The sequence below is a fragment of the Pedobacter sandarakinus genome, assembly GCF_026240095.1.
In the GTDB taxonomy this organism is placed as follows: Bacteria; Bacteroidota; Bacteroidia; order Sphingobacteriales; family Sphingobacteriaceae; genus Pedobacter; species Pedobacter sandarakinus.
Genome location: NZ_JAPIVG010000003.1, coordinates 576,714 through 634,384, shown reverse-complemented (window position 1 = coordinate 634,384; position 57,671 = coordinate 576,714). Strand labels below are relative to the sequence as shown.

The 57,671-nt window shown below is 41.1% G+C and carries 33 protein-coding genes (2 of these 33 cut by a window edge); 19 read left to right on the top strand and 14 right to left on the bottom strand.

Annotated elements, in window-relative coordinates:
* From OQ268_RS11285 to OQ268_RS11265, 5 genes are all read left to right on the top strand, one after another.
* A protein-coding gene (locus OQ268_RS11285; protein WP_265856239.1) for a glutamine synthetase III family protein crosses the window boundary here: on the top strand, nt 1-1,019 show its final stretch. Its footprint begins 1,156 nt before the window's first position; the window shows 1,019 of its 2,175 coding nt (coding positions 1,157-2,175); the start codon falls outside the window, past its left edge; the stop codon is at nt 1,017-1,019.
* A 164-nt stretch (nt 1,020-1,183) separates the two neighbouring features.
* Nucleotides 1,184-2,365: an AIR synthase related protein gene (locus OQ268_RS11280; RefSeq protein WP_265856238.1), complete on the top strand. Its 1,182-nt coding sequence runs from the start codon at nt 1,184-1,186 to the stop codon at nt 2,363-2,365.
* 177 nt (nt 2,366-2,542) lie between these two features.
* Nucleotides 2,543-3,193 carry an acetyltransferase gene (locus tag OQ268_RS11275; RefSeq protein WP_265856237.1) on the top strand — a complete coding sequence of 217 codons (651 nt, stop codon included), beginning with the start codon at nt 2,543-2,545 and terminating at the stop codon, nt 3,191-3,193.
* A gap of 172 nt (nt 3,194-3,365) precedes the next feature.
* Nucleotides 3,366-3,761 (top strand): c-type cytochrome, encoded by a 396-nt coding sequence (locus OQ268_RS11270; RefSeq protein ID WP_265856236.1) that lies wholly within the window; start codon nt 3,366-3,368, stop codon nt 3,759-3,761.
* 96 nt (nt 3,762-3,857) lie between these two features.
* Nucleotides 3,858-4,652: a S1/P1 nuclease gene (locus OQ268_RS11265; RefSeq protein ID WP_265856235.1), complete on the top strand. Its 795-nt coding sequence runs from the start codon at nt 3,858-3,860 to the stop codon at nt 4,650-4,652.
* Between the two features lie 77 nt (nt 4,653-4,729).
* Here the strand turns inward: OQ268_RS11265 and OQ268_RS11260 are convergent, their stop codons facing one another.
* On the bottom strand, nt 4,730-5,728 hold the full coding sequence (locus OQ268_RS11260) for a LacI family DNA-binding transcriptional regulator (protein ID WP_265856234.1): 999 nt from the start codon (nt 5,726-5,728) through the stop codon (nt 4,730-4,732).
* 254 nt (nt 5,729-5,982) lie between these two features.
* Here OQ268_RS11260 and OQ268_RS11255 point away from each other — a divergent pair, with 254 nt between their 5' ends.
* The 6 genes from OQ268_RS11255 to OQ268_RS11230 all read left to right on the top strand — a co-directional run bounded on the left by OQ268_RS11255 (nt 5,983) and on the right by OQ268_RS11230 (nt 15,856).
* Nucleotides 5,983-7,746, top strand: coding sequence for a glycoside hydrolase family 13 protein (locus OQ268_RS11255; RefSeq protein WP_265856233.1), 1,764 nt, complete (start codon nt 5,983-5,985; stop codon nt 7,744-7,746).
* 1 nt (nt 7,747) lies between these two features.
* Nucleotides 7,748-9,100 (top strand): MFS transporter, encoded by a 1,353-nt coding sequence (locus tag OQ268_RS11250; protein ID WP_265856232.1) that lies wholly within the window; start codon nt 7,748-7,750, stop codon nt 9,098-9,100.
* Entirely contained in the window at nt 9,097-10,287 is a 1,191-nt protein-coding gene (locus OQ268_RS11245; protein ID WP_265856230.1) for a glycoside hydrolase 100 family protein, read from the top strand. Before OQ268_RS11250 ends, OQ268_RS11245 begins: the two co-directional genes overlap by 4 nt.
* A gap of 2 nt (nt 10,288-10,289) precedes the next feature.
* Nucleotides 10,290-11,198 carry a carbohydrate kinase family protein gene (locus tag OQ268_RS11240; RefSeq protein ID WP_265856229.1) on the top strand — a complete coding sequence of 303 codons (909 nt, stop codon included), beginning with the start codon at nt 10,290-10,292 and terminating at the stop codon, nt 11,196-11,198.
* 105 nt (nt 11,199-11,303) lie between these two features.
* Complete coding sequence (locus tag OQ268_RS11235) at nt 11,304-14,303, top strand: SusC/RagA family TonB-linked outer membrane protein (RefSeq protein WP_265856228.1); 3,000 nt, start codon at nt 11,304-11,306, stop codon at nt 14,301-14,303.
* A gap of 20 nt (nt 14,304-14,323) precedes the next feature.
* The gene (locus OQ268_RS11230) at nt 14,324-15,856 is read left to right on the top strand and encodes a RagB/SusD family nutrient uptake outer membrane protein (protein WP_265856227.1); all 1,533 of its coding nucleotides are present in this window, start codon (nt 14,324-14,326) and stop codon (nt 15,854-15,856) included.
* A 139-nt stretch (nt 15,857-15,995) separates the two neighbouring features.
* Here the strand turns inward: OQ268_RS11230 and OQ268_RS11225 are convergent, their stop codons facing one another.
* Complete coding sequence (locus tag OQ268_RS11225) at nt 15,996-16,646, bottom strand: 1-acyl-sn-glycerol-3-phosphate acyltransferase (RefSeq protein WP_265856226.1); 651 nt, start codon at nt 16,644-16,646, stop codon at nt 15,996-15,998.
* 341 nt (nt 16,647-16,987) lie between these two features.
* On the opposite strand from OQ268_RS11225, the gene OQ268_RS11220 reads away from it, so the two are divergent.
* On the top strand, nt 16,988-17,944 hold the full coding sequence (locus OQ268_RS11220) for a YheT family hydrolase (protein ID WP_265856225.1): 957 nt from the start codon (nt 16,988-16,990) through the stop codon (nt 17,942-17,944).
* Between the two features lie 137 nt (nt 17,945-18,081).
* Here OQ268_RS11220 and OQ268_RS11215 read toward each other — a convergent pair whose 3' ends face one another.
* Nucleotides 18,082-18,687, bottom strand: a complete 606-nt coding sequence (locus tag OQ268_RS11215) for an FMN-dependent NADH-azoreductase (protein WP_265856224.1) — start codon at nt 18,685-18,687, stop codon at nt 18,082-18,084.
* Between the two features lie 109 nt (nt 18,688-18,796).
* Between OQ268_RS11215 and OQ268_RS11210 the strand changes: the two genes are divergently transcribed.
* Nucleotides 18,797-19,168, top strand: a complete 372-nt coding sequence (locus OQ268_RS11210) for a winged helix-turn-helix transcriptional regulator (protein WP_265856223.1) — start codon at nt 18,797-18,799, stop codon at nt 19,166-19,168.
* Between the two features lie 90 nt (nt 19,169-19,258).
* On the opposite strand, the gene OQ268_RS11205 is transcribed toward OQ268_RS11210, so the two are convergent.
* Nucleotides 19,259-20,836: a GxGYxYP domain-containing protein gene (locus tag OQ268_RS11205; protein ID WP_265856222.1), complete on the bottom strand. Its 1,578-nt coding sequence runs from the start codon at nt 20,834-20,836 to the stop codon at nt 19,259-19,261.
* Between the two features lie 403 nt (nt 20,837-21,239).
* Here OQ268_RS11205 and OQ268_RS11200 point away from each other — a divergent pair, with 403 nt between their 5' ends.
* A complete protein-coding gene (locus tag OQ268_RS11200) occupies nt 21,240-23,762 on the top strand; it encodes a hypothetical protein (RefSeq protein WP_265856221.1) in 2,523 nt (840 codons plus the stop codon).
* Between the two features lie 42 nt (nt 23,763-23,804).
* On the opposite strand, the gene OQ268_RS11195 is transcribed toward OQ268_RS11200, so the two are convergent.
* The 3 genes from OQ268_RS11195 to OQ268_RS11185 are packed head-to-tail and all read right to left on the bottom strand — an operon-like array spanning nt 23,805 to nt 36,999.
* A complete protein-coding gene (locus tag OQ268_RS11195; RefSeq protein ID WP_265856220.1) occupies nt 23,805-25,799 on the bottom strand; it encodes an OmpA family protein in 1,995 nt (664 codons plus the stop codon).
* Between the two features lie 12 nt (nt 25,800-25,811).
* Nucleotides 25,812-26,804, bottom strand: a complete 993-nt coding sequence (locus tag OQ268_RS11190; protein WP_265856219.1) for a PorP/SprF family type IX secretion system membrane protein — start codon at nt 26,802-26,804, stop codon at nt 25,812-25,814.
* Nucleotides 26,805-26,826: 22 nt separating this feature from the next.
* Entirely contained in the window at nt 26,827-36,999 is a 10,173-nt protein-coding gene (locus tag OQ268_RS11185; RefSeq protein ID WP_265856218.1) for an Ig-like domain-containing protein, read from the bottom strand.
* A 142-nt stretch (nt 37,000-37,141) separates the two neighbouring features.
* On the opposite strand from OQ268_RS11185, the gene OQ268_RS11180 reads away from it, so the two are divergent.
* A complete protein-coding gene (locus OQ268_RS11180) occupies nt 37,142-39,625 on the top strand; it encodes a hypothetical protein (RefSeq protein WP_265856217.1) in 2,484 nt (827 codons plus the stop codon).
* 134 nt (nt 39,626-39,759) lie between these two features.
* Here OQ268_RS11180 and OQ268_RS11175 read toward each other — a convergent pair whose 3' ends face one another.
* From OQ268_RS11175 to OQ268_RS11145, 7 genes are all read right to left on the bottom strand, one after another.
* Complete coding sequence (locus OQ268_RS11175) at nt 39,760-42,498, bottom strand: PAS domain-containing protein (RefSeq protein WP_265856216.1); 2,739 nt, start codon at nt 42,496-42,498, stop codon at nt 39,760-39,762.
* Between the two features lie 645 nt (nt 42,499-43,143).
* Nucleotides 43,144-44,532 (bottom strand): Gfo/Idh/MocA family protein, encoded by a 1,389-nt coding sequence (locus tag OQ268_RS11170; RefSeq protein ID WP_265856215.1) that lies wholly within the window; start codon nt 44,530-44,532, stop codon nt 43,144-43,146.
* A 26-nt stretch (nt 44,533-44,558) separates the two neighbouring features.
* Nucleotides 44,559-46,796 carry an alpha-N-acetylglucosaminidase gene (locus OQ268_RS11165; protein ID WP_265856214.1) on the bottom strand — a complete coding sequence of 746 codons (2,238 nt, stop codon included), beginning with the start codon at nt 46,794-46,796 and terminating at the stop codon, nt 44,559-44,561.
* An 11-nt stretch (nt 46,797-46,807) separates the two neighbouring features.
* The gene (locus OQ268_RS11160) at nt 46,808-47,626 is read right to left on the bottom strand and encodes an endonuclease/exonuclease/phosphatase family protein (protein ID WP_265856213.1); all 819 of its coding nucleotides are present in this window, start codon (nt 47,624-47,626) and stop codon (nt 46,808-46,810) included.
* Nucleotides 47,627-47,678: 52 nt separating this feature from the next.
* Nucleotides 47,679-49,388, bottom strand: a complete 1,710-nt coding sequence (locus OQ268_RS11155) for a RagB/SusD family nutrient uptake outer membrane protein (RefSeq protein ID WP_265856212.1) — start codon at nt 49,386-49,388, stop codon at nt 47,679-47,681.
* 7 nt (nt 49,389-49,395) lie between these two features.
* Nucleotides 49,396-52,764: a TonB-dependent receptor gene (locus tag OQ268_RS11150; protein ID WP_265856211.1), complete on the bottom strand. Its 3,369-nt coding sequence runs from the start codon at nt 52,762-52,764 to the stop codon at nt 49,396-49,398.
* 51 nt (nt 52,765-52,815) lie between these two features.
* Entirely contained in the window at nt 52,816-53,937 is a 1,122-nt protein-coding gene (locus OQ268_RS11145) for a FecR family protein (RefSeq protein ID WP_265856210.1), read from the bottom strand.
* Nucleotides 53,938-54,086: 149 nt separating this feature from the next.
* Between OQ268_RS11145 and OQ268_RS11140 the strand changes: the two genes are divergently transcribed.
* The 4 genes from OQ268_RS11140 to OQ268_RS11125 form a co-directional block, all read left to right on the top strand.
* A complete protein-coding gene (locus tag OQ268_RS11140; RefSeq protein ID WP_265856209.1) occupies nt 54,087-54,701 on the top strand; it encodes an RNA polymerase sigma factor in 615 nt (204 codons plus the stop codon).
* Between the two features lie 185 nt (nt 54,702-54,886).
* The gene (locus tag OQ268_RS11135; protein WP_265856208.1) at nt 54,887-55,399 is read left to right on the top strand and encodes a (2Fe-2S)-binding protein; all 513 of its coding nucleotides are present in this window, start codon (nt 54,887-54,889) and stop codon (nt 55,397-55,399) included.
* Nucleotides 55,392-56,411, top strand: coding sequence for an FAD binding domain-containing protein (locus OQ268_RS11130; protein WP_265856207.1), 1,020 nt, complete (start codon nt 55,392-55,394; stop codon nt 56,409-56,411). Before OQ268_RS11135 ends, OQ268_RS11130 begins: the two co-directional genes overlap by 8 nt.
* Before the next feature lie 24 nt (nt 56,412-56,435).
* Nucleotides 56,436-57,671, top strand: partial view of a xanthine dehydrogenase family protein molybdopterin-binding subunit gene (locus tag OQ268_RS11125; protein ID WP_265856206.1) — the 5' portion only. It continues 1,002 nt past the right edge of the window; 1,236 of the gene's 2,238 nt are visible here — the first part of the coding sequence; its start codon is at nt 56,436-56,438; the stop codon falls past the right edge of the window.

Genomic DNA, 57,671 nt, shown 5'->3' with positions numbered 1-57,671 from the left:
CTGATTTATTGCGTGCAAGTATTGCGTCTGTAAGTAACGATCACCGTTTAGGCGCAAACGAAGCGCCACCAGCAATTATCTCTATCTTCTTAGGATCGCAGTTGAATGATGTTTTAGATGAAATTGAGCATTCACGTATCAGCAAAAAAATTAAAGAAGATAACGCATTGTGGTTAGGAATTCCTAAAATACCACAAATCTTATTAGATAACACCGATCGTAACCGTACCTCTCCTTTTGCCTTTACAGGAAATAAATTCGAGTTGAGAGCTGTCGGTTCATCAGCTAACTCGTCGGCACCAATGACGATCTTAAATGCGATCATGGCTGAACAGTTAACGAAATTTAAAGTTGAGGTTGATAAGCTGATTAAAAAAGGCGACAAAAAAGACATCGCTTTGTTAACGGTGATTAAAAAATACATTAAGGAATCTAAATCTATCCGCTTCGAAGGAAATGGTTATAGCCAAGAGTGGGAAGATGAAGCTGCAACACGTGGGTTATCAAACATTAAAACTACGCCAAAAGCGCTAGATGCCTATTTGACAGAAAAGTCTGCTGAATTGTTTGCTTCGACAGGTATTTATAGTGCCCGTGAAATTCATGCCCGTCATGAAATTATGCTGGAAAACTTCTATAAAAAATTACAGATCGAAGCACGTGTTATGGGAGAGGTTGCCAACACTTCTATCATCCCTGCGGCGATTGCTTATCAAAACTCATTAATCGAAAATGTAAAAGGATTAAAAGAGCTTGGTGTAGAAAGCAAATCTTCATTGGATATTGTGAAAAAACTTTCTGAGCACTTGGATATTGTTAAAACCAATATCGATGCGATGTTAGAAGAACGTAAAGTGACCAACAAAATCGAAGATACTCGCGAGAAGGCAATTGCTTACGATGAGAAAGTTAAATCTTACTTCGATACCATTCGCTACCATGCAGATAAATTGGAGCAGATTGTTGATGATAGTGTTTGGCCATTACCAAAATTCAGAGAATTACTATTCATGAAATAAAGTTTACCGAAAGGTTTAAGGCAAAGGGCGTAAGATTTTATTACGCCCTTTTTTTTATGCACCACATGATGACAAAATAGCTATACGTAATGTAAACACGATGCTGAAAACCTTTTACTTTTACCTTCCACCTTTTGCCTCTATTTCCTTATCTTTGCCGCAACATGAGTGATAACAGGTACAATCAACGTGGCGTTTCTGCCTCAAAAGAAGATGTGCATAATGCCATCAAAAACATCGATAAAGGAATTTTCCCCAAAGCATTCTGTAAAATAATTCCCGATATTTTAGGCAACGATGATGAGTATTGTAATATTATGCATGCTGATGGTGCAGGCACAAAGTCCTCTTTGGCCTATGTTTACTGGAAAACCACTGGTGATATTAGCGTTTGGAAAGGTATTGCACAGGATGCCATTATCATGAATATTGATGATTTAATTTGTGTTGGCGCTACTGACCAGATTTTGCTGTCATCTACCATAGGAAGAAATAAAAATCTGATACCCGGAGATGTTATTGCTGCCATTATTAATGGTACGGAAGAAATTCTTGCCGACTTAAGAGCGCAGGACATTTCTATTTACGCTACAGGTGGTGAAACTGCAGATGTTGGGGACTTAGTAAGAACAATTATTGTGGATTCTACAGTTACCTGTCGGATGAAACGTGAAGATGTAATTAGTAATGATAACATTAAACCTGGTGACGTAGTAATTGGTCTTGCCTCTTCTGGTCAGGCCACCTACGAAAGCGAATATAACGGGGGCATGGGCTCGAATGGCTTAACTTCTGCCCGTCATGATGTATTTGAGAAATCAATCGCCAATCGCTATCCCGAAAGCTTCGACCCTGCTGTTCCATTAGACTTAGTTTTTTCAGGACAAAAACATCTTGATGAAGAAATTGAAATTGAAGGCTTTGGAAGAATGACGGTAGGTAAGCTGGTTTTGTCTCCTACACGCACTTATGCTCCGGTAATCAAAAAAATTCTAGAGACCTACCGTAAACAAATAAGCGGAATCGTTCATTGCAGCGGGGGTGCGCAAACAAAAGTATTGCACTTTGTAAATGACGATATCCACGTGATTAAGGATAATTTGTTCCCTATCCCTCCCCTTTTTAAGCTCATTCAGGAGCAATCCGCAACCGACTGGAAAGAGATGTATAAAGTTTTTAACATGGGTCATAGAATGGAACTTTATGTACCGCAGGAAATTGCTAAGAACATCATCGAAATTTCCAAGAGCTTTAACATTGATGCTCAAATTATCGGTCGTGTTGTAAAATCCGATAAAAAGCAAGTAACCATCTCAAGTGAGCAGGGCACATTCGTGTACAATTAATTACACATTTATGCTTAGAATTGCACCTTAAACTAGCAGTGGGCAGTTTCATTTCGTAAAGTTCTTTACACTTTTAGCTTAGCATTACAACCATCACCTCTATCGTTACATAGAATATTATTACATTAGTTTCGGCTTATCTTCCTATTAATAGGTCTAACCAAACTAAGAATTATTATGATCGATGTCTACTTTTTGGGCGCTGGAAACCATGCGTCTGAGATGGGTGAATATTTTACTGAACAAAGGGATGTAAATTGGGCAGGATGTATTGTTGATGCCGATCACCACCAAAATCATCCAACTATCAGTAAATCTATTTTCCTCATCGATGATTTTATCAGGTCTATTCCAGCAGAGCGAAACACCAAATTAATCGGCGCAATAGGAGACTACAAAAGAAGCGTAATGATCACTCGACTGGAAGAATTAGGTTACGCCTTTATTAATTACTATCATCCTAGTAGCTACATAAGTCCATCAGTAAAGGCAGGACGGGGTAGTTGTGTAGCACCGCTTTGCGTTATTAATGCAAACGTAGTAATAGGCAATCACTGTATTATCAATTCAAAAAGCAACATTAGCCACGACTGTGTGCTATCAGACTTTGTTACCATATCGCCAGGTGTTTCGATTGCAGGAAATGTACGCATAGGTGAAGGCGTTTTTATTGGTACTGGGGCAAACATTATTCCTGATGTCACTATTGGCGATGGTACTTACATTGCTGCTGGCGCATGTGTTACTAAATCTGTACCTGCGAATGTTATGCTTGCAGGTGTTCCTGCTTCTATAAAAAAATCCATAAAGCAAGCCCTGCAATATTAGCTTTCCTGCCATCCTTTGCACATCTAATTATATTTTTAAGTGTTTTTTCTCTTGAAGGTATGTCCTTGAAGATTAATTAATTCCATATCATTGAAATAAATCTATTACAATTCAATATTCAATGAAAAAATTTTAGAAAACGGCTATATTAGACTTAAGAAAATGATAATTTATGTATTACAAAAAAACAATAGTATTAACCACATTAGTATGCCTTTCCTTAAGTTTAAGCGCTTTTTTACCTAAAAAGGCAGAAGAAACTAAGTTTAAGAATTTAAAGGTGTTGCCAAAAAACATAAGTAAGGAAGACTTAGATAAAGTGATGGATAATTTTAAAATGGCATTGGGCGTTCGTTGTGGCTTTTGCCATGCGCCGATGAAAGATAATCCGAAAAAGATGGATTTTGCAAGTGATGAAAAACAGGAAAAAGAGACAGCCCGCAAAATGATGCAGATGACAGCGAAAATCAACAAGAAATATTTTCATGAGACGATGAAGGAAGGAAAGACATTGGCACAAATTGCTTGTATCACCTGCCACAACGGAAAAACTGAGCCTGCAAACTAAAACTTAAATGATTAGGATTTTACTCAGCCTTAACGGTAAACCATTAATATTTTTTATTAAGCTTTTAAATTAACATTTCGCCAATATCTTTGTATCATGAAAAAATACACTGTGGCATTCGCACTATTTTGTTTTGCAATTTTAACAAGTTCATGGGGCTTTTTCGGCCATAAAACTGTAGCTAGCATAGCAGAAGTACATCTGTCTGAGCCGGCAAAATCAGCAGTGAGTAACCTACTTGGAAGCGAATCATTAGTAGATGTGGCAGCTTGGGCTGATGAAGTACGAAATCAGCCTGCATACAGGAATACCGCGGGATGGCATTTTGTCAACCTTCCACTTGGATTAAACCGTGCAAAATTCAGAGACTCGATTGGTAAAATTAAGGAGGCGAACCTGTTGAGTGCCTTAGTTTTAAATGAGTCTATATTATTGGATCCAAATGCTACGAAATCCCAAAAAGCAATTGCTTTGAAATTTGTAGTTCACTTAGTTGGAGATGCACATCAGCCCATGCATGTAAGCCGTGCGGAGGATAAAGGCGGTAACTCTATCCAGGTGCAATTTGATGGCAAAGGAACAAATTTGCATACGCTTTGGGACAGTAGATTACTAGACCATCAAGGCTTAAGTATAGCGGATTTGGTAGCTAAGGATAACGTTAGCCGTAGTAAAATTAGAAGGTGGCAAAAGGCTACTCCTGAAGATTTCTTATTTGAAAGCTATAAAATTAGCTCAAAGCTCTACAAGGAAGTAGCGAAAAACAACAACATTGATGAAGCGTATTATCAATCGCACATTGGTATCGCAAACCAAAGAACAGAAATGGGCGGAATACGTTTAGCAGGCATATTAAACGAGCTATTCAAGAATGGTGTTGTATATAAATAACTAATAATATATCCTGAATTTCTATTTATCTTGAAATAGAATCCGCTAGTATTAGCGGTAGGTATGATTTTATCTCATCAAATTGACCCGCCTACAACCAATCTGGATTCGTCTACAAGTGTTTGGGCAAAAGAACTACCAGCAATGCATCGTTTCATACGTGTAAATGCTAATTTACCAAGGTTATAACCACTGGTCTCTGCGTAGGTTATTTCAGGATAAAACAACATCGGGATCATTCCATCGCTAATAGCAATTACGCCCAGATCTTTCGGAGCCTGCAAGCCCAATCGTTGAACCGCTTTCATAGTTCCTGCCAAAATCTCATCACTCATGGCAAACACGGCAAAATTAGTTCCGACATAATTTGGCAATAGGTTAAGTGCAATCTGCTCTGCCTCATCAAAACTCCGGGCATGCACAATTTGCAAGTTGATGTTGTTTTCAACTGGCGAAAGCACTGCAGAGAATTTCCGGAGCCGGGCCTGTGTAATCGACATATTTTCATCGCCAAAGACCGCCAGTATATTTGAAATACCTTTTTTAAGGATTTCATTTGCGGCAATGGCTGCCGCGTGTTCATCTCCCACACAAATTTTATTGCAAGACTCATATTCCGGCACCTTATCAAAAAAGATAACAGGTATCCCGTGAACATCCAGCTTTAAAAAAGGTTCCATGTCTGAAGTTTTAGAAGTAATGGCGATAAAAATTCCCGATACCCTTTTATGCCTGCAACTTTTTAAAATCTCCTGCTCCAGCAGCGGATCATCAGACGAACGGTAAATAATGATGGAATAACCGTTAGCTCGTGCATCTTCTTCGATAGCGCTGATAAAGGAATGATAGAAAAAGTGAGATAAACTTGGTACTACAACGGCAAACTCCTTACTGTTGTGGGTACGCAGGTTTACTGCATAAGGATTTGGGTCGTATTCCAGCAAGGCTGCCAACTCGTTAACTTTTGTCTTTGTTTCAGGAGATATATCGGGATGGTTCTTTAGAGCTCTGGAAACTGTGGATATACTCACATGTAGCCGTTCGGCAATTTTCTTAAGTGTTGGATTTTCTCTCACGTTAAAATATTTGGTTACTCAAATATAAATTTTCCACAGCAAACATTTTCGCAAATGTTTCCGCAAACGTTTGCGGTCGCAAACGAACTAAATGTTGATATTTTAATTTATAATTCAGTTATCTTCATATCAAGATTTTTACAAAACAATCAAGGAGCATATCCTGAACGGCACAATGTGAAAACTAACCAAATATAACCAGCAGCGATAGTATTGGCCAACGGCCTGTAAAATCTTTGCGTAAGTCTTAAAATATGAGAAAATGCGTACCATTTCTATCATTCTTTTTGCTATTTCTAATGATCGATAGCTATGCCCAAATCCTAACAGACCAAGATAAAACAAACATGGCAGCAGGAAAAAAGACTTGGTGGAAAGAGGCGGTAGTGTACCAACTATACCCAAGAAGCTTTAAAGATAGCGACGGCGACGGTGTGGGCGATTTAAAAGGGATCATTTCTAAACTCGATTATTTACAAAGCCTGGGAATAGATGCCGTTTGGCTCAATCCAATTTTTTCTTCTCCAAACGATGACAACGGTTACGACATCAGCGACTACCGAAACATCATGAAAGAATTTGGTACGATGGAGGACTTTGATGAACTACTCAAAGGCTTGCATAAACGAAAAATCAGGTTGGTTTTAGATATGGTACTTAACCATAGCAGCGATGAGCATGAATGGTTTAAGCAAGCCAAATCATCACGCACCAATCCATACAGAAATTACTATCATTGGTGGCCAGCAGAAAAAGGTAAGCCAGTTCCGAGATATAGCTTTTTTGATGTTAACAGCGATGCATGGAAATATGATGCGGGAACTAGCGCTTATTACTTGCACTATTTTTCGCAAAAACAGCCTGATTTAAATTGGGAAAATGAAAAACTGAGGAATGAGATCTATGACATGATGAAATTCTGGTTAGACAAAGGTATAGACGGATTAAGAATGGATGCCTTTCAATATGTCTCGAAGGACACAAGTTGGAAGGCCTATCCCCCTGGCTATGAAAAAGACATCATCAAATATTACGGAATGGGTCCAAATCTCCACCGCTACTTAAAGGAAATGAATAAACAGGTGATTAGCAAATATAATGTGATGACTGTTGCCGAAGGAGCTGGGAGCACCTTGGAAGATGCCCATGCCCTAGTTGATGAAGACCGGAAAGAATTGAATATGGCCTATCACTTCGAAATCATGGATATTGGAAATGATCCATCAGGTTATAAGTTGGTAGATCTTAAACGGGCTTTTACAAAATGGGATCAATCGTTTGAAACAAAAGGTTGGCTAGCCATTTTCCTTGTCAACCATGATGTACCCAGAATGGTAACTAAGTATGGCAACGACAGTCCTGAACTCAGAAGTGCCTCCTCTAAACTTCTGACTACCCTCATTATGACCATGAGGGGAACGCCTTTTTATTATAATGGCGATGAGTTGGGTATGTCGAATATAAAATTTCAACAGATCGAAGATTATAGAGACATTGCTACCATCAATGGGTACAAAAACGCCCAGACTAAAGGAGAAGACCTTCAGGCGTTTTTAAAGAAGCAACAATTCATCTCAAGAGACAATACCAGAACACCGTTTCAATGGGATGGCTCTGAAAATGCAGGTTTCACAACCGGAAAACCTTGGATAAAGGTTAATCCAAATTACTTACAAGTGAATGCTGCTGCACAAGAACAAGACCCTAATAGTGAACTATCTTATTTCAAAAATATAGTTGCGCTGAGAAAAGCCAATTCTGTTTTGGTTTATGGGAATTATCAAGTTTTTGACATCGAAAATCCTGATGTGTATTGTTACACCAGGCAGCTTGAAAACGATAAAATGCTGGTCTTACTTAACTTTTCGAAGGAAAAAGTTTCTTATCAAATAGATAGCAAACTAATACTTGAGAATGCTAAAATCCTAACTAATAATTATGCTGATGCAAAGCTAAAGTCAAACAAAATTGAATTAATGCCATGTCAGGCTATCGTTTATAAAATCAACCAGCATTAATATGATCGTTAGACAAGCAGATCAGGCAAACCGTTTCACTTCGGCTGTGAAGTTGAACTTTAGTTCTATCATCGCTATGAACATGGGTTTCTTCGGAATCCAATATAGTTTTGGTTTGCAGCAAACCAATATGACTCCAATCTATGCTTATTTGGGTGCCGATGCTTCACAAATCCCTTTACTTAACCTGGCAGGGCCAATGACCGGTTTAATTATCCAACCCATTATTGGCGCAATGAGCGATAAAACCACCAGCAGGTTTGGCCGCAGAAGACCCTACTTTTTAATTGGTGCTATCATTTGCAGCATTTGCCTGTTTGCCATGCCATATAGCAGTACAATCTGGATGGCAGCAGGAATTCTTTGGATTCTGGACGCTGGCAACAACATTACAATGGAACCTTATCGGGCTTTTGTAAGCGACAAACTACCACCTGAGCAACATGCATTGGGTTTCTTAACTCAAAGCTTTTTTACTGGGTTGGGAATTACGCTGGCAAACCTAACACCAGCAATTTTAATAGCTGCAGGAATTCTTAATATTCACGATCGTAGTACCAATAATATTCCATATACCACCTTCGCCGCCTTCTTTATCGGTGGAATAGTATCTGTTGGCTCAATTATGTTCAGTTGTTTTACAACAAAAGAAACACCCTTATCACCAGTAGAAATCCAAAAGATAAAGACGATGCCAAATGGCTTGGTAAGTATTTTTAAGGACATTTATGCCGCCTTTAAAGTTATGCCATCCACCATGCGTAAATTAGGCTTGGTTTACCTTTTCAATTGGTATGGTATGTTTATTTATTGGCAGTTTATCACTTTGTGTTTAGCCAAAACAATTTATAATACCGTAAATGTTTCATCAGATGGTTTTGCATCAGCGCAATTACTTACGGGTAGTGTAAATGGAGGATACAACATCGTCACTTTCATCGTGGCCTTTCCCCTAGCCTATTTTGCCCGAAAAATAACATCGAAAAAGGTTCATTTATTTAGTTTGCTAGCAGGAGGAATTGGTTTGGTATGCTTGCCAAGTATTCATCAGCCGGTGTTACTAATAGTGCCGATAATAGGCCTGGGTATTGCATGGGCAAGTATGATGGGTACGCCCTATGCAATGCTGGCAGGGAGCATACCTCCAGCAAAAACAGGGATTTTTATGGGCATTTTAAATATGTTTATCGTAATGCCCATGTTATTAGAAACCTTAACCTTCAAATATGTTTATAAGTATATTTTAGGTGGCCACCCCGAAAACGCAATTATTTTTTCTGGTACGTTAATTATGATTGCTGGTTTAATGGTTCTACGAATTAAGAGGAGCGATAAGTCGCCGGTAAGCTTATGATAAATTCAAAATCATATCACAAAGCTATCAATCTGCTGCACCAGGCCTCCACTTCATTTGGCTTTGTAGCGGCGGTACAAGAGCATGATAACTATAAGCGTGTTTGGACCAGAGATGGCGTGATTACTTCTATAGCTGGATTATTATCGAAAGATGAAAATTTGGTTAGAACGGCAAAAGCAACGCTAGAGACACTCTTCAATCACCAACACAGCTGTGGGTTCATGCCATCAAATGTTTCGCCTATAGATGGTTCGGTAAGCTATGGCGGAACTGCGGGAAGGGCCGATAACCCATCGTGGGCGGTAATTGGCTTAGCGGCATATACCATATTAACTGAAGATAAATCCCTCTGGGAAAAATATCAAATAGAAATTAATAAGTGTTTCGCCATTTTGGAAGCCTGGGAATATAATGGAAAACAGCTAATATATGTGCCTCAAAGTGGCGATTGGGCTGATGAATATATTCAGCACGGCTATATATTGTTCGACCAGCTTTTGAGGCTTTGGGCATTGCAATTAGCAAATACGATATCAAGAAATGAAACCTGGGAAAGCAAAACCGCAAATATTGCGCTAACAATAAAGAACAACTACTGGAATAGTGCTAATTCAAAAACATTATATGCACCTAATCTAGAACACCAGTTGCAAAATGCACCGAAGGAATTTTGGCTCATGGGTTTTAATCCAGCCACAATTTATCCATACTTCGATTTACAAGCCAACACGTTTGCCATTCTACTGGGCTTGGGAGATGAAGATAAAGACGAACGAATTTTAACCTTTATCAAAAGCATTTACCAATCTCCGAATAACCTTTTACCATCTTTCTTCCCTGTTATTGGTGAAAAAGATTTTGACATGCAGGCGTTGATTAACAACTACGCTTACACGTTCAGGAATAAACCGCATTATTTCCATAATGGAGGATTATGGCCAGTATGGAATGGATGGCTGGTTGCAGCATTAACAAGTACCGGCCAGACAAACTGGGCAGCTAGCTTGCTTTCGGCCATCCATCAAGCTAATGATGATGAATTTAATGAATGCTTACATGGCGGTGATGGGCATCCTTGTGGGGTACCGCAATGTACCTGGAGTGCAGCAGGCGCCATCATTGCAGCACATGCCTTGCACGATCAAAACTTTAAAAAACTGTTTGATTTCAATTTAAAACTCTAATAATGGACATCGAAAATACTCCAAGCGAAAAAATTCTGGTAGTTGGCGAGCTACTTGCAGATATCATTTCTGAACGAGATGTTGCAACATTGGCCAGCCCTACGAGCTTTCAGATTAACCAGGGAGGTAGTTCCTCGAACCTATCTGCAAACCTAAAATGGCTGGGCGTAGATACGCACCTAATTGCTACGGTAGGAAATGATAATCTAGGCACTTTGCTAATTGATGAACTGAAAAAAGTGGGACTGTCTGATGAACACATAGCAAGATCTGCATGCAGGCAAACCAGTATCGTTTTGGTGGGTAAAAATCCTCATACGCCAGACTTTATTGCCTACCGAAGCGCAGATATCGCCATTAAACGCGTGGACACGGCCCTTATAGAAAGCTGTAGTATTATTCATTCCACTGCTTTCGCATTAAGCAAAGAGCCTGCCCGTACGAACATCATAAATGCATTAATCAAAGCACATCAACTCGGTAAAACCATATCTATAGACTGGAATTTTGCGCCATCTATATGGCAGGAAGACGATGGGAAAGATGTATTTAGAAAAATATGCAAGCTATATCCTTTGTTAAAAATGAGTATCGACGATTTGGAACGCTTCGCCAACGAATCGATGGACCACACACAGGCGAAAGAATGGCTCGATCAATTGAATGTAAAAGCCATCTGCTTAACGTGTGGAAAAGACGGAGTATGGTTTAAACAACATGGGCAGCAATGGGTCCATAAACCAGCCTTGCAAGTTAAGGAAGTTGCTGGCGTAACCGGTGCTGGAGATGCTTTCTGGTCTGGTTTCCTGGCCCACTACCTAAAGCGTGAAAGCATAGATAACTGTGTTGCCCATGCACTTGAAATCGCTAAACTGAAAATAGAGCTACCCTATCCACTTTACAAAAATTAAACACCGTAACAACTAATCGATAAAAAATGAAGAACCTACCACCTTAACAAATATTATCCAAAATTAAACATCAATATTCTTTCTAACCAAACAAATAACTCAATTATGAACATTAATCTACTAAACAGTTGGTCTGTTTTACATCTAAAACAGAAATTGTATTCACTGAAGAAATTGTTAGTTCTCAGTTGCTTTATGGCTTTTATAAGCACAGGAGCATTCGCCCAAACTATAGTCAAGGGCATAATTTTCGACAATGATAAACAACCTCTACCAGGAGCTACCATACAAGTTGTAGGCAGCACTATGAAAAGTCAGAGTGACAATGAAGGTAAATACCAGATTTCAGTTCCCTCTGGCACGGCAAAATTAACAGTAAGTTTTGTTGGCTATGAAACGCAAACCGTATCAGTAAATAATCAGTCTATTGTTAATATTACGATGGCATCATTAAATAACCTCGACGCGGTGGTGGTTATCGGCTATGCATCTGTAAGGAAGAGCGATTTAACAGGTGCCGTGGCGAACGTTTCTGCTAAAGATTTTAACAAGGGGCCAGTTACTGCTCCCGATCAGTTGATCCAGGGAAAGGTGGCTGGTGTACAGCTTACCGCAAACAGTGGACAGCCAGGTGGCGCCAACACAGTTCGTATTCGGGGTAATTCTGCAATTGCAGGTACCGGACAGCCGCTTTACGTGGTGGATGGTGTGGCATTAGATGGGCGAAGCGCCAGACCAGGTTTAGATGCAGGGAGTTTAGGTGTTACACCTGGGGGCAATCCTTTAAACTTCATTAATCCATCAGATATCGAATCGATGGAGATATTGAAAGATGCATCTGCCACAGCGATTTACGGATCTAGGGGTGCATATGGTGTGGTTTTAATCACGACAAAAAGAGGTAAAGTAGGTGATCTGAAAACTGACTTGAGTATGTCAGCCGGGGTAAGCAACATCATGCGGTCTATCGACGTAATGAATGGCGATGAATATCGTGCAGCCTTAAATACTTACGGAATTACTAGTGGCAACGAAGGACAAAACGTTGACGCATTAAAGGCGATTACCAGGACAGCTTATAACCAAAATTACTCGTTGAATATGAGTGGCGGTAGAGATGAAGCTAAATTTCGCTTTTCTTTAGGTTACCAAGATATTGATGGGATTATAAAAGGTTCAAATTTTACCAAATATACTGCTGGGGCAACTGGTAACTTCAAATTTCTTGAAAACAAAAAACTCGGTTTAGATATAAACGTCATCACGAGTCAGTATAGTGAAAATATTGCTCCGGTATCTAACAATGCAGGTTACCAGGGCAGTGTGCTTGGGCAGGCCTTATCATGGAACCCTACTAAGTCATTGTATAATGCAGACGGCAGCGTATTTGTAGGTACTGGAACTACCATCAACCCTGTTGCAATGTTAGAAGCTTTTAGCGATAAATCGAAAGTAACTACTGCGCTTGGAAGTTTCTCGCCATACTACAAAATTGCAAAGGGATTAGAGTACCGGATGCTGGCCAGTGTGAATTATAGCACGGGAACTCGACGTTCTTCTATCCGCAGCATCATCAACCTGGAAGATATTCAAAGCAGGGGCGGCTTTGCAAACATTGGAAGTAATGAGCTAATTACCTTACAAAACACCCATACTTTAAATTACACTGCAGACATAACGGCTGGCCTCAGCCTAAATGCAGTTGTTGGTTACGAGTACATGAAATATATCAATAAAGGCAGCAACTCTTCTGCTTACGGCTTCGACAATACACCGATTGATTATACCAACATCATGCAATACTCTCCTACGGATAAACGAACGCTAACTTCTTTTAACGATCCAAAGTCAGAACTGCAGTCAGAATTTGCAAGGGCTACCTTAAACTACAAAAATAGATACATTGTTACCGGAACTTTCCGTGTAGATGGATCTACGAAATTTGGTACCAATAATAAATATGGCTACTTCCCATCTTTCTCTGCAGCATGGAATATCAAAAATGAAAGTTTCTTTAATATTGAAGCCATTAGTGCCTTAAAGTTAAGAGGTGGTTGGGGTAAAACCGGTAACCAGGAGTTCCCGGCAGGCGCATCTCAGGAAAGATATGCTGCAACCGGCCCGCTTACTTTTGCGTTGGTAAATAATGCCAATCTCGATTTGAAATGGCAATCTGACGAACAAACCAACCTTGGAATTGATTTTGGTATATTTAAAGGCAGAATAACAGGTTCTGTAGATTATTTCAGTAAAAAAACAACCGATTTATTATACCCACGCATTCCTTATGTACCTTCTTCGCCATCTGCGGCTATTACTTGGGTTAACTTACCAGGCATTATCAAAAATAGTGGTGTAGAATTAGCTTTAAGTGCGCAAGTGGTAGCAAAAGAAGATTTTACCTGGGATTTGAGTGCCAACGCTACTTTTATTAAAAATAGTGTAAGCAATATGCCTAACACCATCTTAACTGGTAACTTGAATGGCCAAGGTTTAAGTGGCGTAACCACCGAGGTGATCCAAAACGGTTTACCTCTCTTTGCCATGGTTACTAAGCAATTCGAAGGTTTAGACGCCAATGGATTTTCACAATATACTGATGGTGGTTTTACTTATTACTATGTGGGTAATCCAAATCCATCTACTTTGTTAGGCATTAGTACAACTGTGGCCTACAAAAAATTATCGCTTACAGCGAATTTAAACGGTGCGCTTGGACAAGATATTTATAACAATACTGCAAATGGAGTAATTTCTATCTCTAATTTAGGTAGTAAAAACATTGCTAAAAATCTGGTAGGCGGGCCAATTAAAGAATCATTAGCGAATCCAATTTCAGCCTCATCTCGCTACATTGAAGATGGCAGCTATCTAAAATTGGCAAATGCAACCCTCAATTACCGAGTTGGAAATCTAGGTAAATCAATTAAAAACTTAAACGTGTATGTTACTGGCCAGAATTTATTTGTGATTACCAAATTTACTGGTTTTGATCCTGAAGTAAACGTAGATAAAAACAGAGATGGCGTACCATCAGCGGGGATTGAGTATATTCCATACCCTTCTGCACGTACGTTTACATTCGGCGTTAACCTATCTCTTTAACCTTTATTAATTAAATAGTTATGAAAATATTCAATCAAAAAAAATGGCTGGTATTGCCGGTTGCATTTTTAATGCTTGGTTCTTGCACTAAGCTAAATGAAAATTTAAACAGTGAATTAACCTCATCGCAAATTAGTAGTGGTGCTGCAGATCCAACTACGTTGTTGAAAGGCGTTTACACGTCTTTAAGAAATCCATTTGAAGCACCTTGGGGCGTTTGGTCGTTGCAGGAGGTAGCTTCTGATGAGGTAATTATCCCTACCCGTGGCGGCGACTGGGACGACGGTGGCGATTGGAGAGCTTTTCATCTTCATAAGTGGAATTCTTTTCATTCGCGGATTTACAGCACTTTGAAAGACTTAACAGGCACAACCTTCGCTGCTACCGATTTACTGCGTTACAACCCTACCCCTCAACAGGCTGCCGAAGCCCGGTTTGTTAGGGCTTTAGCTACATTCTCCATTATTGATTTGTTTGGACAGGCCCCCTATCGTGAACCTGGAGAGAACCTAACTCAACCGGCGAAAGTAAGGTCTGCTGCCGAAGCTACCGATTTCGTGATTAGTGAGCTCAATGCCATTATACCTACATTGCAAAGTGCAACCGCTGCAGGTGCTAAGCCTTACATTGCTACTAAAGAAGCGGCAAAAGTGTTATTGATGAAATGTTATCTCAATAAAGGTACCTTCGCTAACAGAACTACGCCTGCCTTTGATGCTGCTGATATGACTAAAGTAATTGCTTTGGCAGATGAAATTATCGCTACAGGTAAGTATTCACTAGCAACCAATTACTTCGATAACTTCGCACCAAACAACGAAAATATTTCAACAGAAAATATTTTTACAGGACACAACATCGGTGGTGGTGAAGGCAGTGGCTTAAATGCATTCTTTTATGCGCCTTCGCATTACAACATGAATCCTGGTGGATGGAATGGTTTTTCTACCCTATCTGATTTTTATGCCAAGTTTACCTCAACAGATATCAGACGTGGCACTAGCTATGCTGGTATGACCAATGTAGGGGGTGTAAAAATTGGTTTTAACGTAGGACAACAGTTTAGCCAAAACGGAGTGGCCTTAAAAGATCGTCGTGGAAATCCACTGGCCTTCACCCCAGAAGTAAATATCATCGAAAAAGATGTTAATCACCTGGAAGTTGCAGGAATTAGGGTGTATAAATATGCCATTGATTATGCACAGATCGGTAATCCTAATAATGATTGGGTTTATTTCCGCTATGCAGATGTTTTATTGATGAAGGCTGAAGCATTAATGCGCACGTCTAATGCTGCCGCTGCCCTAACCATTGTAAATAATGTGAGAACCGTTAGAGGTGCAGCTGCATTAACTTCACTTACACCAGATGTAATGATTGATGAACTTGGTCGTGAATTTTACTGGGAAAGCCACCGACGTACTGACCTTATTCGTTTTGGTAAGTGGTTAAGTGCATGGCAAGAAAAGCCGGCAAGTGAGGCGAAAAACCTACTCTATCCTATTCCTGATAATCAGATCAATGAGAATCTGAAACAAAACCCAGGCTACTAATTATTCGAATTAAAAAAACCCGGCGATATAAACCGGGTTTTTTTATGCCTACCTCCCCCAGATCACCTTGCTGTATATCGCCCTTTGTATTATCCAGATGATAAAACATATCAATGAGACGATAATAAAGCAATTCAAATTAAACTGCATCAACAACGCTTTCTGGCGGGCGATAAAGTCGTTGATTTTGTTGTTTACATGATTGATAAAACAGATTGTACGCTTCTTCCATCTTGTTAGAATCACGTTCTCCTTCGTAGGAAGTAAAATATACCCTAGCAACAGGCTTGTAATTCTCTAAATAATCGAGCAGGGTTACACCGAAAAAAACCTGAAAAGGAACGTTTTTAGCATGTTTAAAAATGTAAGCCAAGCCAGGCACAAAATGAATTTTATTAAGATGCATAGAATATAAACCCCCTTGCGGATAGATTCCTAACATCACAGTGGGATCTTTAAGTGACTCGGCGGCATAATTCAAGGAATCAATCATACTTCTCGACTTCTTACTTACAGAAAAACATCCAAAATATTTTAATATCGGAAATGCCTTCATCTGCGATTCGATTACCATTGCCTTCAATTGCTTTTTTAATAGCAAACGGCATATTCTATTAAGTAGGAAACCATCGTTAAAACTATAATGATTCATCAACATCAAACAAGATTGATCTGGCTTTACTGCTATTTCATTCATGAACTTGATGGATGAATAATGGCGCAAGATCCAAGGTTCCAAAGCAACATTTAGGAACAGCTTCATTAATCTATTCGGTTTGTCTTTAATCATCAGTTCAATTATAGCAACGATATTTATGTTTTATTACCTTCTAACGTTCAACGGGCAAAGGTAATTATTTGGGCGAAAAAAAGACCACGCTCATGAGGCTCTACATTGGAAATTCGAACAAATTATGTTGCAAATATTATTTTTACTTACCTTTATTTCTGAATAATTTTTGACTGAGGTAGAGGTTTAAGTGGATAACATCTTTGAAATATCTTCAGCTACCGATTGTAAGAGAGACAAACCAAAATATGCATCAGCGATATCATTAGCCTTCAATACCGGCAATTATCCATTTATTAAAACCATTTTTTCACCTTACTGAACACACCTGTTAATAATATATGCCTGTTTTGCAATCGAAATACCGCCCACCCCTTTATCTTTTTAATGGTCACCTCCAAACCATAGCACCCGTTTTTGGTGTAAAAAGAGATAATTCACTTTATCGAACGGAAAAAATGGAATTACCTGATGGCGATTTCCTGGAGCTAGATTGGATACGCAATGGCAATAATCGATTGATGGTTGTTTGCCATGGGCTTGAAGGAAATTCAAGAAGCCATTATGTGCAACAAATGGCCCAACATTTTAGTGTGTTAGGCTGGGATATTTTAGCAATACACGCCCGCAGCTGCGGCAGAGAGATGAACCGCTTACCCGTTCTTTATCATGGCGGGGCAACAGCCGACATAGATGCCGCAGTAAAAGAGTATGCTTCCAAATATCAAAAATTGTTTTTGGTTGGGTTTTCGTTGGGCGGAAACATGTTATTAAACTTTGTTGGAAGACATCGAACACCAGAGAACCTGATGGGAATTGCCACCTTCTCTGTGCCTTGTGATTTATGTGAGTCTGAGAAACAAATAGATCGATATACAAATCGTATTTATTTGCGCAAGTTCCTTGATAAGTTAAAAAATAAGGTCCGAAAGATGGAGCGCAATCATCCTGGTATTTTCGACATTGAAAGGTTAAACCGTATTACTTCCATACAAGATTTCAGTGCAAATTTTACTGCCCCGTTTTCAGGTTTTAACTCTCTTGATGAGTTATATGCAGCAGGTAGCTGTTTACAAGCTTTAACCCAGATTAAGATACCAACGCTAGTTGTAAATGCCAAGAACGACCCTTTTCTGTCGCCAAGCTCTTACCCAATTGATTTAGCCAGGAATAGTGAACACATTTTTCTTGACACGCCTACACGAGGCGGACATTCTGCTTTTCCGTTAAGCGCAAGTACATCATGGATGCCTATTCGCGTAGAACAGTTCTTGAAGGAACAATTTGGCATAGCCTAATAATCTACCAATTTGTTGATGAAAATAAACCGACAGCAAACGCCTCAAAGAGTTTGAAAATTTTTAATTACCCTACAGCAAAAAGCTGTAGGGTGCATTTTAGTTTAAGAAAAATCCATCAATAGGTTAAACTTGCATCAATCAAGAGCGATAGATTCAATGGCTGTTTGCATTACCGTTTCCTTAATTCCTGGCACCTTTACACCCTCCGCACGGTATATCGTTAAATCACGCATCCCCAAAAAACCAAGCACAGTGGTTAAATACGGTGCAACAAAATCATTTTCTTTACCCGGTCCTTCCGAATAAATTCCTCCGGAGGCCATGGCAACGTACACCTTCTTGCCGGTTACCAATCCCATCGGGTAGCCGTTCTCACCATAACCAAAAGTAATCCCTGCACGGGTAACATGGTCAATCCAGGATTTCAAATAACTTGGAATCGTAAAGTTAATTAGAGGAGCGCCTACCACTAAGATATCGCATTCCATCAATTGTCCCACCAACTCATCAGATCTCTTACGGAGATCTTGTTGCTCAGAACTTAGGTCTGGAGGAGCGGCAAAAAAAGTGGCTAATACCGTCGGACTAAGGTGCGGCAAGTTTGTGGCTACTAAATCTAGTTCCGCTACCGTACTTTCCGGATACTTAGCCAAAATGCGATCCACAATGGCATCGCCCAACTTACTGCTATACGAGTGCTCACCAAACAGACTCGACTTTAAATAAAGGATTCGTTTCATCACTTAATTATTTTCTTTTGCCTACAAAGGTATCTTGATCATCGCTAACCGAACCCGTACTTACCAAAAGGAAAGTGCTTACTTTTAGGAAAGTAAGTATATTTGTGCCATGGAAACTCTAGATGTTACGTCCTTCCCAAGCAGCCAGCAATGTGCTACATCGCTTAAACATGTATTTGATGCAATGTATGTTTTAAATGGAAAATGGAAACTGCCATTGGTACTATGTCTGATGCACGGACCAAAGCGTTTTAATCAGATTCAGAAAGAAATGATGGGAATATCTCCGAAGGTTTTAGCAAGTGAGTTGAAAGACCTGGAAATCAATTTCCTCATAGAACGGAAGGTGTATAGTTCTACCCCTGTTAACATTCGTTACGAGGCCACAGCCTACAGCCATACCTTGAAAACGATATTGGGTGAACTGAGCGAATGGGGCAAAATGCACCGCGAACATGTTCGGGGAATCTCCATACCTTAAAACATGCTTCTTTGCGATATTGACATAAAAGATTTTTGGCAGAAGAATGTGTCCGCCATCATAAACGCGTCTCTCGAACCTAAAAATTTGTTATCCAGGATTTATCGGAAGGCCATTTTTCTCCCTAATTAATTGAAAAATATGATCTGGTCTAACCACAATATATTCCTCACCTAAGCTATTGGCTACATTTTTAAAACTTGTTGGCGAAATGCCTGTCCAAGGCTGTGCTTGTATTATAATAAAACGTGAGGAGTTTCTATCCCAACCTGCAGAAGCCCGGGCAATATGATCATTCATTGCCTTTTCAGATGTGCAATAATTACAGCTTAGTGCCATTCCTGGCAAGCTGTTATCGTAAATGCTTAGACCACCTCCAGTATTTTGAGCCGTTAAGCCCAGTAACGATTTAGCCTCACGAGCATATACTTTTCCTACATTAGCATTAATGCCACCTGTGATGGTGTTCCAAATGGTTATCACCCTTAAGCCCGGCCGCTGATTGTAATCTTCCGTTTTTGCAACGAATTTCTTTAGCAAGTTCTCATCTTTCCAGGTATTAGGATAGGTATAGCCATAACCAGAAGGGCCAGAAATAAGGTTATCATTATCGCTTGCTGTATTCCAATAAAAGTTGAGGGCGCCTGGCATGGCATCGAGCATTGCAGGTGAGACCGTCCAGCCCATTGGTACGGCCCCACGATCAGGGTTCTGCCATAGTTTACGCATCAAATGTTCGGTAAACTGCAGGTTATCGCCATCACTTAAAATAAATGCCACATAAATTTTATTCTCAAGTTTTGGCTTAGGCGGACTTGGCTTTATGGTTATCTTTCGTGATGTTCCGCTATGCAGTGTGAGATTAGAAGACCAGTCACTTGCAATGGTTGCTATGCCATATTTTGAAGCCCTTTCTACGCCTGGGGCTTCTTGCGGCCACCAGCCCATAAATTTCCCACCAGCAGACATCGTCGAAAGAAATTTATCAAGGAGTTGGCTTTCGCCATCAACTTTAGGATCGAGCCAGATTACTGCTGCGCCAACTGCTACAGCGTATTCTCGCAAAGCTGCCTTTTGTCGGTCAGGATGAAGACCAATAAGCAGGCGATGGTCGAGGTTAGGCCAATAATCATTATACATCGATTGATAGACGGCTAACTTACTGTCGAATTTTCCCCTTAAATCAGTCAATATTTTAAAATTGTAAGGTGGGGCGGTTAGCTTTTCCAGTAATATTGGAGATACAATTAAAGCATTCTTGCTTTTCGCAAGCATGGTGGCTAAATTAATGGTATGGCTTTGTGCAGTATCATAGACAATTAAACCTGCTATTTCATTACGATACTTGGTAATTAAATCCCATTTGTCTATCGGTTCCTGCCAATTCAGTCCAAGTGATTGTAGCCAGGTATATGGTCCCTCTCCGTTTGCATCACCTTCATAAGAAAAAATACGTGGCTTGCTTCGGTTAACCGTACCCTTGAGTGAAGCAAAAAGGTACATTTCTGCAGCTGCGTAGGCAGATCTTTGCCTGAGGACAATAAAATCCTGCACTTGGGCTGGTGTTTGAAATGAAGGTAGCAACTGATCTGCTGGCCATTTAATTTGACCTTTGGCAGTCATAATTAAGAAATAACATGAAAGGCAAATGGTAATGAGTCTCGACATATAAAACGTTTTTCTTGCATTTTAAAGATAGCGTAAAAAGGGATGAGATTTTCTTTCATTTGCCAAAAGAATTAAATAAGACTGCGCTCGTCATCTAGCGTATGCTCGAATTATTCAGTGCAATCTTAAACAATTGCATCTTGATAAATCCAAAACAATTTGAGTATGAACCTATGTAAGATTATAACTACAATTTTAATATTATATGATACATTCAAAGCATGGACTCGAACGGCTTTATCATAACATTTGTGTTACAAAAAATATGATTGTTCCATTTTAAACCAATTTAAGCGTTTGAAAATGTGATTATTATTGATAAGCCAAACGGTCCTGTCTATAATTACGTATTTTCAATATTGGCAATATTGATTACCTTGCTTGTATTAACTCTCACAGTCTCATGCATTATTCTAGCCACTTTGCCGAATTAAGGCGCCGAATTCTGGAAAAAAATAACATCAAGAACATTAGCCCGTCAGACTGTAGTTTGATAACGGCTAATATCCAAACCGCTTTAAAAAAGAACATATCTGAGACTACGCTTAAACGATTCTTTGGCTTCGCAAATGTATCGCATCAATTTTCACAGTTCACCATTAATACGTTAATGGAATACGTTGGGCAAACAGGCCAAACGAATCATCAAGATCGAAAGGAATACTTAGATAACGGAAATCAAGCAGATCTGGATCAGATAAGGTATCATGCACTAAGGGTTACAAGAGCTACAATACTGTACATTCGCAACCGCTGCACGGTGCCATTTGAATTAACCATAAAACGCAATTTTGCAGAGCGAGACCTGCGCATATTTAGGGAATGTTCTTATAGTTTTACATCATTTATATCACCTCCAGGCTACGGAAAAAGCATTTTGCTACTTCACCTTATCCAAAACATGTTTTTAGAAGAACGGGCTGAATTTAGTAAAGACATCGTATTATTTATCAGTGCTGATCATATTTTTAATGAAGACATGGAAGATTTGTCTTTGGAAGATCGCATTAAAACGAAATTAGGTTTACCATTAAACACAAACCTGATTGATTTTTTTGATGACATATTTAAAAAACGTAAAGTAAAATTTTTCCTCGTAGTTGATGGGGTTTCGGATTTAATACTTAATAGGCAATTAAAGCCAAAAATTTTTATCAGGATTGTTGATTTTATAAGTACTATTGAACATAGCGAAAGTGTTAAACTCATCATAAACATGAGGTCTACTACATGGAGTCGTTTTTATGAAAAAATACGCTATGCACACTTCCTTAGAAATAAATGGTTTCCAGGCAGCTTCTACCAGGCGAGTATAGCAACCAACGTTCCGCCGCTAAGCAACAACGAGATTGAGGATATTGTTAGAAAAATCAATCCCGCAAATGATCAGACAATTAGCCCTCACCTGAAACAGCAATTAAAATTCCCTTATCATATTCAATGGTATTACCAACTTCGTGAAGAATATCCAGATTTTGACGCCTTTACAAACATCATTTATTATGAGATTATAGCAAAATTTATAAATGAAAAGGTTTACAACTCTACTTATGCAACTGAGAAAATCTTGTTTTGTAAAAAGATAATATTAATGACTGACTATGGCCGCCAGACCTTAAAAGTAGCCAAAACAGAACTGATAAAGGATTTTCCGGTATTTAAAAACGCCTATGCCGAATTGTTGGCAGACGGCATTATTATGGAAGAAAAACAGGTTGAAAATGACTTACCAAAGGAGTACGTAAGGTTCGTTCAACCCCATGTTTTCGAGTATTTTCAATTCATAGAACTCTATGATTTATTTAATCATCAGCTCGACGAACATTTTTTCAATACCATTAACAAGCAATATTTTGGAAACCAGTCGAGATTTCAGATGCTGCAGTGGGCAGCAAGATTGCTGGTGAGGCTATATAAGTTTAAAGCACTTAATGTTATGCTGAACCTTGAGCTTACGAGTTTCGAAAAGAATTATCTGCTTTACTTTATTGCTGAGAATCTAACATACAGGTCAAAAGTTGATGATAATTTAATCCGCGAAATTGAAAGTCAAAAATTCCATCAAACGCTAATCAAGCATTTAATAAACTTTGATTTTGTTGACACCTCTTACAACGAAGCGATTTCTTGCCTGATTGAAGTTGCAGAGAGTAAAAGGACTAAATTAATCTATCAGGCAACCCTTTCATTGCTAAACTGCATTAGTTTGGATAAAAACAAAATAGAAGTGAGATTAGAGCAGATTGAAGCCATAGAAGAAGAAGGAAAAAATTGGCTCTTAAACCCATGCGAGGCACTTAGCTTAATTTATGGTAAACTGTGGAACGCTGAGGTTAAAAGCAATAGACCTTTAGAAATCATTGAGAATTTTAAGATCTTAGCCAATATTGTTCCTACAGATTTGCCTCCCGATGCCACGGAAACGTTAAGCTATCTATTCATGTTAGCGATTAATTTTCTATACGGAAGTCAAGCAGAAACGATTAAGATTGTAAATGCAATTCTTTATAAACATAAGCGACTATCATCAACAAAAAACCCAATATACCTCTACCTTCTAAGCTTTTCTACGCTGGCCCACGCCCGTATAAATCCTGGAACGCATACCGACGAATTAGAGCTTAAGCTAACTCATCTGGTAGAAGACCCAAGCCATTTTCATGCGCCTTCTTACGCACGCTCCCTGTTATTATGTCTAAACTCAGAGCAGTGTAAAAACAAGTTAGACTATGAAAATGCCATTTTATATGCTGAAGAGTTTTTAAAAATCCACCAGGCTAATAACCTAACAGTGCATGAACTGGCAGCATATAACGTGCTTATTGCATCTTATGAAAAACTGAATGACCATGCAAAAGCAGCAGAATATCGTTTAGTTAGAAGCGAGTTATTAACCCAAAAAGAAATTCCCTCAAACGCATTTTAGAATTGGCTCAAGTTTAATACTGTACCTGAGCCAATTTAGGATTTATTTTTTCGTTACCTTAAACTCAGTTCTTCTGTTGAGAGCTCTTCCTGCCGGGTTATCCTTGCCATCTGCAAAGTTGTTAGGCGCAACGGGCATTGTATATCCATATCCCCTGCTAGTCATTCTGTTTGCAGGTATGCCCCTACCAATTAAATAATCAACACAAGATTTTGCTCGCCTGTTTGAAAGATCGAGATTGTAAGCCGCATTGCCGATATTATCTGTGTGGGCACTCAACTCAATCTCGATATTCTCATTCTCTACCATGAGGTTGTATAGATGTTCTAAATTCATTTTTGATGCTTCCGTTAGCTGGTCACTATCAAATTCGTAGAGAATATTCTTCAAAACGATAGGCTTGTCTGGAATCCTATCTATACAGATTTCGCCATCCAGCGTGTCTACAGCAACCAGCTGATCTACCGTATAATCTACATTTTTTGCAAAATAAGCCTGTTGAGTAACATTAATATGAAAACCCCGATTGGAAGCTATTTCAAAACTGTAGTTTCCATCTACATCAGTAACGGCTGTTGAAGATACTAAGTCTTTCCCCGTGAGGGTTACTTTGGCACCAGCAACGCCCGTAAGTGTTTTACAATCAATTAACTTTCCTTTGAATAAAATTACCTCTCTTCTTATATGAAACAATTCCAGGCAACATACCGATTCCCGATCTGAACTTACATATCCATCGTCATCGCTCCTCTCGGAAGGAGTAAAATATAAATCGTCTTTTGGCGAGTTGAAGGGATATCCCAAATTTGTAGGTGAAGTCCAGTTTTTAAAATCACCATTGCTTTGATAGAAGTCAAAGCCACCCATTCCAATCCGACCGTTTGAGCTGAAAATGAGTCTTTTAGTTACTGGATTATAGTACGGCGCCTCCTCGTCTGCTTTAGAGTTAATCATATTGCCCATATTTACAGCATTTCCTGTAGAGCCGTCGGGTCTCAGTGGTGCGTACCATAAGTCGTATTTACCACTTCCACCAGGTCTGTCTGAGGAAAACAGCAGGTATTTCCCGCCATTGCTAATTGATGGTTGCATAGAATTAAAACCTGGCACATTAATCTCACTACCTAATAAAACTGGCTCTGACCAAGTATTGTCGCCACTTCTTGCAGACAGGTAGATGCGTCTGTTTTTGTCATTATTCCAGGCGGTGAAATACATAAAACTACCATTAGGATGAAAGCTCGGAGCTGCAGCTTCCATTTTGTTGCTAAGCAGTTCTACCTGGCGAACCGAGGGCCTTTCAGCAGAATCTATATCAGTTGTATAGATCGCATTGAGGTAAGGTGATTCTTTTTTTACCACTGTAGAACTGCCATTGTTACCCGTAAGAATCTCATTTTTATTACTATTACCTACAGGCCTAGAAGAAGTAAAATATAATTGCTTTTTGCCCACGGTGGCGGCGTAATTGGAACCTGCCATATTGATATCTGATGGGAGCTTGCGAAGTTTAAATAGTCGTGGATACTTAATTTCTTGCAATGCGAATTTACAAGATTCGATGTGGTTGGATGCATTAACGCCATATTCGTCTTTCGCCTGATGCTTAGATATAAACGCTTGAAAAGCTGCAATGGCTTCATCAAATTTAAAATTCGACCTGAGGCATTCGGCATACCAATAGGAACTTAATTCATATTTCGGATTGCTAAAATTAGTAGCGATGAGATACCATTTTTCAGCATCTTGAAAGTTCTTATATAGGCGCAACGACGTAGCAAGTTGGAATACCAAATAATCGTAGTCTGTTTTTTTATTGTCAGTGCTTTCTTTAATCTTTTTTTCGAAACCGTAAGGAACTATAAATCCTGCACTATCTGCTGATATAGACAGCGCTTTTTTATAGTAAGCTGCAGCGGCATAGTATTCCTTATTTTGGAAATAAACATCTGCAACCCTCCTATTGTCTTTTACCATCTGTGCGTTTACCGAAAAACAGAATATGCATAGTGTAATCAAAATCTTTATTGCCTTCATGTTGCTAGTGTATTAAAGTCTGGGACAGAAAAAGTTTGGACCAATGATGCCTTTCCTACTGGTGAATGAGATAGATAACTCCAGTCCACCCCGGCTGCTCGTAGCTCTATTAAGTGAGGAGGTATTGAAATCGTAGCTTAAACCGAATACCATGCTTCGGTGGTGAATTCCTAAAAAGGCGATAGCAGAATCTTTAACCCTGTAATTAGATCCGATAAGCAAATCAGACTCGGTGTTTAACATCATTTGTGCATAAGCGCCAGCAGCCACTTCTTGAGCGTCTCCCTGTCTTAGGTAGATGAAATTTGGCACAATGTCAAGCGTGTAATTCACTTTAAAACGAGCCCCTCCATGCCCAGTGAAGCGCATTGGCAACCGGCCATCTTGCCCGGCAAAACGGTCTTTCGGGGTGGTTAAATGCGCTACGCTCGCCCCGGCGAAAACATTTACGTTCGTATTTCCACTTCCATCAAAAAACATAATCCCTACGTTGATATCTGGAGCCAGGTAGCTTTCGGAATTGATATTGTCGTTCATCCCTAAACCGGGATCGTAGCCTTGATTTGGATTATACTGGCTTCCTAATGTTATTTTTGAAGCATCAAAACTTTTGTTTAGAATGCCTGCCTGCATCCCGAAATTTATCACTTGCTCTCCTCTTCTACCAAGTCTGATGCGGTAGGCCGCAGACACTAGTGCGCTGAGTTGATTGTAATTTATTGAACCAGCGGTCTGGTTAAGAATCATTGCGCCAAGGGCGAGATTTTTCGCCGGAGCCTGATCAATCGACGCTCCGGCGGTAAGATAACCACTGTTCAAATTACTCCATTGCTGTTTTGCATTGATATTTATCCTATACTCGCCATCAGTAACACCAGTTAACGCCGGGTTTAGCCAAAGGGGATTAGCGTAATACTGTGAAAAATGTGGATCGATCTGCGCTTTCGAAGGGCTCGTATTAATTATCACAATTAGTACCGCAGCCAATATTTTAAAGTATTTCATTTTTTTCATTTTAGGTTTCATCTTATCTCAGTAGGGTAATTGTTCCTTTGAAAAACTTGGTGGTTCCATCATTAAAAGTTACATCGACATAATACACGTAAACCCCACTAGGTTGCATGTTTCCCTTGTATACACCATCCCAGCCTGTGGTTAACGAGTTAGATTCGAATAAATATTCTCCCCACTGGTTATAGACACTCATTTTTATTCGGGAAACCGTATTTCCATAGGCGAGAAAAATGTCATTTTTACCATCGCCATTTGGCGTAAACGTATTAGGTATAAATAAATCGTTCATAAAAGGGTTACTGGCAGTTCCAGTTACCGACATGGAGTTAGTGCTTGTTTGACAAGGTAATGCGCCGATAGCTCTCACCACGATGGTTATGCTTTCGCCTGGCTTCAAACCTAAGATGGTATGGGAATTCAATCCATTGGCAACCATCCATGTGGTTCCATTATTAACAGAAACTTCAAATCCGGTACTTCCCGATACGGAACTCCAACTAAATGTTACTGCGTTTGCGCTTACATTATCAATAACCACCCTGGGAGCTGTAAGTACTGGAAGAACATTTGCCGTTATTGCCGTTCGACTATTGCTAGTACAACCTCCCAATATAGAAATGCTTTCTACATAAAATATTGTAGTACTTGTTAAAACAGGCGTGGTAAATGTACTTCCTTCAGCCAAAGATAAACCACCTGTACTAGTGGTATACCACTTGTAGCTAAGCTTAGGATCAGGATTATTTACCGTGATAATGGTCGTACTTCCTGCACAAATTGGATTAGGTACCGCAGTAACTGAAACTGGCGCCATTGGCAATGGCAGAGCATTTATTGCTACCTGCGTTCTCGATCCTGATTGACAACCTACGGAAACGGCCTCTGCATAATAGGTGATATTTGATGAAATGACACCAGTTGTGAAAGTGACCCCGTTGCCAATAGGTGTACCGCCAACCGCACTGGTGTACCAGTTATATTGAATTCCTGCAGCAGGATTCACAATCATGAGCACAGCAGTGCTGCCCACACAAACGTCCATATTGTTTGAGGAGACTGTTGGTGCTGCAGGTGGCGATGTAACTGTTATCTGAACGGCGACTCTTCCACCAGCGTTGGTGCAGCCTCCAGATCCAACTGCCTGAACATAGTACGTTGTGTTCGCATTCAATGTAGGAGTGGTAAAAACTGGGCCTACAAATACAGGTGTGCCACTATCTGGCGATACATACCATTCGTATTTCACGCCATCCGCCGGATTAGTGATGCTGAAGGTGGCCGTTTGTCCTGCGCAAATGTTTTGACCTGCGCCTGCAATGATTGGATTGGCTGGCTGGATGCCAACCGTAACCGTAATAGATTTGGCTGTAGCCGGGGTATTCTCGCACTTATTATCTCCCTTAACTGTTACGTAATATGTGGTAGTTGCGGTTAAGTTAGGCGTCGCAAACGTCGATCCTACAAAAACGACATCAGTTAGCGCCGCGTTGCTATACCACGTATAAACCGGATTTATTGTTGAGTTACTTGTAGCTGTAAGAGACGTTGAACCATTAGCACATATTGCAGTATTTCCACTAGTAACGATATCGCCGGCGGTAGCTATCTGCTTCACCACAACTGTGACTGATTTAGCATTGCCAGGCGTGTTCTCACATTTATTATCTCCTTTTACCGTAACATAATATGTGGTAGTGTTCGATAAATTTGGTGTAGTGAAGTTTGAACCTATGAATACGACTGAAGTTAACGATGCATCGCTATACCAGGTAAATACCGGATTTATTACCGTACCACTGCTGGCAATGATAGTTGCAGTACCATTGCCGCAAATAATTGCAGGAACTGATAGATCCAAATCTGCCTGTTGCGAGCCCGGATTGATAGTAACAGTAACAACTTTTGCCGTTTGAGGTGTGCTCTCACATGTGTTGCTGCCTTTTACCGTGACATAATAGGTTGTATTGGTATTAAGGTTTGGGGTAATGAAAGTTGGCCCAACAAAAGTCACAGTTGTTAAAGCAGCATCGCTATACCAGGTAAATACCGGATTGGTAACAGTTGTGGTGCTAGCCTGTAAAGTGGCGCTGCTTCCTTGACAAATCGTATCATTGGCGACCGTAACATCGGCAGCGCTGGCAGCAGGTGAGACAATTACCTCAACTGCCTTAGCGGTTGCAGGGTCATTTTCACAAAGGTTATCTCCTTTTACCGTTACATAGAATATTGTATTCAGGAATAATGGAGGGCTGGTAAATGATGGACCAACAAAAATTAGGTTTGTTAAAGCTGAGTCGGCATACCAGCTAAAGATTGGATTGCTTACGCTCCTACTTGATGCTGTTAGTTGAGCTACTGATCCTGAACATATCGCTCCAACACCCGAAACATTAAGGTCTGCCATGCCGGCTAGCGCATTAACCTGCACAGTTACTACCTTGGCATTGGCCGATAAATTTTCACATCTGTTGCTCCCTTTTACTGTTACAAAATATTTGGTGGTAGTCGCCAAAGCAGGAGCAATAAACGTTGAACCCACATGGGCAACAATGGTTAATGATGAATCACTATACCAGGTAAATATAGGGTCTGTTACGCTCGAGGTAGATGCACTTAATGTCGCCTGACTTCCTGCGCAAATTACCGCATCTGTTGCTGTAATATCTGAAGCCAAAGCATAATCTTTAACCTTAACAGATATTGCGGCAGCATTATTAGGTAGGTTCGCACAAGCGTTGCTGCCGCTTACAGTTACAAAATATGTGGTTGATTGATTAAGTGCAGGAGTGGTGAAAACGCTCCCGTTAAATACCACGGTGGTTAAGGCAGCATCACTATACCAGGTGAAAATGGGATTAATAACGGTGGTTGAACTTGCAGAAAGGACAGTATTGCTACCATTACAAATTTCCGTAATGCCACTTAATGCTATATCTGAAGCTATTGCATTGCGATTTACATTAATATTGATTACCAAGGCATCGCCAACAGCATTTTCGCATCTGTTATCGCCTTTTACAGTTAAATAATACGTGGTATTAACGGTTAGTGGTGGGGTTGTAAATGTAGCACCGGTGAAGGCTACGTCAGTCAGCGCTTGGTTTCTATACCAGGTAAACACAGGATTGGTAACGACAGAAGAACTAGCCGTTAAGTTAGCCGTGTTCCCCGCACATATTGCTGCTAAGCCAGAAACACTAATATCGGCCGACACAGCAGGAATTTTTATTGTAATAAGTACCACCTTAGCATTTGCCGCAAGGCTTTCACATACATTGTCTCCTTTAACTGTGACATAGTAAGTGGTATTTGAAGTTAGCGTAGGCGTGGTGAACGTGCTGCCTGTAAAAGCTAAATCAGTTAAATCCGCATTGCGATACCATGAAAATACCGGATTAATTACAGTAGACGAAGAAGCTGTTAGCGTGGTAGAAGATGCGCCACAAATGGTGAGGTTCCCGTTAACGTTAAAATCTGATGGAATAGCCAAAGGATTAACATTTATTGAAATTGTAGTGCGACTAGCACTTGGGCAGCCGTTTCCATTTATGGCCTCTACGAAAAAATCAAAGGTACCTGCAGTATCGAAAATCGGCGTGTTAAAGGTGGCACTGTTTAATACCAACACATTCCCAGCCGCATCATACCAATTGTATGTTACACCCGCTACAGCTTGTACACCTAGAGTTGCTGAACTGCCAATACATGCTCCTGTTGGGTTACCACTTACCGGTATTGGAGGAGCAGGAGGTGCGCTAACTATCACAGTCACCACGGTAGGGACACTCTCGCATCCAAATGCGCTTGCCCTAACATTATATGTGTAAGTGCCAGCCACCAAAGTAGCAGGTGTAGTAAATGTAGTACCTTCAGCCTGAAATGTATTTCCCAAAAACCACCTGTAGGTTACACCAGCTTGAGGGTTGGAAACACTTAATGTGGCGCCTGCACCCTGACAAACGCTTAGGCTTGAGTTAACAACATTTGGGGCTTGAATAATGCGTTGGGCATAATCAAAATTTATGGAAGTTAGCGCACCGAGTAATCCCGAATTCAACCTTAGCTCTACGCCATCAAAGGCTTTGGAAGGCACTAAGTTTAAAATTGCAGAACTTCCACCATTCAATAATTCCAGCTTAATTAAGGGATTATTTACTGCTGTTAAATCTGCATTGCTTACAGATCCGTTAAAGGTGGTTAAACTTATGTTTTGCAGCAATCCTAACGACAGTAACTTTGCAGGCGATGATAGTTTAATTCGCAAGGTATCTCCTACATGAGATAATCCTCCATCGAAACCTACCCGCTGAAGCACTGAAGCGCCTGCTGCACCTACAGGAATCACTAAAGTTGAACCACTTTGTATGTCATTGTCTATTGCTAAATTTGGATTTGATACACCAGCGAATAAAGCTATGCCACTTACGCCATCAGCTAATGCTATTGTTGCCGCTCCACATGGTGCTGACACCGGGTTTCCATTAGGAACAACTGTAATTAATACACTTGTTCGGCCAGATGCAGGACATGGACCTGGAACCACTGCTTCGACATAGTAAGTAGTATTAGCGGTTAGCGGAGGTGTTACAAAAGTTGGCCCTGTAAAAACAGGTGTTGTCCCATTTGCCGAAGCATACCAGTTGAAAGCTGCCCCACTGGCACTGGAGCTAGCCATAAGCACCGCTGGAGAGCCGGCAGAAACGGTAACTGCCGCAGGCGTAACAATAGGTGCATCAACCGCTGTTCCTAAGGTAATTGTAGCCGTAGCTGGTGCCGATGTACCGCAATTGTTTTCAGCAACAACCTGGTAAGTAGTGTTTGCAGTTAGTAATGGGGTGGTAAACACTACGCCATCTTTTCCCGCCTGGTAAATGCCTTGAGCATCGTACCATTTATACACATTTCCGGCAATGGGATTTTGAACCTCCAAAACTGCACTGCTTCCTGTGCAGGTATTTACATTGGCAAAGCGTAATTCGGGAGCAATAGGAAGTGGACTGGTGCCCACATTCACTGCTGTTTTTGCACTTTCACATCCTGAAGGTGAGCTCACTGTTACAAAGTAAGTGGTACCAGTTATAATTGCGGGAGTGGTATAAGTGGCAGTATTGCTGGTTGTTAATAATGTTCCATCGGCACTGTACCACTTGTATGTGTAGGACGCATTAAAGTTTTGAACTGTTAATACAGCAGGTTGATTAGCGCATACCGTAACGGTAGATGGTGTAACAATTGGTTGCGCAATGGCACGTTGTGCATAATTGACATTAATCGCTGTTAATGCACCTACCAAGCCAGAATTCAACCTAATCTCTACTTCATTAAATGTAGATGTTGGAATGATAGTTATTAGCGCCTGTGCGTTACCTCCAAGTAACTCTACCCTAACTGCCGCATTGTTGGCAAAAACGGCGTCGTTATTTGCTGAACCAGCATTGTAAGTGGCGATTTGCAAATTCCCCAAAACCGATGCAGACAAAATGCGGCCAGGTGAATTGACTAAAATCTTCACGGTGTCTCCAACACTAGAAGCATCGGCAAAAGCCAGGCGCTGGTATACAGAGGCAGCCAATCCAACGGGGATAAATAAGGTAGAACCCGTTTGAGCATCATTATCTACTGCAAGGTTTGGATTAGATACACCTGCAAAAACGGTTAATAGGCCCGTCTTTCCGTTTGTTTGCGCTGATGCGGCCTCACAAGGTATTGGCTGGATTACACCATTTCCGTCTACCGTAATGGTAACCTGAATCCGCGATGCAGAAGTGCAGGAAGTGGTCGTGTTAACGCTTTCTACAAAATAAGATGTTGTTGCATTAAGAGGCGGTGTGATAAAAGTTCCGCCTGAGAAAATAGGGTTCGTAGCTGTCGGACTATCAAACCAGTTGAAACCCACATTGGGTTCTGTTGAGGTTGCGGTGAGGACGGCGGTCTGACCAGGACTCACAGTTGACGAAGAAACTTGAACCTGAGGTGCTTGTGGCCGACTATTCACCACAACCGTAACGGATGTTCTCGTTGCGCTGGTGCAACCATTCTGCGAAGCTTGAACAAAGTAGGTTTTGCTACTTTGCAAACTTGGGGTTGGAAACGATGCACCCGTGAACACAATCTGACCATCAGTTGCTGAATCAAACCATTGGTAGGTAATAGCAGCATCCGCGTTTGTTACAGATAATGTGGCAGAACTACCCTGGCATATCGCTGCTTGCGGAGCAATAACCGGGGCAGCCAAAACTGGCGTAACAGTAACCGTTATTGGCAAACGAACGCTATTGGCACAGCCAGCTCTCCCAACTTCTAGGTAAAAAGTTGTCGTTGTACTGAGCACGGGCGTTGTAAATGTGCTTCCGGTAGCTAGAGCAGTACCACCTACAGGGGTGCTATACCAGCTTAAATTGGTGTCACTACTTGGTGTTGCACTTAAGGAAGCGGTACTTCCTGCACAAATGGAAGTGTTTGGGGTGTTAATTATTGGGTTTGGAAATATCTTTGCTGCGCTATAAATATCCAGGCTGTTAACTGCAGCTGCAGTGGCTGCAAAGCGAACTTCTACTCTATCAAAAATGCCGCCTGCTGCGAAAGTTGCATTAAATCGAGTTCCGCCTAAAAGTTTGAGGTTGACTAGAGATGAATTCAGTTGATAGCTACTTACCACTGATGCCCCATTCATTACTGTAATGGTAACCCTGCTCAAAACGCTCAAATCTAATAAACCTGTTGGTATTGCTAAATCTAAACGGATACTATCACTGGATACACCTGGCGAAGCGAAAATAAGTCGCTGATACCCTTGGGCAGCTACGCCGACCGCTAAACTTATCCTCGAAAAATTATTTAAATCGGCATCGATAGGGTTAGTTGGATTCGAGATGCTGCAGCCAATACAGATGCCGGAAATACCGCTGTTTTGACTATTTGCATAGTTGCAATCTGGTGCGCCACTACCATTTAAAACGGTTACCGTAACTGGAGATCTTGAAAGGCTTGAACATCCCGTTGCACTTACAGCTTCGGCATAAAAAGTAGTAGTTGCACTCAGATTAGGCGTTGTAAAATTTGGTCCGCTAGCTAACCTGGTTCCTCCTGTAGAATTTGCGTACCAATTGATTGTTTCTCCAGCATTCGCAGAAGCTTCGAGAATAGTATTCTGACCAACACCAATTATTTGGTTAGCTGTAAGTATAACGGGCATATTCGGTGCCGGATTAACACTAACCACAACTGAGGTTCTACCGCTTGTGGCAGTGCCAGAAACTGATTCTACATAGAAAGTGGTGGTTGCATTGACGATTGGCGTGATGAAAGTTCCGTTATTATTACTTGCTAACGCACTATTACCTGTAGGTCCATACCAATTGTAGGTAACGCCCGGTTGGATGTTAGTTACGGTTAGCGTAGCTGATGCACCACTACAAATTGTTGCGTTTGCCACTATTGGCGCAGTTACATTCACCATAATACTATAGTTGGTACTTACAGAGTTACCTGCTGCATCAGTTGCAGTTAAGGTTATTACGGTATTGCCGCCCGCTGTGGGTGTTCCTGTGATTTCCCTGGTTGTGGTATTGAAACTTAATCCAGGGGGAAGATTTGTGGCAACATAACTATATGGAGAAGTACCTCCAGAAACCGCAGGTAATGTTTGAGGTGGATATGCCTGCCCAACTAGGCCATCTGGGAGTATCGCTGTAGGTAAATTTAATGCACCGATAACTTTTAATTGGTAAGTATTGCTAATGGTGTTTAGGGCTGCATCCCTGGCGGTTAGTGTGATTGTAAAGTTGCCAGACTGGGTTGGGGTGCCTGTTATTTCTCTTGTGGTTGCATCAAAAACTAAACCCGCAGGTAAGTTACTTGCAATGTAGGTGTAAGGACCAATGCCACCACTAGCTGCAGGAAGTGCTTGCGGAGTATAAATTGCATTGACATTTCCATCAGGTAGATTTTGGCCAGGTAATGATAAGGGCGTTTGCACCCTGATGGTATAGTTCACAGTTGCAGTTTTTCCATCACCATCTGTAACTGTTACCGGTATAATAAATGTACCGGCTAAACTTGGGGTTCCTGATATTTCCCTTGTGCTAGCATTAAAAGATAAACCTGGAGGCAGATCTATTGCAGCATAAGTATATGGTAAGGTTCCTCCTGTTGCAGGAAGTATAGTTTGTGGCAAATACGCTTGGCCAACTATTCCGTCGGCTAAGACGGCACTAGCCAAAACCAATGGATCTTTAACTACTAAATTGTAATTATTCGATACCTGATTCCCATCACTATCCGTAACAACGATATTTATGTTATAATTACCGACTTGGGTTGGCGTACCTGAAATGGCTCTTGTTGTTTCATCAAACGATAACCCTGGAGGAAGATTTGTGGCAACATAAGTATATGAACCTGATCCGCCTGTTGCTGTAGGGATAATCTGAGGCTGATAAGCTGATCCTACCGTTCCATTTGGAAGACTTGCAGCTGGTAACGATAACGCCGGGGTAACTTTCAGATTATAAGTCGCTACCGCGTTGCAATTCCTACTATCAGTTGCAGTTACGCTAAAATTATAATCGCCGGGAGTAGCGGGAATACCACCTATCTGACCGCTGGTAGATAGCACCAAACCAGCAGGCAACTGGCTGCCAGCTGTTAACGCATAAGTGAAATTTGTACTACCACCTGTTGCAAGGCTAATTTGTTTGTTATAAGCTGTACCAGTATTGGCATTGCTCAAAGCCGAGGTGGAAAAAATGATTTCCGGGTTAACCACAACATCGATAGGTACCCTTATGGATTCTGCTGTACAGCCAATTTTGCGTGCTGCTACATAAAAAGTTTTATTGGTTTGTAAGGATGGGGTGACGAAACTGACATTGTAAGCCGTGCTTGCCAGTGCAGTTCCTCCTTCGGCAACATCATACCACACCAATTCATTTTCCGCTGTTGTGGTAGCAGATAAGGTAGCCGAGGCATTGTAACAAACATTTACGGTGCTGGTTGTTGGGGCAGTAAAGGTAGGACGAGCAGCTGAGCTGAATACGCTATACAAATTAATAGTCTGTGTTAAACTTGCATTCAGAAGAGAATTCAGCGTGATTCGAACCCGGTCGAATGGTAATGTTGGTTTGAAGGGTACATTAGCAATCCTACCAGAATTTAGCAGCCCCAGTAAATCCACCGAAAGCAAGGCATTCAGATTTTGTGAGAACACTTCAGTGCTTCCTCTGTAGGCACTAATCGTAATATTGTTCAATATCCCGGCATTAATTAAAGCTGGGTTGATACTCAGCCTAACACTAAACTCATCTCCTGGTGTAGACAAGGTTGAGAAATAGATATCCTGCATAATTGCTCCTGCAACGCCTAAGGCACCGAGGCTAATTTCAGAGAAGTTATTAGGATCTGCATCAATAGCCCGTTCTGGGTTGGTAACACCAGCTTTGCCTAATCCCAACGCATCGACGGTTAAGCCATTCCCACTAAAACTCGTAGCAAAACCACTTGCACAAGCATCAGTACCCGAGAAGTAAAAAGCATTATATACTCTAGTTTCATTTGTTGGCCCTAAAACCAGCGCATTGGTGATGTCCTTAATATATACCTTATCGTATGCTTGGTTTGGGGTAATTGCAATATAGAAAAACCCCGCACCGTCTTTTATCAGCCGAAGGTTTGCGTTACTGAAGCCACCAGCGCTAGATCCGGAAAGTAACGTAGCACCTGCCACACTCCTTGCCCCTACCTCAAAAACATGATCGCCTAAAACAACATTGCCGAGTATATCTGCCAGTAAGCTTCCCAGATTCCCACCTAACAGCACGTTTAATAAATCAGCATCAGAATCTATTCTGATAAATGATGTTGTATTGGCAGGCAATGCAGATGGAAATTTAAGTTCGAGTTCCCCGCTATATTTTCCTAGCCCTAACGTTCCACCTCTGGATTTTACAGTAGCAAAACTGTTTGCGGCACTCGTGGCATTATTAGCATTATCTACCTGAGCTGCTTTAATTGTGGCGGTAGTAGCATAATTTTTAATTTGTGCATACGATACTGAATATATACACGTTAATGATAATACAATGAACAGCTGAGCGATCCACCGTTTGGTTAGTTGCTTCAAGGTAAAAATCAAATTCATATTGTAGGGATTGGTGAGTAATTCTCCTACAATTTTAAGCAGCAACATGGTTCGAATTGTTGTTCGATTTGTTCATTAGAATTAGTTATTCACCATTCTTGTTCATTTTATTCATTTTGCTGTACATTGCAGTTGTGCTTGGGAATTAATGGTATTTTAGGGCTTGTAGTCACTCCTATACACTCGAGACATGAAATATTTGACCTTGGCTGAGCTCAGGGAACAAATCTTGCGAAAGTTTAGGATAAGCAAGATTAGTCCCTCAGATTGTCAGTTTATAGCTTTAGAGATAACCCGCAAAACCAAAAAAAATATTAGCGTAACTACCATTAAACGCATATTTGGGTTTGCCGCGGTAAATCATAAATTTTCTAAGTTCACATTAAGTACCCTTCTCGATTTTCTTGGGGATAATGATTGCGAACCAATCGATAGTTTTTTAGAACAGCACCCATCACTTGAGCCCGATACACCCGAAGCACTGCATGAAAAATCCAAAGCAATTTCCAAGGAAACGTTTAAAGTGGTTATTGAAAATGCTAATATCCCATTTTCATACACCATAGACAGGAAGTTTGCATCCCATGATTTCGAAACATTCTATGAATCAGACTATGCCTTCACAGCTTTTATTGGCCAGTCTGGTTACGGCAAAAGCATCCTGATAAGCCATTTAGTTCAACAAAACTTCCTTAGTCAACATGCCAGGTATCCTGATGACATCATACTCTATCTCACAGCAGAAAAACTTTTTTACAACAATAGAAACTTTATCGATCTGGAACTTAGAATTTTCGAGCTCTTGGGTATCAGAACACAACTAAGCTTAGCGGAATATACAGCCGATGTCTTTGAGAAAACTGGCAGAAAATTGATTATCGTTTTAGATTCGCTATATCCTGCTTGCGAGGAAAGAGGATCAAAACAAAGAGTATTTAATGCGATCGTGCAGTTTTTAGCAAATGTTGTACACACCAATTCGATTAAATTCATTTTTGCTGTTCGAACTTACATTTGGCGACGATTTTATGAAAACATAAAATTATCTGTTTACCTGCAGCGCAAGTGGTTTAAGGGCACCTACTACACCGTGCAAGAGCAGAACAATATTCCAGTATTTTCGCTTTCTGAAATTAGAAGACTCCTGGAAAAACTTGGATCTGACGAAGGAAAACTACATCCTCAGCTCTTGTCTGAATTGAAATACCCCTTTAATTATGCTAATTTTTATCAGCTCAGAAATCATTACGATCTTAAGAAAAAATTAATCTACTATAAACTTCTGCACCAGCTGGTTATCGAAAGATTCCAGGAACCGGCAAGCAGGGCGACTAAGTTGATGATATGCAAAATCATTGTCGAGATGAGCAACTTTGGCAAACATGGAGATACCATTAATAAATCCTTGCTGATTGCTGATTTCTACCAATACAAAGATGCCTATATGCAACTGTTACTTGCAGGCACAATTACAGAAGAGAAGCATGAATTTGAAGGTTTTCAGATTGAGATGGTAAAATTTACACAGCCAGGCATGTTTGATTATTTTCTTGCGAAAGTCCTTGCCGGAAGAAAAGGTGTACAGTATTATCATCTGATTAAGCACCTCCACTTGCCATATACATCGGAAGCAATAAATTGGATGATCTTCAATGTAATGCAACAGAAAGATTACCATAAAATAAAAGAGATTTTCAAATTAAAGTTGGCGCCAGGTGCCTCAACAGAAGCCTGGTCGCTGGTGAGCGAAATGTTAATTACGGAGCTAAAAAACCCATCTGATTCTTGCACTGGAATGAAATTGGAATCTATAGGCGAAATCTTTGTAGATCAATTGGCACAGCTTGATTTTCTGGCTCCGGCTTTCATTGATATTGCCAATACAATCATTAAAACATCAAACAAAAAAATCATCCGCAATACTTGCCACAACCTGCTTACTTTGCATGATTGTCTCACATTGAACCTGCTAAATCTGGAACGGCGTCTTGCTTTTTTTAACCAGGTAGAAGATCATTATGAAACAGGTTGTATTGATCCGCTGGCGCTTATAAAACACGCTATCGCAAAATTAACCTGCCACAACTACAACAGAAGTTTCCTAAAAGAACAGTATCAGTCTTTGCTTGATTTCGGAAACGCCAGAGGCGACCAGGTAAAATTGACGGAGGTAACCTTATGTCTTATGGAATGGCTATTTGATGATGGAGATAACTTAATCAACAATATTGCTGATGGTTATTTGAAACCTGAAAACAGCGAAGTTCCGGGTGTTCATTTCGAATATATCGTTCAGCTTTTACGATTAAATAGCGATGGAAACATTGCAGATAAAATGCAAATGCAACTGGAAGGTATGCTTTACCGACATAGGGCTCACTACTTAAATCGAACCTTCTTTGGAAATGCTTTAGATTACCTCATCAAGATACATCAGCACATCGACCAAGGCCATTATCTGCAAGCAAAAGGTGAATTGAGTGAAGCGATTGCTTTCTACAAGCAGCATGGATACAAGTTCCTGGAAATAAAAAGTTATAAGCTAGGTATTGTGATCTTTGGCCATTTAGGAGATCAAGATAGAATTATCGAATACCGGTACCTCATCTTAAGCTCACTTGAAGCCGAAACGCATGGAAAATATCGATTTAAAGGCAGTTTAGTTACTGCCTAATGCTTAAATTAATCAGATATAAATCCTCTTTTCTGCCAAATTTGTACAGCATGCGCTGCCACCGTATTCGAATTAGTTAGATTGAAACCGCTTAGACAACTTGAATCATGCTAGCCATATCTAGTGCAGCAATCTTACTCTGGGTTTATTGGTAAGGTGAACCAGAATTCGCTACCATTCGATGGTTCGCTATTTACGCCTATTTTACCACCATGATTTTTGATGATCTCTGCACTAATGTATAAACCTAACCCAAGCCCTGTAAATTTTTGCCCCTTGTATTCGGTTCTGTAATAACGATCGAAAAGGTGCTTAAGCTTTTCCTGAGCAATACCAGGGCCATAATCTTTTACGCTGATTTTAATTTCGCCATTTCCAATGCGTGTTGTTGTGATAACAATTCTATCAGATTCTGGCGCATACTTAATGGCATTGGTAAGGAAATTGACCAGTACCTGACCAATTTGCTGGTTATCTGCAAAAACCTCCAATGTTTTTTCACCTTGAAAAATGATTTGCTTTTTCGTAGTTTGAAGAATATGTGAGCAGCAGTTATTGAACAGCTCATCTAAAGAGAAAAGCGTTTTCTCCATCTTAAGCTGACCTTGTTCTAACCTGCTGGTATCTAATAAATCATTTAATAATCTGGAGAGACTGTCTAAGCTTCTGATCGACTGGGCGATTAATTTTTCCCTGGATTCATCAGGCAATTTACTATGCGCTCTCTCTAACAACTGCAAAGATGCCTTGAGAGAAGTTACCGGTGTTTTTAGCTCATGGCTCGCAATGCTGATGAAATCATCTTTTCCCTGGGTACTAAGTCTCCTCGAAGTAACATCCATAAATGTACCTATGCCACCTGTTAGATTCCCTTCCTCATCAAAAATCGGTGCTGCATTAATAGAGATGTAAAGACGATCCTTATCTGGCGGCTGAACGCCTATCTCAACATCATAAACCGGGCGGGCGGTCGACATCATGATCGACATTGGATGCTCTTCCTGAGGAAGTGGGGTACCATCAAGACGCAGGTTTTGCCAACGTGGATCATCATAGGTCCGGCCTTCAATCTCGCTTAAAGTAAGCCCTAATATATGTTGTGCCATTGGGTTAGCGTACACCAACTGCCCGGTTACGTCTACTATTCCAACCCCTTCAGCCATTGTCTCCAGGATCCCCTGTAACCGCTGCTCGCTTTGTCTGAGGGTATCTTCAAGAATTGTTTTCTCTGCAATGGTTTTATCCCGATCTATAATTGCTGATATCTGGCCTGTAACTTCAACTGCCATATCTATCACGCCGGTTACAATACCGTCTTCATGATAGGGGGCATAGCTAAAATTGAAAAAGCCTTCCATTAGACTTCCGTTCCGCAACAGATTTACCTGACTTGCCAATTCAGCACGTGGCTGAGCATCTTTATATGTTTGAATAAGTTTTTCGGCTGCCGGCTGCCCCACCAATTCGGGCATTTCTTTGAACAGCGGTTTCCCAATGATGGACTCATCTTTTCCAAGAAGTTCCAACATGGGCGCATTGATCATCGTGACAATAAAATTCTCACCTTTAAGAAGTAAGATTGCAACCGGAGACTGGGCAATAAGGTTTTTAAAACCAGCATCACTATCTCTTAGCCGTTCGTTAAGCCCGTTGATTGACGCATTAAGCGAAATCAGTTCGAGATTATCATGATTTAACCCTTGATTAACTGAACTTAATTCATCATTCGTACGCTGTAATTGCGCATTAGAACTGTCCAGACCATTATTTTGCTCTTCGAGTTTTTCATTGATGGATTTTATTGCATTATTAAATTGTTCAAGCTGCTCGTTAGTTGATGTATATTCTTCATTTATTGCACCTAGTTCTTCATTCGTTGTCTGCAGTTCTTCATTTAAAACAGCCAACTCTTCGATATATTCCTGCAACTTGTTTTCATTTTCCTGGAAGGCCTTCTTAATCAATACCTGCTCGGTGATATCCTGAACGGTAGCCATAATAGCGTCAACGCGACCATCAGGATCCAGCATAGGGATAAAATCTATGGCAAGGTACTTTTCACCTCCATTTTCATCTTTCCTAGAAGAATCCAGAACCTCTGTAAGCGATATTTTCTTTGCAGAGGAAAACACATTATCTAATTCCTGGGTAAATATTTGTCCTTTTAGCAGCGGAAATGCTGTTAGCAATGGCCTCCCAAAAACATCTTGTAGTTCATGCCCCCAAATCTCAAGCATCTTAGGGTTGGCAGTCTCAATAATCATATCCTTCCCCTTCAAAAGCGCGAGGCCAATAGGGGCCGACTGAACCAATTGCTGCATCCGGTGTTCTGTAAAAACGAGTTTCCGGTGTGTGGCAGCCAATTCATCATTTACTTGAGACAGCTCTTCGTTAGTAGACTGATATTCTTCATTTGCTGCTTGAAGCGCCTCATTGATCTGTTGCTCCCGCTCCTCTTTTTCCCTTACCAATCTCCAGCTGTTAACGCGTTCGGTTACGTCCAACGCAGTATGCAAAATGCAAAATTCTTTTCCTGAAGGATCAAAAATAGGTTTGTAAACCAAGTCGTAATAAGCAGTAATTAGCTGTCCATCAATTAACCGATTTACCTTGACGTCTTTTCCGATATAGTCCTCTCCGGTTTCCCAAACTTGCTTGAGCAGCTCCGCTATGGGCTGCCCGTCGAATTCTGGCAGTGCATCCTCGAACTTTTTGCCAATTACAGCATCATCTTTTCCCCAGAATTTTAACATATCATTGTTAGCCAACTGGATGATGAAGTCGGGACCAATGTATATAGCCGTAGCCTGGGTAAATTGATTGAGGATCTCGAACAATGCAGGGTTGCCCGAAGCTGAAAGGAGGTTATACATGAAAGGACCTTTTATAATTCTAAATAACTTTCAAAAGTAGTTAATCCCAAAACCGTTAGCAAAATAAAACATCGCATAAGTCTCATTGCTTACACCAAAATAGAATAATGGCGACTTCGGTATCACCAAGCCCTATCCTCCCAAAGAATTATTTGATCAACTACTAAAAATAATCTGAATACATGCTTACCCAAATCAGGTGGAAGCTGTAGTATGATAGAAACAACAACTATTTTCGCCTAAAGTTTCTGTTCTGTTTTAAGGGGGTTCAGTGTGGGCATAAGTTGCTTTCAATCCTAAAATTCGAAATTCGCTCACTATACCTCATCAACGATACTTTCACATGTAATTTAATTATCCAAGCTTGGTTCGATGTTAAGATTTGGTGTGTAGCGAGCTCCGCCGCAGAATGGGGAAAGTTATAAGATGAATTCATTAGTGGGGAGAATTTTTCAATCAAACTAACATGCTCATTTGAAGAGATCGTAAAAGCGGATCTACCTCGACCGAAGTTCCGATAGATCCGCTGTGATACAACAAATGAAATCTTTGCAAAACACTTAAATCCTGTTTGCCACCAAAAGATTCGTTTCATCTGAGCAAATCTTGCTGGTTTATCCTTCAAATAGATATAAGGTAGAACGATTAGACTTTTACATCCATAATTTTACCTGTTTTACGACTTTTTTCTGCCATGAATCCCATAAGGTGGCTTTCGATCGACTCATCTATTGTAGAAGTGAGTAACGTTGCATCTTGCTTAGCAACCGCCTGTACAAAATCACGAACCAACATCCAATCTCCACCGCCATGCCCACTGTTTTTATAGCCCTCAACATCTTCTGACTTGGGCACAAACCGTGTTTCTTTTCTTGTCTTAAAATCATGCAACATTAACTCGGTCATGTCCCCTACCAAGTCGCCCATGGATCCCATAACTCTGGTTCTGCGGTCGTGGTAAGATGTGAAAGCTTCCATAGAGAAGTTAGCCGTAACCTGATCGCTAAACTGTATGCTGGTGATGTAGTGATCTGGCTGATCATTATCCATCCGATAAACGCACCGACCGTAATTACTGGTTTTAAGCTTTTCAATAATGGCTTCTTTTGTGTCCGCAATATCTTCAGGAATATCCAGTACGGAAATGCGGCTTCCCCTTTCCGCATATTCCTTAATGGCCGAATAAGGACAGCCACGCTCCACCTTACATCCCGATGTACATCGATCGGTGCTTCCTTCTGGTGCATTTGCAGATTTAAACCATTTCAAATCGCCCATAGCAACAATTTTCTCTGCTTTTTTATTGATCACCCATTTCATAATATCCAAATCATGGCAAGACTTGGCTAAAATTATCGGGGTAGTCTGTTTAGAATTATGCCAGTTTCCGCGAACATATGAATGTGCCATGTGCGTATGTTCTATCGGTTCAAAATGCTGAATACTGATAACCTCTCCTATTGCACCCTTTTCAATCAATTCTTTCATCTTTACAAAATAGGGAGCATAACGCAATACATGGCATACCGCTACAATTCTCCCGGTTTTCTTCGCCAGGGCCAGGATATCCCTGCATTCTTTTTCCGTAGGTGCAATGGGTTTTTCCAACAGGATATCGTAACCTTTCGCCAATGCCTGCATGCACGGCGCATAATGAAGGTTATCAGGCATGGAGATAATGATTGCATCGGCCATTTTTGGTTTGCTAAGAACATCTTCCCATGTGTTAAAACGGTTAGCTTCGATGATCTTGTGTTTCTTGGCATATTTGTCATTTCTAAACGCAATGGGCTCGGCAACACCAACAATCTTCATCAAGTCTGGAAAAGTTGCTGCGAAGTTTCCATAGACCGTACCACGATTTCCTGCACCAAGGGTTATGGCCGTAATAGGCTTATCTAAGGCAGTGTGCCTCGGGTTTTCCGGAATATCGAAAATGTAAGAATCATCACCGATTTTTGCGAAGATGTCTGTGTTAATTACGCCTGCACCAAGTGTTAAGCTAATTGTTTTTAAAAGGTTTCTGCGGTTCATATTTGAGTTGATTAGGTGTATAATTGTTAGTTTAGTTTTACATGTTGCAGGTCGTTTTCTATCTGTGCATAATATTTTTGGTAGATATATCGCGACTGAGAAACTGGGTCTCCAGCGGGCAGATTTGAATATTTCTCATGTGCATTTACCCACTTCCACTCCCATTTTTTCATAGTTGAATCAAAAACCTTTTCATCAAATTTTGCTTTCTTGGTCATATCATCATCTATAGCTTTAAAAAAGCTTTCCCACCTGGGTTTGTAGAAACCTTTAAGTAATCCAGACCATTGTTTGCACGCATATTCCCTTAGCGTGCTGTTTTCATCTCCCCAAAGGGTGATTAAGTTTCTAGCATTGCGCTCGTAAAGATCCATTTCCTGTTGCGTAGTGCCCCAAGACTTAGCGCTGTTAAGCCATTCTCCCAGCAAGAAATCTTTCCTTGTTTTCAGAAGAACATCCATGTCATCAATCAGTTGGATGAACGCGGTGCTATTTTTTCTGAAAGCAATGAGGTTGTTTTCACGATAGGCACTTGCTGTTTTCTGTTGCAAATAAGTAGCGTAATTGGCAAGTACCTGCCTGCTAACATCGACCAGATCATATTGAAATCCTTCAGCATTTGCCAATTGAGGTGATGCCTTAATTAAGAGTTTCCAGGCTTTCATTAGATCAGTATTATCGTATGGAAACCTGGTGGTAACCCCACGCGTAGAACGGGAAAATGTTGGCCTTGCACAAATGATAGATTCCGGACCCCCATTGGTAAGAGTATCACTGTAGACAGACTTTCGAAGATACTCCCATGCACCCTGAGCGTCGGCATTTTTCTTTCCATATCTCCTTTGGGCATAGCCTTGCAGCCATGAATCGAGTGGAATTGGTTTATCTTCCCAAACATTTTCCATCATCAGATCGTACATCACCGGATTTTGTTCTATGCCTTCTGGTGTGAGACCAATGCCCATCATTTTTCCTGATTGAGGATCGGACCGTACCCGGGCGGGTTCTTCCGCTACAGTTTTCATTTTTCCTTGCATAGAAATGTTACCACCAAAGTTGCTCAGCATGTTCCAAATCCATGGTTTGCCATAATAGGCATCTGTTTTCTTCCACAACGGATGTCGTTCTGACCATAAATCCAGGATAATCATCTTATCATTAGGCACTGCACTTAACATCGCCTTAATTTGCGGCTCTTTCCAGAAATTTGCCGAGAAGTGAAAAAGCCATCCCTGCATAATCCATACGGCTTTAGGATCTGCTGACGCCATAGAAGCATACACCTTTTTCGAGATATCTGTAAGGAAAGCAGGATCATTTGAGGGTGGTTTATTTTCGTTAAAGGTATCTGCCGAATACAGGTGATCTGTTCCATACGCAGCCTTTTGCGCTTCTATAAAAAGACTCCCAATCTTAGTGAAAAGTGGATCTTCAGGATTTAGAAGGTATACCTCAGGAAATTTGTTATTCCAGCTGGTTTTAATAAGTTTCGCATCGGGAAAGCGATCTTTAAATGTGGGCGGAACATGACCTGTAAAAGCAGGAAGAATGGGTTTCATACCAAACTCACGCTCCCTGGCAACAATTTGCTTTTGGAGTTTCTCATGACTAAGCATCCAGGTTTCTGGCAAGGGCCCGCCCCATCCATCCAGATTCCCCATCCAAAACCAACTGAAATAAGCCGGACCGCTAAAAAATCCTTCAAGGTCTTTCGATGTAAAACCTAAACTTTTATATACCCGGAAATGAATTATATTCTGACCTGTTAGTGCAAGTGGTGTATTAATCCCATTCATCGCCATCCAATCTATTTCCCACTGCCAGCGCTTCCAATCCCACCAACTCATAGAATAATTAAAAGTACAGTAATTTAGATAATACCTGTAAACATGCGGACTTACTTTACGGATGGTACCAGCAGGCCTGGGAAGCGGTAAGGATAGTTTTTTATTTGAACCGTTCCAGGTAATTTGGCAATGAGCAATGTGTTTGAGATAGTAGTTGAAAGCACTCGCTACAGATACCCCATTATTACCTCTTAAAACAATCTTATCTCCTTGGGCAACAATTTCAAACACATCTTTTCCTGCCTCGGCTGGCAACTCTTCTACCTTAAACTGGCTCGAGAATTCGGGAAGCATCCGTTTAATCAAGCCTTCCACTGCCTGCTTATTTAAACCCGCTTGCGCAGAATCTATGCTAACAGCACTTGCTACCAATGGAAAACAAAAAAACAGGAGAGACAGGGTTTTAAATAATCGCATGAACAGGTTTTTTAAAGTTTGTATTGTAATACAGATAAAATTGGCAAATGATCAGATGCATAATGTTCGGCGATAGCTTTGTGCGAGACCACTTCGAATGCATTCGCCGGTTTGTAGCCAATATGATCAATGGTTTTTGTGGGATTAATTACCGGGATGGTGAAATCACAGTTCTGGCAGGTGCGGGTAAAAAGTGCATCGAAAATCTTTATAGACTCGCTACCAGGTGCAGCATTTAAATCTCCTCCCAAAACAACCGGAAGATTGTCATCCATCAGCAATCGATTAATTTCCTTTGCCTGCATCTGGCGGTTTTCATTCGTCTTTTGCGCATCTAAATGGGTAGAAGCGAATCTGATAAACTTGTTCTTGGCAACTTCTATTTTTGCCGTTGCCAGTACGCGTTGCTCAGCACGTGCATCGCTATTTTTTGGAAGCATGAATGTTTTCGCCTCCGACATCGGGAAACGAGAGAGGATAGCGACGCCATAATCGCCCCCATCATGATCTATCGCCTTGGCAAAATAAAAATTCATTTTTAATTTCTGCGCCAAAATAACGGCTTCATTAACGCCACCCGATCTTTTGGTGTTTACATCTACTTCCTGTAGTGCAACCAGGTCTGGCGACTGCAAACTTATCGCTGCCGCAATTGCATCAAGATCTATAGTGCCTTCTTTCTCTTTTGACGGGGGATTAGCATGGTGAATATTGTAAGCCATTACCCGTAAAGTACCATCGCCTCTCTTACCAGCAGAAGGGTTAACTTTTGGCGAGCAGCTAATGAGGAGGAATATGGTGATACAGCAGATGAAATTGATTGCTTTCATAAAATTTTTTAAAAAATTTTTAATTAATACATATGGAATATTGAACCAGATACTACCATCCGGGATTTTGTCCGAGGGCAGGATTTTTCTGCAATTGAGTAATCGGGATTGGCCATAAATAATTTTTAGGCGCAACAAACCTTCGGCCTGTATTTACCACAAAATAGCCATTTGCATCTGTGGCAATAGTGGCCACATATTGTTGATTAAAACTTTCAACCAGGCTTTTCTTCATGCCCCTAACATCTTGTGCAAGTAACTCACCAACCTTCCATCGCATAATATCGTAGTATCGCTGGCCTTCAAGGGCAAGCTCAACCCGTCGCTCTCTCCTTATCTCTGTCCTCAAATCGAGTCCTGCGGCAGCAATATCTGCGATATTCATTCTTTTCATCCCCACCCTATCACGAAGCAAATTGATGGTTCGATCCAGGTCGGCCTGGGTTAACGTTCCTTGCTCCAGTTTCGCCTCTGCATTAATAAGCAATACTTCGGCATATCGAATGTGGTGGATATCATTTGAGTCCTGACTTACAACGCCCACGGCCGGAATCTCGACATATTTGGTGAAGTAATAGCCTGTTCCAGTGATGCAGCCTTTTTTATCTGCATTCCACTTTGGTGTATTAAAGATTGTGTTCGAATTTGCATCCGCATCTCCATCATCCTGTCCGCCCCATGCAGACCCTGGACTCAAAATGGTTTGCGCCATCCGCGGATCCCTGTTTTTGAAAATATTTGCATAGGAGGTTTCACTATACAATGGCGATTTATCGATTGGTAAACCATCGGTACATAAATAAGTGTCTACCAACGATTTTGTCGGCGAGTATCGACTTGTTTGATCTGGCACCTGTATTTCCCTGCTGGTATTATGCACACTTACACCAGCTACATACGGCCGGGCAAGAATGGTTTCTTTATTGGCTCCGGCAGATAGTTTGCCTTTATAAGTAAACAGATCGTTATAGGCTTTTGTAGTACCGCCCGCGGTATAAAGTGCGTAAACGTTTAGATCCATTACTGCTTTCGAAGCTGCTTCGGCAAGCGCCCATTTTTCGAAGAACAGTGCTACCCTTGCTTTCCATGCCAATGCAGCGCCTTTTGTTATTCGGCCCAAATCCGTTGCCGATGCGTAGGTGGCTGGCAAAGCTGCTGCAGCGGCATCCAAATCTGCAAGCACAAAGTCGAGTACTTCGGCACGTTTATTCCTCGGCCCATAAACCTCCTCATCTCCAATATCAAGGGTTTTGGTAATAAGTGGCACATCCCCAAACAAGAAAATAAGATAGGAATACATAAATGCCCTTAAGAATTGAACTTGCCCGGCATATCCGGCCAAAGCGGCGGGCGCTATACCAGTTGCTTTGGTGTAGTTTTCCATGAAGTGATTACATCGCCTGATGGCTGAATACAGATTTACCCATTCAGAGTTCAGCGTTCCCGCAGTAAAGTCGTAGTTACCAGCAGATATAGCCTGGTATTCAGAATTTGGGGGATATATGGTATTATCGCCCATATTTTCCATGGCAATGGTGTTGTTACCCCTTAGGTTACTGTAGCAGGCATTTACCGCCAGCTTCAGTTGTTCTTCAGTTTTCCAGAAGCTGATGTCAGTAACAGTATCTAATGGCTGCCGATCGAGAAAGTCTTTTTTACAAGCAGATAGGAAGAAGGAAGGAATCATTGCCGCAGCACTTAACAAACCTGTAGACCGCAAGAATGATCTGCGGCTATTTATATATTGATGTTGATTTTTCATGGAGATATTATTTTAGCTTAAGAGAGATACCGAAAATAAAAGTTTTTACTTGTGGATATAAGCCACCGCTTGATGCCTGTGTTTCAGGGTCGTAGGCATAAAAGAAATTTGTATCCGTAAAAATATTATCTGCGGATGCATAAAGTCGAAGTCGGTCTATGTGCGCTTTTTTCAAAAAATTACCTGGGATTGTATAACCGATTTGCAGATTTTTAACCCTCAAGTAAGCTGCATCTTGAAGCCAATATTCGGCTAGTCTGGCTGTATTCCTTGTATCCTTATACACAAATCGGGGATAAGATCCACCAGTGTTTTGAGGAGTCCACCGATCCAGGTGTACCTCTTGAGGAAAAGCAGCATCAGCATTATAAGCATGGATTCCGGCACCTGTAATGTAACCATTAGCCTCCCCAACACCTTGTAAAAACACACTAAAATCAAAATTATGATAGGCCGCATCTAACCTGAACGAGTAATTGTATCGTGGATAAGCATCACCAATTACCTCTCTATCCAAGTCTGCGCTAATTACGCCATCACCATTCAAATCGCGGTATTTCAAATCACCTGGGGCTACCTTGCCTGCATCTGCAGAGAAGATGGGAAATTTAGGGATGTATTTTCCGGCCGCATCTTTGGTAAAATCAGCTTCCTGAGCAAGCCCGTCGGTGCGGTAACCGTAAAATGCATCAAGCGGATTGCCAACTTGCCTAATCCTATCGCCAATGGTAGGCGGAACGCCTCCCAAATCTGTCACCTTGTTTTTGATATCGAAAAACTGCGCAGTAAAGCCATACTTAAATTCACCAATTTTATCATTCCAACCCAGGCTAAGTTCATAACCTTTGTTCGAAATGGCACCAGCATTTTGGTCTGGTACGGTTAACCCAATTACGTCTGGCTGAGGTACTTTCAACTGAATATCTACCGTCTTTTTATTGAACCAATCGCCGGTAAAAGTTAACCTGTTATTGAAGAAAGCTAAATCTAACCCCACGTTAAGCATCGTGGCTTTCTCCCATTGCAATAGCGGGTTCGATAAAATAGTTTGAGCAAATCCGGTAGTTAGGATATTTCCAATAGGCATCGTGCCGACACTATTTAGCACTTTAATATACGGATACCACTCAGAATAAGCTGGTCCGTCTGCACCATATTGATTGCCAAGACTACCATAGGATGCTCGAATTTTACCATCGCTGAACCAATTTTGATCCTGAGATTTAATGAAGTTTTCCTCACTAAAGCGCCATCCAACTGAAACAGATGGAAATATCCCCCATTTATGTCCCGGTGCATACCTTGAAGATCCATCATACCTGAGGTTGAACTCAAAAAGATATTTGCCATCATAATCATAATTGATCCGAGAGAATAACGACTGAAGCGCATACTGGTAAGCATCGCCAGTTGCCGTTGGATTGAGCGACCCAATGTTCAAAACGGGCACATCATCACTCACTAAATTCGTTTTCGAAGCTGAAAATGCATCGAAAAGGTAGGTCTCCTGCTGGTAGCCACCTAAAACTTTAAAGTGGTGTTTATCTAAATTGAGGGAATAATCTGCCTGCATCGAAAAGTTCTGCAGCATGGTGCTTGTGGCGATGTCTCTTAGTGAGTTATTAGGTGTGGTGGTATAGATAATAGCATTGCTCACCGGATTATAATAATCTATTCTGCGATTGAAAGTTCTCCTCCTCTGCGAGCTTGCAATTAATCCGTATTGGCTTTTCAAATCGAGCCCTTTTAACAAATGCAGCGTACCGGTAATGTTGGAAGTAAATTCCCTGGAGAAAAAATTATTGAAGCCGCCATCGGTTGCTACTGCCAATGGATTACTGGAGCCCCCGCCATAACCCCAGGTACCTGTTGTAAAGCGAACCGGCGTAAGTGGGGAACTGGTAAAAGCGGTATAGATTACACCGCCACCTCCTTCTGTATCAGAAGCAGGCTGGTTTTGATTTCTGTCGAGGTATCCTAAATTAACATCTACATCCAGGATATTGAGGAGTTTAACGGCAGATAATTTAACCCGGGCATTATTTTTGGCAAACTTGTATTGGTCTCCGGCAATCAATCCATCCTGATTTTCCCTTGCATACGAAAAGTAGTAATTAAAATCGCTGCTTCCGCCATTTATGCTAATGGCATGATTTTGCTGAGGAGCATAATCCTTGATCAGCGCTTCCGTCCAGTTGGTGTTGGCAAAATAGTTAGGATCAGATCCATTTCTGGCCACTTCAATTTGGGCATCAGTGTAAGACCTGGGAAGGCCGGCATTCGCCTGTGCTTCTCCCAAAAGCGTCATGTATTCTACCGATCCAAGTGTTTTAGGCAACCTGGTAGGTTTTTGAAATCCATAATAACCATTGTAAGAAATAATTGCCTTTTGATTAAACTTGCCTTTTTTAGTCGTGACAAGAATAACCCCGTTGGCTGCTCTCGACCCATAAATTGATGATGAGGCAGCATCTTTAAGTACCGTTACGCTTTCAATATCATCCGGATTTATCCAGTTCATATCACCAGGTACGCCATCTATCAAGATGAATGGGTTTGGATTATTCGTTGTGCCCGTTCCCCTGATTCGTAGTGCGGAATTTGTTGCGCCCGGCTGTCCGCTCCCCCCAATGGTGGTAAGACCAGTTACTGTTCCTTGCAGCCCGGTAGACACAGCCGTTATCGGACGATCTTCCAGCACTTTAGCATCTACCTGAGAGATTGCGCCTGTTACATTTGCCCTCTTCTGGGTACCGTATCCCACTACTACCACATCATTCAATCCGAAAGAAGTTGGTTCCAGCGAAAGTGGATAATTGCTTCTTGCATCTATTGTAAATGTATATTCTTCATAACCTACCATCCTTACTTTGATCACATCTCCAATAGCACCGGCAATACTAAAACGACCTAAATCATCAGTAGCAACTGCTTTTTTTGTATTCTCATTGATCACACTTACACCAGGAATTCCTTTCCCGGTTTCATCATTCACGGTTCCGGTAATATCAACCTTTTGCAAAGCTTTTCTTCTAATCACAATAATTTTATTCTCGATAGCATAGCTTAGTGGAAGATTTTGGAGGCTCTTGTTTAAGGCCTCTTCAACGGTTGCATTTTTGACGATGACACTAAGAGGCCCAATTTGATTGAGCATTTCATTATTAAACAAAATGTCGTAACCACTCTGTTTTTTTATCTCGAGAAAAACCTCCTTAATTGGTGCATTTTTTAAATTTAAGGTAATGTTTTGGGCAAAAAGCGAAGCTTTTACCTGTACGCAAAAGACGAGTAAAAGCAATGTGGTAAGCTTTATTGCTTTAAAGCCTTTAAGTTCTTTGTTTTGGCTATAATTTCTAGGGCTGAAAATTTTCATTTTTTGTTTGTTTACGGGTGGTTAATCCCTTAGGTCGAAAAAAAAGATTGGTTAGTTGTTTACGATTACCCTCCTTCCTTCAATCTTAAATTTTACTGTTCCGGTTAAAGTCAACACCTTCAGTACTTCTTCAATATTTTTGAACTTAGATACCGATCCGGTGTAAGTAAGTTTACTGTTGGTTTGCAGATTTACATCTACGTTATACCAGCGTGAAATTTTATGCATAATGGTGGCAAGACTTTCCTCATTGAAAACAAAATATCCATTCTTCCAACCCAGGTCTCCTGAAACATCTGCCTCAGACACGGTTAAACCGTTCTTTCCCAACTGGCCTTGCTGGCCTGGACTGAGATAAACAGATTGCCCGGCAGCCGAAAGCATCACCCTTCCCTCAACGAGTGTAGTCCGAACGATGGGTTCATCTTTATAAGCCATCACATTAAAATGCGTACCCAATACTTTTACGCTCACGCCATTGGCTTTCACGAAAAAGGGTTTTTCTTTATTCTTGGCGATTTCAAAATAGCCCTCACCATCAAGTTCAACTTCTCGTTTGTTGCCAGCAAATCGATTAGGGAATTTAAGACTGGTTTCTGCGTTCAGCCATACTTTCGATCCATCGGGCAATTGCAGGCAATACTGCCCCCCGCGTGGAATAGAAACGGTGTTATAAACCAGCTCATCGTTCACGTTCTCCTCAACCTGATAGGATAGCACGCCATCACTATCTTTTCTAACCTGGGTTCCATTTTCAAAAGCAATTTGTCCGTTTTCGGCATTACTCAATACAATTTTACTTCCGTCGCCAAGTGTTAACACAGCTTTGTTAGTTCCCGGTAATATGGGTGCTATTTTTTCCGTCTGCGTGGAGACAAGCTCCGGCTGCTGATGTTGAATGACATAAACTAGGCCTGCAAAAAATGCAAGCATAACTGTTGCTGCAACTGATACCTTCCAAAAAATGTTTCGTTTTCTTGTATTCGCGTGCGCCTTGTCTGCAATGGCAACCTTCAACCTTGCAAACATCAATTCGGCTTTTTCTGGCGCAATATCTTGTGGCGCTTCCAGATGAAAATCATCGGTATAATTTTGTAATGCCGCTATCTCTTCAGGAGTGCAATCTCCGTTTAGATACTTTTCATAAAGCTTGAGATATTCAGTTTTGGTCATGTTGGTTTGTTTATATGATAGAGCAAAAAAACCGGGCGCACACACTTACTTTTTTAAAAAAATTTTTTTTATGTTGAGATTTACCTGTTTATTAATAAATTCACAATGAGTTAACAAAGCCTTTACTTCAGTATGTGAGATTTGGAAAAATGAAATTAATCAACCCTGATACCAGCGATGAATCACTTTGGAGGGCAATCAAAAACGGCAATGAACATGCATTCAAGCTCGTTTTCGATCGCTATCTTCCCATATTGATGGCTACGGCAAGACGATACATTAAAGATGAGGCGACTTGCGAAAATCTGGTGCAGGATATATTTCTGAATATCTGGATCAGAAAAGAGAACTTGGATATAAAAGATTTTAAAAGTTATTTCACCGCATCTGCCAGGTACCAGGTCTACAAGGAATTGAAAGCCAAAACTGAAAATTCAAGTCTGCTCTATACCGATGAAACCCTCGAATTCAGTCAATCTCACCAGGCCAACGAGGCCGAAGAACGTTTCCATGTTGCAGAGCTGAAAGCCAAAATCGATCGTTACATGTTGCAGTTACCGAAGAGATGCCGGGAAATATTTTTGTTGAGTCGCAGGGAACACTTAACGAATGGCGAGATCGCTTCGAAGTTGAGTATTTCCAAAAGAAGTGTCGAAAATCAGATTACCGCAGCCCTTAAACACCTAAGATCAAACATTGGAAATTATATGCCGATTAATTCCGCAACTGTAATTTCCATCATTCTGTTTCTTTATGGTGATTAATTTTTCACGATATAACAAGCCTGACATAAACCTGCCTGAAGATACAGCGCACCAGGTGCTTAAGCCAAAAGCAAGTGGATCATTTGAGTAGGCTTTTTTAAGATAATCTCCCATTCTTTGTCGGCAAATTAAAACCAATACTATAATTTTTTGTTAGCAGAATAGTCCAGTTAACAGACTATACTATGCAAACAGAACCTCAAAAATCCCCTAACGGACCGTTGGATAGCCGGTCAGTAACCTTCAGGATCAATGGAGAAGACCGTAATATCGTCATCCGACCCTGGGTGAGCCTTCTAGATTGCCTGCGAGATCATCTTGATTTAACGGGAACAAAGAAAGGTTGTGATCATGGCCAGTGTGGTGCTTGCACCGTAATCTGTGATGGAAAACGGGTACTGAGTTGCCTTTCACTTGCCGTAATGAAAGATGGATCCGACATTACAACCATCGAAGGCATTGCCAACGGTGATGAACTCCATCCACTTCAACAAGCTTTTATCGACCATGATGCTTTTCAATGTGGTTACTGTACACCTGGCCAGATCTGCAGTGCAATCGGATTGTTGAAGGAAGGAAAGGCAAATACACGGGAAGAAGTAAAAGAGCTAATGAGTGGCAACCTATGCCGCTGTGGCGCCAACGTTGGGATTATTGATGCAGTGATGCAGGTAAAAAACGGAGGGAGCTATGAATAATTTCGACTATCAGCAACCTTCAGCCATAGCAGACACATTGAAACTGGTAGGTGATAATGACCAGGCCAAATTCATCGCAGGTGGTACAAACCTCATCGATCTATGGAAATACAACCTTGTTCATCCCTCCATGCTCGTAGACATCAATCACCTTTCGGAAATTTCAGCCATCAGCCAGCGTGAAGATGGCGGAATCAGGTTAGGAGCTGCAGTAAAAAATGCAGATACAGCGTACCACCCCAGCGTAGAAAACAACTATCCCTTACTTTCTAAAGCCATCCTTGCGGGAGCTTCTGCACAAATCAGAAACATGGCCAGTAATGGCGGCAACCTTTTGCAACGCACAAGATGTTATTACTTCTATGATCATGAGGTGCCTTGCAACAAGCGGAAACCAGGTTCTGGATGCCCTGCCAAGGAAGGACACAACAGAATGCATGCCATACTGGGCACCAGCGATGAATGTATTGCGGTATTCCCTTCAGATATGTGCGTGGCGCTGGCCGCCCTGGATGCTTCGGTAAATATTACTGGTATAGCGGGCAATCGCACCATATCTTTTGCCGATTTCCACCGTTTACCTGGCGACCGTCCCGATCTGGACAACCATTTGAAACCAGACGAGCTCATCACGTCAATTGATTTGCCAGAGCAAGGTTTTTCCAAAAATTATTCTTACCTCAAACTTCGCGATCGCCATTCCTATGCTTTTGCATTGGTTTCGGTTGCTACTGCGCTAGCGCTGGAGGGAGATACCATCACAGAAGCAAGAATCGCACTTGGTGGCGTGGCACACAAGCCATGGCGTTCGGCAGAAGCCGAGGAATTTCTCAAAGGAAAGCCGGCGACTGAAGAAAATTTCGCAGCAGCGGCAGATATCATCCTGGAAGGCGCTAAGGGATTTGGTGATAATAACTTCAAAATTAAGCTAGCCAAAAATGCAATAATTAGAAACGGAATGATGGCACTTCATCCAGAATCACAACTTCCGGGCGCACAACCATCAGCTTAACGAAACCAACTAAACACTTTGAAAATGGATACCAATAAAACCGTAGGAAAACCTCTAAGCCGTTTGGAAGGAAGAGCGAAAGTTACCGGGGCGGCAAAATATGCAGCAGAACATCAGGCGCCCGACCTCCTCCATGGTTATATCGTGGGCAGTGCAATAACCAAAGGTAAAATTGCCGACATTGATATTACCAAGGCCATGGCTATACCGGGAGTGGTTGAAGTGCTTTCTCACCTCAACCGCCCTAAACTGGCATCGTTCGATCTCCAATATACTGATATGGATGCGCCACCGGGAACCGTTTTCAAGCCATTGCACAATGAGCAGATCCTGTTCAATGGTCAACCTATTGCCTTGGTTGTTGCCTCAGATTTTGAAACCGCCAGATACGCCGCCACACAAATTGTTATCACATACACAGAGGAAGCACATAAAGCAAGTCTGGAAGATCACCTGGATAGCTCGAGGGAACCACAAAAGGGATTTGCAACGGCACTAAAACCACCGCCGCCGCCACCAACAGGAGATTTTGAAACTGCCTTTGAAAATGCGGCAGTTAAGGTTAGCGCAACCTACCACCATGGTACGGAGCACCACAACCCTATTGAACTGTTTGCAACCACTACCCTATTTGAAGGAGATGGAAAGCTAACCATTTACGATAAAACGCAGGGCACCATAAACAATCAATTGTTCGTTGCCAATGTTTTCGGTTTGCATTATAAAGATGTGCGGGTACTGGCACCATTTGTTGGTGGCGGATTCGGGTCAGGACTGAGACCGCAATACCAGCTTTTTCTATGTGCAATGGCAGCGCTACACCTAAAAAGAAATGTACGTGTGGTACTCGATAGAAAGCAGATGTTTTCATTCAGCCACCGCCCAACTGCAGTACAACAACTCCGTTTTGCTACCGACATTAATGGAAAATTGACTGCCATGGGGCATAGCACTTTTGCCGAAACTTCTAGCTTTGAAGACTATACAGAGCCAACATCCAACTGGAGCCACAAACTTTATCCGGCACCAAATACGCTTTTCGAACATGAAGTTGTACCCTTAGATGTGCCTACCCCAATGGATATGCGGGCACCGGGCGGCAGCACTGCCCTGCATGCCATCGAATGTACTATGGACGAACTCGCCTACAAACTTAAGATTGATCCATTGGAACTGCGACTGATCAATTATTCGGATTTCGATCCCTCTACCAAAAAACCATATACCAGCAAGGCATTAAGGGAATGCTACCTACAGGCG

Coding starts and splice junctions, on each gene's coding strand:
- OQ268_RS11280 (WP_265856238.1), top strand. CDS start 1,184: ATGAGTGATAACAGGTACAATCAACGTGGCGTTTCTGCCTCAAAAGAA.
- OQ268_RS11275 (WP_265856237.1), top strand. CDS start 2,543: ATGATCGATGTCTACTTTTTGGGCGCTGGAAACCATGCGTCTGAGATG.
- OQ268_RS11270 (WP_265856236.1), top strand. CDS start 3,366: ATGTATTACAAAAAAACAATAGTATTAACCACATTAGTATGCCTTTCC.
- OQ268_RS11265 (WP_265856235.1), top strand. CDS start 3,858: ATGAAAAAATACACTGTGGCATTCGCACTATTTTGTTTTGCAATTTTA.
- OQ268_RS11255 (WP_265856233.1), top strand. CDS start 5,983: ATGAGAAAATGCGTACCATTTCTATCATTCTTTTTGCTATTTCTAATG.
- OQ268_RS11250 (WP_265856232.1), top strand. CDS start 7,748: ATGATCGTTAGACAAGCAGATCAGGCAAACCGTTTCACTTCGGCTGTG.
- OQ268_RS11245 (WP_265856230.1), top strand. CDS start 9,097: ATGATAAATTCAAAATCATATCACAAAGCTATCAATCTGCTGCACCAG.
- OQ268_RS11240 (WP_265856229.1), top strand. CDS start 10,290: ATGGACATCGAAAATACTCCAAGCGAAAAAATTCTGGTAGTTGGCGAG.
- OQ268_RS11235 (WP_265856228.1), top strand. CDS start 11,304: ATGAACATTAATCTACTAAACAGTTGGTCTGTTTTACATCTAAAACAG.
- OQ268_RS11230 (WP_265856227.1), top strand. CDS start 14,324: ATGAAAATATTCAATCAAAAAAAATGGCTGGTATTGCCGGTTGCATTT.
- OQ268_RS11225 (WP_265856226.1), bottom strand. CDS start 16,646: ATGATTAAAGACAAACCGAATAGATTAATGAAGCTGTTCCTAAATGTT.
- OQ268_RS11220 (WP_265856225.1), top strand. CDS start 16,988: ATGCCTGTTTTGCAATCGAAATACCGCCCACCCCTTTATCTTTTTAAT.
- OQ268_RS11215 (WP_265856224.1), bottom strand. CDS start 18,687: ATGAAACGAATCCTTTATTTAAAGTCGAGTCTGTTTGGTGAGCACTCG.
- OQ268_RS11210 (WP_265856223.1), top strand. CDS start 18,797: ATGGAAACTCTAGATGTTACGTCCTTCCCAAGCAGCCAGCAATGTGCT.
- OQ268_RS11205 (WP_265856222.1), bottom strand. CDS start 20,836: ATGTCGAGACTCATTACCATTTGCCTTTCATGTTATTTCTTAATTATG.
- OQ268_RS11200 (WP_265856221.1), top strand. CDS start 21,240: ATGCATTATTCTAGCCACTTTGCCGAATTAAGGCGCCGAATTCTGGAA.
- OQ268_RS11195 (WP_265856220.1), bottom strand. CDS start 25,799: ATGAAGGCAATAAAGATTTTGATTACACTATGCATATTCTGTTTTTCG.
- OQ268_RS11190 (WP_265856219.1), bottom strand. CDS start 26,804: ATGAAATACTTTAAAATATTGGCTGCGGTACTAATTGTGATAATTAAT.
- OQ268_RS11185 (WP_265856218.1), bottom strand. CDS start 36,999: ATGTTGCTGCTTAAAATTGTAGGAGAATTACTCACCAATCCCTACAAT.
- OQ268_RS11180 (WP_265856217.1), top strand. CDS start 37,142: ATGAAATATTTGACCTTGGCTGAGCTCAGGGAACAAATCTTGCGAAAG.
- OQ268_RS11175 (WP_265856216.1), bottom strand. CDS start 42,498: ATGTATAACCTCCTTTCAGCTTCGGGCAACCCTGCATTGTTCGAGATC.
- OQ268_RS11170 (WP_265856215.1), bottom strand. CDS start 44,532: ATGAACCGCAGAAACCTTTTAAAAACAATTAGCTTAACACTTGGTGCA.
- OQ268_RS11165 (WP_265856214.1), bottom strand. CDS start 46,796: ATGCGATTATTTAAAACCCTGTCTCTCCTGTTTTTTTGTTTTCCATTG.
- OQ268_RS11160 (WP_265856213.1), bottom strand. CDS start 47,626: ATGAAAGCAATCAATTTCATCTGCTGTATCACCATATTCCTCCTCATT.
- OQ268_RS11155 (WP_265856212.1), bottom strand. CDS start 49,388: ATGAAAAATCAACATCAATATATAAATAGCCGCAGATCATTCTTGCGG.
- OQ268_RS11150 (WP_265856211.1), bottom strand. CDS start 52,764: ATGAAAATTTTCAGCCCTAGAAATTATAGCCAAAACAAAGAACTTAAA.
- OQ268_RS11145 (WP_265856210.1), bottom strand. CDS start 53,937: ATGACCAAAACTGAATATCTCAAGCTTTATGAAAAGTATCTAAACGGA.
- OQ268_RS11140 (WP_265856209.1), top strand. CDS start 54,087: ATGAAATTAATCAACCCTGATACCAGCGATGAATCACTTTGGAGGGCA.
- OQ268_RS11135 (WP_265856208.1), top strand. CDS start 54,887: ATGCAAACAGAACCTCAAAAATCCCCTAACGGACCGTTGGATAGCCGG.
- OQ268_RS11130 (WP_265856207.1), top strand. CDS start 55,392: ATGAATAATTTCGACTATCAGCAACCTTCAGCCATAGCAGACACATTG.